33 protein-coding genes are annotated in these 42324 nt (G+C 36.6%); 1 reads left to right on the top strand and 32 read right to left on the bottom strand.

Going from position 1 to position 42324, the window contains the following annotated elements:
- Positions 1 to 915 precede the first annotated feature (915 nt).
- Entirely contained in the window at positions 916 to 1746 is an 831-nt protein-coding gene (locus ICJ84_RS14700; RefSeq protein WP_188217171.1) for a mechanosensitive ion channel family protein, read from the top strand.
- Here ICJ84_RS14700 and tsaB read toward each other — a convergent pair.
- The 32 genes from tsaB to ICJ84_RS14540 all read right to left on the bottom strand — a co-directional run bounded on the left by tsaB (position 1743) and on the right by ICJ84_RS14540 (position 42116).
- Positions 1743 to 2420: a tRNA (adenosine(37)-N6)-threonylcarbamoyltransferase complex dimerization subunit type 1 TsaB gene (tsaB, locus tag ICJ84_RS14695; protein WP_188217170.1), complete on the bottom strand. Its 678-nt coding sequence runs from the start codon at positions 2418 to 2420 to the stop codon at positions 1743 to 1745. The genes ICJ84_RS14700 and tsaB overlap by 4 nt on opposite strands.
- A 2-nt stretch (positions 2421 to 2422) precedes the next feature.
- Positions 2423 to 3751 carry a TolC family protein gene (locus tag ICJ84_RS14690; protein WP_206688707.1) on the bottom strand — a complete coding sequence of 443 codons (1329 nt, stop codon included), beginning with the start codon at positions 3749 to 3751 and terminating at the stop codon, positions 2423 to 2425.
- Positions 3752 to 3766: 15 nt separating this feature from the next.
- A complete protein-coding gene (locus ICJ84_RS14685) occupies positions 3767 to 4891 on the bottom strand; it encodes an efflux RND transporter periplasmic adaptor subunit (protein ID WP_188217168.1) in 1125 nt (374 codons plus the stop codon).
- Positions 4892 to 4908: 17 nt separating this feature from the next.
- On the bottom strand, positions 4909 to 6153 hold the full coding sequence (locus tag ICJ84_RS14680; RefSeq protein WP_188217167.1) for an ABC transporter permease: 1245 nt from the start codon (positions 6151 to 6153) through the stop codon (positions 4909 to 4911).
- Between the two features lies 1 nt (position 6154).
- Complete coding sequence (locus tag ICJ84_RS14675; protein WP_188217166.1) at positions 6155 to 7384, bottom strand: ABC transporter permease; 1230 nt, start codon at positions 7382 to 7384, stop codon at positions 6155 to 6157.
- On the bottom strand, positions 7377 to 8078 hold the full coding sequence (locus ICJ84_RS14670) for an ABC transporter ATP-binding protein (RefSeq protein ID WP_188217165.1): 702 nt from the start codon (positions 8076 to 8078) through the stop codon (positions 7377 to 7379). The genes ICJ84_RS14675 and ICJ84_RS14670 overlap by 8 nt, the downstream gene beginning before the upstream one ends.
- Positions 8079 to 8163: 85 nt before the next feature.
- Positions 8164 to 8394: a hypothetical protein gene (locus tag ICJ84_RS14665; RefSeq protein ID WP_188217164.1), complete on the bottom strand. Its 231-nt coding sequence runs from the start codon at positions 8392 to 8394 to the stop codon at positions 8164 to 8166.
- Positions 8387 to 8920, bottom strand: coding sequence for a DUF420 domain-containing protein (locus ICJ84_RS14660; protein WP_188217163.1), 534 nt, complete (start codon positions 8918 to 8920; stop codon positions 8387 to 8389). Before ICJ84_RS14660 ends, ICJ84_RS14665 begins: the two co-directional genes overlap by 8 nt.
- The gene (locus ICJ84_RS14655; RefSeq protein ID WP_188217162.1) at positions 8913 to 9656 is read right to left on the bottom strand and encodes an SCO family protein; all 744 of its coding nucleotides are present in this window, start codon (positions 9654 to 9656) and stop codon (positions 8913 to 8915) included. The genes ICJ84_RS14660 and ICJ84_RS14655 overlap by 8 nt, the downstream gene beginning before the upstream one ends.
- The gene (locus ICJ84_RS14650; RefSeq protein WP_188217161.1) at positions 9643 to 10365 is read right to left on the bottom strand and encodes a hypothetical protein; all 723 of its coding nucleotides are present in this window, start codon (positions 10363 to 10365) and stop codon (positions 9643 to 9645) included. Before ICJ84_RS14650 ends, ICJ84_RS14655 begins: the two co-directional genes overlap by 14 nt.
- A gap of 88 nt (positions 10366 to 10453) precedes the next feature.
- Positions 10454 to 10834 carry a cytochrome C oxidase subunit IV family protein gene (locus ICJ84_RS14645; protein ID WP_188217160.1) on the bottom strand — a complete coding sequence of 127 codons (381 nt, stop codon included), beginning with the start codon at positions 10832 to 10834 and terminating at the stop codon, positions 10454 to 10456.
- A 19-nt stretch (positions 10835 to 10853) separates the two neighbouring features.
- Positions 10854 to 11834, bottom strand: coding sequence for a cytochrome c oxidase subunit 3 (locus ICJ84_RS14640; protein WP_188217159.1), 981 nt, complete (start codon positions 11832 to 11834; stop codon positions 10854 to 10856).
- 138 nt (positions 11835 to 11972) lie between these two features.
- Positions 11973 to 12554: a cytochrome c oxidase subunit 3 gene (locus ICJ84_RS14635; protein ID WP_188217158.1), complete on the bottom strand. Its 582-nt coding sequence runs from the start codon at positions 12552 to 12554 to the stop codon at positions 11973 to 11975.
- A gap of 3 nt (positions 12555 to 12557) precedes the next feature.
- Positions 12558 to 13451: a heme o synthase gene (gene cyoE, locus ICJ84_RS14630; RefSeq protein ID WP_188217157.1), complete on the bottom strand. Its 894-nt coding sequence runs from the start codon at positions 13449 to 13451 to the stop codon at positions 12558 to 12560.
- Between the two features lie 163 nt (positions 13452 to 13614).
- Entirely contained in the window at positions 13615 to 15714 is a 2100-nt protein-coding gene (locus ICJ84_RS14625; RefSeq protein WP_188217156.1) for a gliding motility protein RemB, read from the bottom strand.
- Between the two features lie 121 nt (positions 15715 to 15835).
- Positions 15836 to 16648 carry an energy transducer TonB gene (locus ICJ84_RS14620; protein WP_188217155.1) on the bottom strand — a complete coding sequence of 271 codons (813 nt, stop codon included), beginning with the start codon at positions 16646 to 16648 and terminating at the stop codon, positions 15836 to 15838.
- A 126-nt stretch (positions 16649 to 16774) separates the two neighbouring features.
- Positions 16775 to 17500: an energy transducer TonB gene (locus tag ICJ84_RS14615; RefSeq protein WP_188217154.1), complete on the bottom strand. Its 726-nt coding sequence runs from the start codon at positions 17498 to 17500 to the stop codon at positions 16775 to 16777.
- A gap of 62 nt (positions 17501 to 17562) precedes the next feature.
- On the bottom strand, positions 17563 to 17874 hold the full coding sequence (locus ICJ84_RS14610) for a VanZ family protein (RefSeq protein WP_188217153.1): 312 nt from the start codon (positions 17872 to 17874) through the stop codon (positions 17563 to 17565).
- A gap of 58 nt (positions 17875 to 17932) precedes the next feature.
- Complete coding sequence (gene gcvH / locus ICJ84_RS14605; protein ID WP_188217152.1) at positions 17933 to 18313, bottom strand: glycine cleavage system protein GcvH; 381 nt, start codon at positions 18311 to 18313, stop codon at positions 17933 to 17935.
- A 70-nt stretch (positions 18314 to 18383) separates the two neighbouring features.
- Positions 18384 to 25631, bottom strand: coding sequence for a T9SS outer membrane translocon Sov/SprA (sov, locus tag ICJ84_RS14600; protein ID WP_188217180.1), 7248 nt, complete (start codon positions 25629 to 25631; stop codon positions 18384 to 18386).
- 25 nt (positions 25632 to 25656) lie between these two features.
- Positions 25657 to 26238 carry a Holliday junction branch migration protein RuvA gene (ruvA, locus tag ICJ84_RS14595; RefSeq protein WP_188217151.1) on the bottom strand — a complete coding sequence of 194 codons (582 nt, stop codon included), beginning with the start codon at positions 26236 to 26238 and terminating at the stop codon, positions 25657 to 25659.
- Between the two features lie 53 nt (positions 26239 to 26291).
- Complete coding sequence (locus ICJ84_RS14590; RefSeq protein WP_188217150.1) at positions 26292 to 28589, bottom strand: NADP-dependent malic enzyme; 2298 nt, start codon at positions 28587 to 28589, stop codon at positions 26292 to 26294.
- A gap of 120 nt (positions 28590 to 28709) precedes the next feature.
- Positions 28710 to 29633, bottom strand: coding sequence for a tRNA epoxyqueuosine(34) reductase QueG (gene queG / locus ICJ84_RS14585; RefSeq protein ID WP_188217149.1), 924 nt, complete (start codon positions 29631 to 29633; stop codon positions 28710 to 28712).
- A 38-nt stretch (positions 29634 to 29671) separates the two neighbouring features.
- On the bottom strand, positions 29672 to 30697 hold the full coding sequence (gene ruvB, locus ICJ84_RS14580; protein ID WP_188217148.1) for a Holliday junction branch migration DNA helicase RuvB: 1026 nt from the start codon (positions 30695 to 30697) through the stop codon (positions 29672 to 29674).
- 112 nt (positions 30698 to 30809) lie between these two features.
- Positions 30810 to 32600 carry a cytochrome c oxidase subunit I gene (locus tag ICJ84_RS14575; protein ID WP_188217147.1) on the bottom strand — a complete coding sequence of 597 codons (1791 nt, stop codon included), beginning with the start codon at positions 32598 to 32600 and terminating at the stop codon, positions 30810 to 30812.
- Between the two features lie 37 nt (positions 32601 to 32637).
- On the bottom strand, positions 32638 to 33702 hold the full coding sequence (locus ICJ84_RS14570; protein ID WP_188217146.1) for a cytochrome c oxidase subunit II: 1065 nt from the start codon (positions 33700 to 33702) through the stop codon (positions 32638 to 32640).
- Positions 33703 to 33732: 30 nt separating this feature from the next.
- Positions 33733 to 35094, bottom strand: coding sequence for a quinol:cytochrome C oxidoreductase (locus tag ICJ84_RS14565; protein ID WP_188217145.1), 1362 nt, complete (start codon positions 35092 to 35094; stop codon positions 33733 to 33735).
- Positions 35095 to 35114: 20 nt separating this feature from the next.
- Positions 35115 to 35663, bottom strand: coding sequence for a c-type cytochrome (locus tag ICJ84_RS14560; RefSeq protein WP_188217144.1), 549 nt, complete (start codon positions 35661 to 35663; stop codon positions 35115 to 35117).
- Positions 35664 to 35670: 7 nt separating this feature from the next.
- Entirely contained in the window at positions 35671 to 36201 is a 531-nt protein-coding gene (locus tag ICJ84_RS14555) for a DUF3341 domain-containing protein (protein ID WP_188217143.1), read from the bottom strand.
- Between the two features lie 9 nt (positions 36202 to 36210).
- Entirely contained in the window at positions 36211 to 37659 is a 1449-nt protein-coding gene (gene nrfD / locus ICJ84_RS14550) for an NrfD/PsrC family molybdoenzyme membrane anchor subunit (protein WP_188217142.1), read from the bottom strand.
- A 28-nt stretch (positions 37660 to 37687) separates the two neighbouring features.
- On the bottom strand, positions 37688 to 40786 hold the full coding sequence (locus ICJ84_RS14545; RefSeq protein ID WP_188217141.1) for a TAT-variant-translocated molybdopterin oxidoreductase: 3099 nt from the start codon (positions 40784 to 40786) through the stop codon (positions 37688 to 37690).
- Between the two features lie 34 nt (positions 40787 to 40820).
- Complete coding sequence (locus tag ICJ84_RS14540; protein WP_188217179.1) at positions 40821 to 42116, bottom strand: c-type cytochrome; 1296 nt, start codon at positions 42114 to 42116, stop codon at positions 40821 to 40823.
- Positions 42117 to 42324: the final 208 nt, after the last annotated feature.

The following is a 42324-nucleotide window of genomic DNA, read 5'->3' as shown; positions in this document are numbered from 1 at the left end:
AATATTATTTAACAACTAATTGGAATCTCTAGTACTCAAAATGGTTTATTCTCTTAGTCAATACTAACCGTTTCCAGCTAGCATCTTACGCTGTCAATTCAATATGTTTATGAACTTATTTCTCTTCTATTCTTAACTCGTTTCCTCGTTAAGCGGGTGCAAATATAAAACCCTTTTTTTTACCTCACAACTGTTTTGATACTTTTTTTTTGAAAAATTTTCGAAGCTTTAAATCTTCACTTTCTTCAACTATATCAACACTTTTATAAGAACCTCGCTACTCATAACACTCGCTATTTTTGCGGCTGCAAACATACAACCTTTTTTGATTCTAACAACATGTTTCTAAAGTTTTTTTGAAGTTTTTTTATTTGACTTGAAAATCAATTTCTTAAACCTCTGTATCATCACCTTTATAAGAACTTCCCTCAGCAGTCTCGCCGCTAACGGGCTGCAAATATACTCCCCTTTTCTCTTAACTAACAAACTTTTTATCACCTTTTTTTATTCTTTTTTAATCTATCCTAAATATCAATTAGTTACATGAAGAATATTTTAGATCGACAGATGGAAATTTAATGATGAACAACTTTAAATATATTATGTGTGTGTGTGTAAAACAAATACTGCTATATATTAAAGTAAAGAAACTAACTATCATTGCGCGTTAGGGATAATAGTGTATAGCCCACAGCGAGGTACAAGCGAGGACTTGAAACGGATAGCCCGACCCTAAGGGAAACGCCCTACTTTATAAATTAATGTGACCTCAACAAAACATACGATGTATTACTCCTATACATATGAGATTAATGAAACTCCGCTTTTATAGGATTTAACTATTTTTTTTACTGGATTTACCGGGTTAAGTCTAGATTAGTTAATATTTTTGAATGAAATTTAAACAAACACATTATGGATTTAGCAGAAATTGATTTTCAAAGCTTCGACTCTTCAAAGTTGATGGATTTTATTACCGAATACGGTCTCAAGGTTATTGGAGCGATTCTCATCTGGATTATTGGATCATGGATTATCAAAAGCATCCTGAAGGCAACTCGTAAAATCATGTCTAAAAGTAATTACGAGGAAAGTCTTCAAAAGTTTTTACTAAACTTATTCAGCTGGGGCTTAAAAATCCTTTTAATCATTACCCTTTTAGGAACCCTTGGTGTACCAACCACCTCATTTGCCGCCATTATTGCTGCTGCTGGTTTAGCTGTGGGTATGGCGTTACAAGGATCTTTAGGTAATTTTGCCGGCGGTGTTTTAATTATGATTTTTAAACCTTTTAAGATTGGCGACTTAATTGAAGCGCAAGGCGAAATAGGTGTTGTAAAACACATTGAAATTTTTACAACAAAATTAACCGGACTTTCTAATAAAGAAATTATTATTCCTAATGGTGCTTTATCTAACGGAAACATTATTAATTACACCACTGAAGGTACACGTCGTGTAGATTTAGTAATTGGTGTAAGTTACGATGCTGACATTAAACAAACCAAAGAGGTTTTAATGAATGTTTTAACATCTCATCCAAAAGTCATTGACACACCCGCACCAACCGTTAACGTTTTAGAATTAGCCGATAGCTCGGTAAACTTTGCTGTTAGACCTTGGTGTAATGCCGAAGATTACTGGACGGTATACTTTGAATGTGTAGAAAATATTAAATTAGCTCTTGATGCTGCTGGTATTGAAATTCCTTACCCACATCAAGTGGAAATTCACAAAAATGCTTAAGCCTTTGGCTTAGGCTTCATCACAACAAAGTCTTTTAAATAGTAAGGCTCAAAATAAGCGACATCTTCGGTGTCGCTTTTTTTATACTTAGCATCGCTAATCACACCCATTTCGTTTGCCGATGGTAATTTCTCTTCTAAAAATATCGCATTGGGATGCTGAATGAGCGTTTTTGTTTTCTCCACACCATTCCCTATAAAGTATACTTTCCCTTGATTTAAATATTCCGCGAAAGCGTTCTCATCTAAAATCTGAGCTTCGGTTTCACGCACTTCATTGTAATTCGCATCATAAATTGCCGAATATACTTCCATACGTCTGGCATCTAACATAGACACAATAACACCATCGGTAATTTTTGCCTGGCAAGCCAAGGCCTGTAAAGTAGGCACAGACACCAAAGGTTTATCTAAAGCAAAACACAAACCTTTAGCAGCAGACACGCCGATACGTAATCCGGTATAAGAACCAGGGCCTTTACTAATCGCAACGGCATCTAAATCTTTAGCTTTCACATCTGTTTCTTTTAAAACCGAATCGATAAATACATGTAAACTTTCGGCATGCGAATAGTTTTTACTGTTATCTTCTTTTAAAAAGATTGTTTCTCCGTCTCTTGACAAAGCCACCGAGCAGTTGGTGGTAGCCGTCTCTATGTTAAGTATTAATGCCAAAGCTAATTTGTTAATGATTTTCCCATGTAAAAGTCTAAAACTTTTGTCTTAAAAACAAAATCATACTTTGCATTTATTAATAAATTTTGCGCATTTAGGTATCGTACTCTGGTTTGCTCTAAATCGAAAGCTGTCATATTCCCTAATTTATAGCGTTCTTCAGCATTATCGAGGGCGAGTTTTTGAGATTCAATTGATTTTTTTGCAGATTCGTACGCTTTTAATGCTGCTTGCGCATCGGTAAATGCTCGTTGAATATTCCCTTCCAAATCTAATTTGGCCTGTTCTAAATCTAATTTGGAATTTAATTCTTGTATTTGCGATTTAGCTACTGCTGTTTTATTTTGGAACTGAGAGAAAATAGGTATGCTTACTCCTAACCTAAACGAATGTGATTTTTGATTATTAAGCTGATTAAAAAATGAATCTTCATTTTCGGTTAAATTGGAATAAAAAACATTAGACCCAAAACCATACCCAAAACTAACGCTTGGCCAATATCCTGCTTTATTAATTTCGGTTCCCAGCTCTGATACTTCAATATTTTTTTCAGCCAGTTTTATTTCATTTCTATTACCATAAGCATAGTCTAAAATAGCATCGACATCATTATAAAACAAAGCAAAATAAGCAGCATCGATATCAATCATTTCTACTTGAAACCCTTTATATGGAATTTGTAGTAATTGTGATAATGTTAATAATGATAAATTATAATTGTTCTCAGCGGTTATTAAACTTTGCTCGTCTGAAGCCAAAGTAGCCTCGGCATCAAATATATTTGCTCTAGGTTGAACACCTGCACTAACAAAACTCTTAACCTGTTCTAATTGCTTTTTAGAAAAAAGCGTTTGAGCTTTTGCTGCTTCTAAATTTTCTTTATTAAATAAAACATTTAAGTAAGCATTTGCTACATTAAGTGAAATATCGTCTTTTAATTGTTGTAACTGCAATTCACTAGCTTCTTGCGACAATAACGATTGTTTGTAAATGTTTGTATTACGAAAACCATTAAATATATTTTGCGAAACCTGTACCCCCATACTCGTTTGATGTGATGTACGATTAACAAACTGCCCCTGAAACAACTCTTGATTACCAAAACCCATAGATTGATTCGCACTTGCTCCTAAAGATGGTAGCATATTACCTTTTGCTGCTATCACATTTTGTTCGCTTGTTAGCACAGAGTTATTCGACTTTTGAACACTAATATTATGTTCTAAAGCATAATCGATACATTCCTGTAAGTTCCATGTTTTTTCCTGAGCAAAAACAGATGACACTCCCAGAATAAGAGTTAAAATTATATAGTTTTTCAAATTAAACATAATCGATTTCATTTTTTAGCGTCTTGGCCCTCTGTCTTCCTTATCATCTTCTGAAGCCTTATTCCACACTTTTACTTTGTCTCCTTCTTTTAATCCTTCAGTAATCTCAACATTAATACCATCTGAAATTCCTAATTCTACATCGACCTTCTTATACTTACCTTCTCCTTCTAACACTTCTACAAAAGGTTTTTCGGTAATTCTGTTATATTGCAACAAGGCTTCGCGAATAGCAAACACGCTGTCTTTACTTTCTATATCAATTTCGGCATTGGCACTATACCCTGCTCTTACATTCGTTCCTTCATCAATATTAACATTAGCCTTAATGGTAAATTGAACGGCACCATTCTCTTCAATACCTTTAGGGGCAATAAAAATTAATGTTGCAGGGAAATCTTTGTCTTTAATAGCTCCCAACACGACTTTAATCTCTTTTCCTTCTGAAATTTTCCCAACTTCGGCTTCATCAACCTTTCCTTCAAAAATCATATGGCTCATATCGGCAATGGTTGCAATGGTCGTTCCGTCATTGAAATTATTACTTTCAATCACCTGATCGCCTTCACGTACAGGAATCTCTAAAATGGTTCCAGCGATTTGCGCAATAATATTGGTGTTTGCTGAAGCGCCACCTGAGATTGATCCACGTTTTATAATCTGATAATCGTTTTGAGCCTGCCTTAACGTTTCTTTAGCCTGATTAAACGATAGCTCGCTGTTTTCAAAATCTTGTTGAGAAATCACACCTTTTTCAAAAAGCGATTTATTTCTGTTATACAGCGTCTCTGCATTATTGAATGATAACTGCGCTGTTTTAATTCGGCTATTCGCACTGACCAGACTTTGTTCGTTTGGTACCACACGAATTTTAGCAATCAGGTCTCCTTTTTTTACTTTATCACCTTCTTCAACAAGAATCTCATCGATAATTCCTGAAATCTGTGGTTTTAATTCAATTTCTTCTTCCGGATTTAGTTTACCTGTTGCTACGGCCTGTGTATTTATAGCAGTGTAAAAAGGTTCTTCAACCTTAAAATCTTCTATGGCTTTAGAATTGGCATCTTTAAAATATTTCAAGACCACCAACAGCAGGATTAAAACAACGATTCCAATTATGATTTTTACTGTTTTACTCATGTTCTTTTTTTGATTGTTTATTCTTCTCTTAATGCTTCTATGGGTTTTACACTGGTCGCCTTAAAGGCCGGAATAAGTCCGATTAAAGTTCCCAGAATAACTAATATGACTAATGCTATAAATACAACGGCGATAGATACTGATGCATTTACCAGAGCAGCATCGTCGCCCTGACCAAAGAAGTGGTCTAGCGCAATTAAAATCCATCCACCTGAAATGATGCCCAAAATACCGGCAACTAAGGTTATAAAAACGGCTTCAACAACGATTTGTCGTTTAATTTCAAAAGGTGTAGCACCTAAAGCTCGTCGTACACCTATTTCCTTTGTGCGCTCTCTAACGGCTATTAATAAAATATTTCCAATAGCAAAAACGCCCGCGATTAAAGTAGCAACACCAACAAACCAGGTTAAAAACTGCATTCCTATTAAAAACCCAGTTAATTTGGCAAACTCCTTCCCTAAATTAAAACTTCCGAAAGCACGATTATCATCTGGATGAATGGTATTTAAATTTTTAAGAAGAAGTTTAGAATCTACTTCTATTTGTTTGATATCGAAGCCCGGCTTCCCCGTAATCATTAACCACCCAATACGGTCTCCCTGATTGTAAATTTGCTGATACGTCGTAAACGGAATGTGCATATCCTGTGACGGCCCCATCCTAACGTTCGAAATTTCAAATACACCAATAACTTTAAAATTGATATCGTTGATTTCAATGTATTGCCCGATGGCATTTTCATCTTTCTCGAAGAGCTGTTTATAAACATCTTCCGATATGGCTACTACTTTTTTATTATCCTTAATATCATTTTCATTTAGAAAACGACCGTTTAAAAGATTTTTCTTTTGAAGTTTATCCAGCAACGGATAGTCGCCCACCATTTGAAAACTTCCGGTTTGAAAATTTCTGGTAGCGGATACCTGACGTTGATTTCTGGGCAACACAAACTCAATCCCTTCTACATTCTCTTCTATTTTCTTAGCATCGGTTAGCGATAACTGCACACCTCTGCCTTCCTGAAACCCCTGAAACGGTTTACTTGTTCTTTGTCCCCAAATGAAAACACTGTTGGTAGCGAAATCTCCGAATAATCTATTAAATGAATTTTCTAAACCTCTTGCCGAACCTAACAAGCCTATAAGCAATAATATACCCCACCAGACACCAACCATAGTCAACACCGAACGAAGCTTATTCTTTTTTAAGCTATCTAAAACCTCTTGCCAAGTATCTCTTTCAAATAAAAATCTAAACATATTAATCGTTTCTTAGGGCAACAATCGGTTTTATTTGTGATGCTTTTTTTGCAGGCACATAACCAGCAATGGCTCCGGCTATAATTAAAGTAACAGTTGCTCCAAACACCAAACTGTTACTCACCCCCGGATCTTTTATAAAGTAAACCTCCAAACTCGGTCCCGCCAATTCCAATACACCGACGCCAATTAACAAGCCAACATAACCCGCAATAGCAGTAATTAAAATGGACTCTATTAAAATAATGGATACTATATTTCGAGGAGAGGCTCCTAAGGCTTTACGTATTCCTATTTCTTTAGTGCGCTCTTTAACAATAAAAATCATAATATTACTGATGCCTACAACACCTGCCACTAAGGTTCCGAAGCCAATAACCAGAATAATAACCGTTAAACTAAAGGTCATCATATCTACATTTTTAGATCCCTCGGCCATGTTAAATATTCGGATGGCTCTCTGATCAGAGGGCGCAACTGAAAACCGTTTCTTTAATTCACGGGTTAAATCGTTACCAAATGACAAAGCTTGATCGTAATTCAATTTCGAATTATAGGATAAATTAATCTGATCGATATAATCGTTATTACCATAAACCTGCTGTGCTGTAGAGATTGGCATGTAAATCATACGCTCCTCATTATCGTCTCCATCGTCACTAAAGACACCAACTACTTTATATGGAATACCACTTAGGTTAATATATTTACCTAAAGCAGTTGTTTTTGAAAATAAATCTTCTTCTACTAAACGACCAATCACCACTACTTTTGATCGGTTTTGTAAATCGTTTTGATTGATGTAACGCCCTTCTTCAACAATCGTTTTTTCTAAAAACTGATGATCAGGATGTACCGCACGAACAGAATAACTGTTTTTTTCGTTACGGTAAGAAGCATTTACATTTCGGTATATACGCCCAGTAATGAATTCTACTTTTTCGGCAAATTCATCTTTTATATAATTGAAGTCTTCGTTTTTAAACTGAATTTTTCTTCCGGCCTGAAGCCCCTTACTTGCCTGTGTGGTGGTTCCTGAATTTATAAAAATCACATTGGTAGCGTCGTCTCCAAAAGCTTCTTTGAATGTATTTTTTAAACCATTGGCAATTCCGAAAAGAATAGCAAATAATAAAATAGCAAACGCTACGGTAAAACCAGAAAGTAAACTTCGGGTTCTGTTTTTATTAATACTTTGAAATATTTCTCGCCAAAGATCTAAATCAAACATACTGTTCCGCTCTTACTTGATTGACTTTAGTATCTTCCATAATAACTCCATCACGCAAACGAATGATACGTTTACACATATTGGCAATATCTTCTTCATGCGTTACCATTAAAATGGTTTTACCTTCATCATTTAAATGTTGAATAAAAGCCATAATCTCATGAGAGGTTTTCGTGTCTAAAGCTCCTGTTGGCTCATCGGCAAGCAGTAATTTTGGATTCGCAGCCAAAGCACGGGCAATTGCCACACGCTGTTTTTGTCCACCAGAAAGTTCCTTCGGTAAGTGATGTGACCATTCGGCTAAACCTACTTTTTCAAGATGAAACATCGCCAGTTCTAAACGCTCCTTGCGTTTCATGCCTTGATAATACAAAGGTAGCGCCACATTTTCTAAGGCCGTTTTATAATTGATCAGATTAAACGACTGAAAAATAAAACCTAAGAATTTGTTCCTATAAACAGCGGCTTTCTTTTCGGTAAGATCTTTAATAGTTAATCCATCCAGAATATATTCTCCAGAATCGGCTTCATCGAGCATTCCTATGATGTTAAGCAAGGTTGACTTTCCGGAACCCGAAGACCCCATAATAGCGACCATTTCGCCTTCTTCGACCGATAAATCGATACCTTTTAAAACATGTAAACTGGAATCTCCTATAGGATAGGATTTGTGCAACTGATGAATTTGTAACATTTTTGATAGGTTTGTTATTTGAAGCCTTCAGAAATTAGACTACCTTAACAAAGATATGTTACAAAATGAGAGAAAAAAGTTTTTATTATTTTTTTAACGTATTGAATTTCTTATAAATAAGGTAGCCAATTCCTCCAACAAGTATGTAAGGTAGCGCCATTAAATACACAATACCATCGTTTATGCCTTGCGCTGCAGACTGTCCTTCTTCACTTTCTAAAACAGCGCGACACATCGCACACTGGGCATTAGTTTCAACAAATGAAAACAACACCAGAAAAGTAAATGTTATTTTAAGCTTTATATAACTATGCATAATATGGAGCTATCATGATGTAAACAACCACACCGGTAATAGCAACATACAACCACAAAGGAAATGTGATTTTTGCTATCTTTTTATGTCGTTCAATACTATTGGTAATCCCCCGAACATAAGTAATCAACACAAAAGGTATTACGATTATTGACATTAAAATATGCGTAATCAACACAAAGTAATACATATATTTTAAAACACCTTCACCACCGTATTTAGTGGAATCACTTGTCATGTGATAAGCCACATACATCACTAAAAATAACAAGGATAATACGATGGCAAATTTCATTAACCTTTCGTGCAGCTTAATTTTCCCGTTTTGCACAGAAATAAACGCCAATACTAAAACTAAGGCTGTAATCGCATTAATCGTTGCATAAATTGGCGGTAAAAACACAGGAAGCGTCGCATCGATTTTGACCCCAAATAAAACAGCTACCACAACCGGAATAACAACCGATAAGGCAACAATTAACTTATTATACTTTTTATCGTCAATGATTTGTTCTGAATTATTCATCAAGTAACTTTTTAATATCTTCTTTTAATGCTGAAATTTCCTGTGGTGCTCCATCTTCGTCTATCTTCTCTTCTTCTGAAGCAATACCTCTGTAATATATAATTGGATTTCCATACTCGTCTTTTCGTGAACGAATAAATCCGTTTTTGTCTATTAATGCAAAATTACCCGAATGCTCGAAACCTCCAGCTGCACTTTCTTCTTCTGCTGAATATAAATTAAATCCTTCATTCGACAGTTCATAAATTTCATCGCGGTCACCAGTCATTAAATGCCAGTTCGGATTGCTTATGCCGTATTGTGCTGCATATTCTTTTAAGACTTCAACAGTATCATAAGCCGGGTTGATAGTAAAAGACGCCACTCCAAAATTTTCAAAATCTTTAAAAGTATTCTGAACCTGAACCAGGTTTTTACTCATCCTTGGGCAAATGGTCGGACACGTTGTAAAAAAGAACTCTACCACATACACCTTACCTACGTAATCTTCATTGGTTATGGTTTTGCCATTTTGATCGGTAAATGAAAATGAAGGCACTTTTTTAGGCGCACCATCCACTTCAATGAAAGCCAAATCTGATGATTTCCCTTTTTTTTCGCTTGCAAAATCACTACGGCTTTCATCACGAACCACATCGCCATTTTGAATGCGATCGATAATTTTTGGCACAAACAAAATACCAAACAGTAAAATGATAAATGCAATACCTATGTATGAATAATTATTCTTCTTCATGATTAGATTTTAAATCGTTGTCTCTTCGGCTTGACGAATCGAACTCGCCTTTACGTTTTTGTCGGTACTCAGTAAATAAGATACGTAAATCGTCGCTCATTTTATTTTTAATCTCAGCAACCTCGATACAGTTATACGCATTCAATCCATAAACCGGATTATTCTTTTCCTTCTCTCTATCTTCTCTATCGTCAAAACGACCACGTTGATATAAATCTTTATCGATGATAAAAATTTTATTGGTTGCCAATGTCGAACCTAAAGCTTCTTCGGTTTTTAAACTGGCATACACTTGCTGAATTTGTTCTGAATCACCATAAACAAAATGCCAAAACTTCAAATCTTCATAGGTAAAGACTTCTTCCTTTAATTTTTCAACAGATTGCTGAGTGCCCTTCGGGACCAATAAAACAATTTGAAACTTTTTAAAACCTTTAAATTTATCGTAAACCAGCTCTTTCAAGTTTGAAACTTCAACAGCATTATCCATTGGCTTTATTCCTAAAAAGCCTAATACGGTGATATGCTCTGCTAAGCGAATAGTTTCTCCGTCTTCCGAAGTAAATCCGTCGATATCCATCACCGATTTGTTAACAATATCCAGCGGCGTGTAGTTGTGCGTTGCAGGATACAAAAACAATAGAAAGGTTACTGGCAGAAAGAATAAAACTGCTAAAACGACGTATCTACTTATTTTCTTGTAATTCATTAAATACCTGTTGTGTATTGCGGTGCAAAAATAAAAAAAGGCGGTTTAATAACCGCCTTTATATTTCTATTTAACTAAATTATAATAGTTAAAAATCTGATTTTATATATCCTTTATCGTAAACGTTAAATACATATCCACCTTCTTGTAATAAGATGAATACTAAATAAAGTATTAAGAAAATGGTTGTCCAAACCACAGCACGTCTTAGGCCTTTAGTTTCATCACGCATGTGCATGAAATCCCAAGTAATATAATATGCTTTTACGATAGTTAAAATGATAAATATCCAGTTAAGTAATTTCATACCTAACACTTTTGCCATTAAGGCTTCTGGTTTGTAAATACCCAAAACAACTTCAACTGCAGTTACAAGAGATAAGAATACTAATACACCCCAGATTTTTTGTGTATTCGATTTAAACTTAACTAAACCTCTAAATATCTCTAATTTATGATCTTGTGCCATTTTAATGCTATTTTTAATATTAAACTAGGTAGAAGAATGTAAATACAAATACCCAAACTAAATCGACAAAGTGCCAGTATAATCCAACTTTCTCAACCATCTCGTAGCTTTTACGCTTTTCATAAGTTCCTAAAACGACATTAAAGAAAATAATGATATTTAAAACAACTCCTGAGAATACGTGGAATCCGTGGAATCCAGTAATAAAGAAGAAGAAATCCGCGAACAACGGCGAACCATATTCATTGTGTTGTAAATTAGCTCCTTCTACAACTAATTTTCCGTTAGCTTTTAATTGTTTTAACGATTCAGCTCTTGATAATACTGTTTTCTGACCATCTTCAGTTAATTCCTGAGTTCTGATTAACAGGTTATCGTTTGCTTCAAAACCATGTATAACGTCTTCTACAGTATAACTTGGTAAAGACCCTTCACCTACGAACCATAATCCGTTTTTACGCTCTTGCTGAACACGCTCATGCTCACCTGCAACAACGAAATCTCTTAGAGCCACACGGTGACCTTCAGCATCTACGAATTGTAAAATGTTACCACCTTTAGTTTCTACTGCTCCAAAATCTCCTTTAATAAATGTAGCCCACTCCCATGCTTGAGAACCTACGAAGATTAAACCACCAATAATGGTTAAGAACATGTATAAGGTAACTTTCGCTTTATTTAAATGGTGACCTGCATCTACAGCCAATACCATAGTTACAGACGACATAATAAGAACGAAGGTCATGAATGCCACATATATCATTGGCAACTCTTGTCCGTGTAAAAACGGCACGTGAGTAAACACCTCATCGGCTATTGGCCACGCATCGATAAATTTAAATCTTGAAAATCCATAGGCCGCTAAAAAACCTGAAAATGTTAAGGCATCAGAAACGATGAAAAACCACATCATCATCTTACCGTAACTTGCCTTAAGTGGCTCATTACCACCACCCCAAGTTTTCCCTTCTGTCTCAGTAGTTACAACTGTAGTACTCATATATGTTGGTTATTATTTTAAAATTTGGACAAAAATAAGTATTTTATTCATGTAATGAAACATCAAACTTAAATTTTAAAGGCTTAAATGCTGATGTTTCACGATGTTTAAAACGTATTTAATGAAATGAAGATTAATTTATCTTACGAAATACAAAAACAGAAACAGATATACCCACAGTATATCAACAAAATGCCAAAACGTTGCAGCTAACTCAAAGCCAAGCATATTGCTTGAAGAATACTTCTGTTTAAAATGATTATAAATTACAACCAGTAAACAAATTAACCCCGCCACAACGTGTAATATGTGCATTACCGCTATGACATAAACATAAGACATGGTTACATTACTGGTAGGACCTGTAAAATTATAACCTAATTCAATAATTTGCTGAAACCCTACAAACTGATTGTAGATAAACACGATTCCTAACACCAAAGCAACTACTAACCAAAGCATCGCACCGGTTCTGTTATCTTTCTTTAAAGCTTGTTTTGCTAAAAATATCGAAAGACTACTCGCTACAATAACCATGGTGCTAATTATAAAAGCATTTGGTAATTGAAAATCTTTTAACCAGTCTGGTCGTGAACTACTCACAATAAAAGCACTTGTCCACCCCGCAAACGACATCACTAACGAAATGATACCGAACCAAAGCATCATCTTTTTAGCTCTTCCTGTTTTTTCTTCTCTTGTACCCTGTGTTAAATCCATGGCTTATCTAATAAATTTATCTATTACGTACACAATTTGCATTAGCGATATATAAGATACGCTAACAATCATTAATTGACGCGCGGCCTTTTCAGACATTATTTTAAATAAACGGAAGGCGTAATACAGCATCCACAATCCTAACAAAAATACAACAACAGCCGAGACAATACTTAACTTTAATTCTCCTGTGAAACCAAAAACCGGAATAATAGACACTAAAATCGTCCAGATGGTATACATAATGGTTTGTACCGCTGTTCCTTTATCCTGTTTTCCTGTTGGCAACATGTAAAAACCTCCTTTTTTATAATCTTCATATAAAAACCATCCTATTGCCCAGAAATGCGGGAACTGCCAGAAAAACTGAAGTGCAAATAGGGTTCCCGGTTCAATTCCAAAATCATCAGTTGCAGCCACCCAGCCTAACATAAACGGAATCGCTCCAGGAATCGCTCCAACAAATACAGCCAATGGTGTTTTTGTTTTTAATGGTGTGTATACACAGGTGTATAAAAAGATAGATATCGCACCAAACATGGCTGTTTGCTTATTAATCGCGTACAGAATAATGATACCTAATAAAGTAAATATACAAGCGATGATAAACGCTGTGGTTACCGACATACGTCCTGATGGGATTGGTCTAGTTTTGGTGCGGTTCATTAAGGCATCTAAATCCTTTTCTATAATTTGGTTAAATGCGTTCGATGCCCCTACCATAAAATACCCACCTAAAGCAAGTAAGACCAACGTCTTATAGTTTACCGTATCAACTCCCAGTAAATACCCAGCCAGTGAGGAAAATACCACACTTAAAGCTAAACGCATTTTAGTAATTTCTTTGAAATCTGAAATAACCGAAGGGGCTGCTAATGAAGTTTTTGAGTTACTCAATGTTCTTTGTTCTTAATCGCTTTTCTTTTGCGAGTGCAAAGATACTTTTTAATACCAATTTGACCAATGCTTTTTACAGGTATTTAAAAAAGTTCATTGAGCATGAATTAGTTGAACAATAGATACGGCTTTAAGATACTGAAACAAGTTCAGTATGACATAATTAAAAATCGAAATACCAATTGAATAAATCCGTGCGAATACCGAAGTTAATCCAAACGGTATTTGACTTGAACGTCGTTGCAGTTTCTGCTTCAGGATTGAAGTCCCTAAAAGTAATATCGGTAAAAATTTTCAAGTTTGACGCCGGATTAATTAAATACCCCGCCTGAAGGTTTCCGTTAAACACCTTGGTTTTGTTCCCTTGCCCGACTTCAACTCCGGTATCGAACGGACGGTCGTCGTAATCGCGATACACATCACCTCCATAACTGTAAGTGTCGTTATCATTATTAAAGTCTAAACCGCGGACACCAAAAATCAGTTTTGCATTGGCAAACCATCGGTTATAATGATAACGTCCTATTAAAATGAATTCACTTAAATTAGCACCCCACAAATGTGCCATCGATTGGTTGTTATGCCCGTAATTGGTAGCAATGGTATTATGCGAATAAGTATAAGGGCGAATGCGATTATATTCCGCCTGAAGTAATAAATTATTGACGTTAAACGCATTGTAATATTTTGCTCCAAGTTGATATCCAAACTTATTAACCCAGCTGCGCTCACCACCTTTTATAGCACTAAGTTTGAATTCATCTAACACAAACTGACTATAAATATTAATATTATCGTTCACTTTATATTTCCCAGAAGCTCCTAAAATCGCATTTCCGGCATCCTGTCCCGTTTCAAACTCGATAGCCCTGTAAAAAATAATCGGGTTTAGGTAATTAATATCAAATCCGCGGTTATTACTATTGGTCCACATCACCGATTCAAAGAAACCCAGATTTAATCGTTTCGACACATTCCAGCTCAGGTAATGATTCGCCATATATTTGGTTAGAAAGGCACCATCTTCGGTTACTTCAGGACGCACATCACGCAACCACATCCAGGTGTTCGTGTATTTTATTTTCCAGAACTGAGTATTTAACTTTAAAAACGGGTGAGGACTCACTACATCACTTACCAACAACGAACGGTAACCATCTCCAATAAAATTTTTACCGTGTCCGAACTGAATATTTAAAAAATCTGCTGGCGCATACGACAAATAAGCTTCGGCAACAGGATAATCGTAAGAATCGGTTTTGAATCGCTTGGCAATACCACGTCCCGGAATAATGGCCGGATCTGGACCAAAGGCTTTTAAACTTTCTGCATATTCATTAACGTATTGTGCAAAGCGTCCCTGGCTCTCATAAACCGTCGTGAAAAAGTTAAATTTCTTACCTAAACCACCTTGTACGCGTAAGCCTCGCGTGTTGTTATATGTTGAACTGAAATCGGCTTCAGTATCTTTACCCACTTCAAGATCGAAAATCGGGTCGATGGTGAACCAATAGTCTTCACCTTGCAATTTTACCAAATGCTCATTCCATAATTTTCTACCAAACCAGGTCTCGCGATTTTGTTGCAACATGGTATTTTCAGCTTCAAAATCGTAATATTTTGCTACATCCTGATATATAAACGGTTTGGATGCCGTATGACTATTCGTTCCCACAACATTAATTTGCCTATCGAATTTAGCATAATCGGCATGCGTGAATGGAATATTTAACTGACTAGTATAAGCTTTATTTTCAAACGGTAATAATTTAGTAGTTACACTATCAAATTCGGTTTTAGCCTGTGTTTCCAGAGTCGTCACCGCATTCGTTTTTGAAGCCGAACTATGAGATACTGTTTGATCAATTAAAGGAATTTTCACTTTAATCGAATATTGTTTAAACGTCTTTCTGCCGTTATACGTTGCCGGTATCACTTTTGGAAATTGGGAAAACACTCGTTTAGTTTCTGTCTTCAGTTCCTCATACATCGCGTCGACGTAAATCACTTTAAAACTTCCGGTAGTATCGACTTCAAACAATACGATAATATCTCCTTTATACATATCATCTGTAACCTTTTGAGGCACTTTGAAAGTATTATAGATTTGATTGAACACGCTAACATCAAAGCATTTTTGCAATGCATCAACTGCTACGGAATCACAATTTGAAAACACTGGTGGCTTTTCGTAATACAACTCATTTTGCGCATACACACTATATTGAAGACAGACAAAAAGTAGAATAATGAATTGCTTCATGAATACCGATTTAAAGTTGAATTTGGCAGAAAGATACTATATTTTTAATAATGCATTCATTAAAAAAAGCCGATATCGCATAACGACACCGGCTTTTGGTTTTCATTTATTTTTTTAGCGTTTAATCCTGAACCTGAAAAATAATAGGCAGATCATAAATGACATCTACATTTCGATCGCGTTGTTTACCTGGTGTCATTTCAGGAATAAAATCAATAACGCGTTCTGCCTCTTTTTCTAAATCAGAATGAGGCCCTCGTACTTTTACATCATTTACTTTTCCGTTTTTATCAATAGTGAATCGCGTTCTAATAACTTGTTTACCAGACAATCCTAATTCGCTTCCCAGATTCGTATCGAATTTCTTTTGAATGAGCTTGGTTATCTTATCAGACATGCATTTTCGACGTCCTTCGTTATCTTTTTCATTTTCGCAACCCGGATAAATAGGTACTTGTTCTACCCTTATAAAATCAACAGGTGCATCATCAGTTGGCGCATCGACAACATTTACAGCACCGACGTCTAAATCTTCACTAGAAGACTTCTCCTCATCAGGAGTTGTAATCTTATCAGATTCCTTATCATCAGAATCATTATCTACTACTTTAGGATCCTTAAAATTTTCAGGTACTTCGGGTTCCTTTGGCTCTTTTGGAGCTTCAGGCATATCAGGTTTCTTATCCAAAACTTTAAAGTTTTCAATAGCTATTTCATCAGAAATATCAATAGCTGGAATATCTCCATAATCCTTTGGAAGTTCTGATTCAAATTTCATTTCTAAAAGTCCGTATACCGAAAGCAAACAAACTATTAAACCAATTTGAAAAAACAGGGTCGTGTTTTTTTGTAAATTAGCCTCATGCTTTTGTGATTTTTTCACGCTTTGCTCATTTTCCCGAATGAGATCGTGAGTTTTCTTTGAATGACTCATAATTATTAAAAGTTAAAATGTTAATATTATGATAAAGTCACAATAAGCATACCAAAAAAAGAAAACCCGTTACAAAACTGTAACGGGTTTTTAATATTATAAACGTTTAGTATTAAACGTAGTAACTTAGTCCTGTACTTGGAAAACGATTGGTAAAGAATATGGTACGGTTACAGGTTTCCCACGTTGCTTTCCTGGCTCCATTTTAGGAAGTAACCCAATTACACGCGTTGCTTCTTTTTCTAAACCTGGATGTGGTGCTCTGGCACGAATACCTACAATATTACCTGTTTTGTCAATTTTAAAGATTACGTTAATACGCTGTCTTCCTGATAAACCTAAATCACTAGCTAAATCGGTGTTAAACTTCTTATTAACAAATTGAGAGATCTTTTGAGACATGCAGTTTTTCTTATCGTTGTTTGTTTTCTCTTTTTCACAACCAGGGAAAACAGGCACATTCTCGATTACAGCAAAAGGAACCTCTATATCTTCTTCTACAGCATCCGCAACTTCAACCTCTGCTACTTCAACAATTTCAGTTTCTTGCGTTACCTCTGTAGATTCGATTACAGTTTCTTCAACCTCAACCTCATCTTCTACAACTTCAATAATTTCAGGAGCTGCTGGTGGTGGTGGTGGTGGTGGTGGTGTTGCCATTTGGTTAGTTAGAGGAATTTCTTCTTCAAACTCTTGATCCATATTCACCATACCAATTTCTATTTCTTTGTCATCGTAAGTTTTATAGTTGATTGCAAAGTTTGTTAAGAATAACATTAACGCTAAACCAACTAAAAAGTAAAGTGAACTGTTACGTCCAACATTTGCTTTAGGATTCTTTTTAGGTTCCATAATTTAAATTCGTTTTTTCAGGATTGCTAAAATAACTATTTATTTGTCAAAAAAGCAAGTCTTTATATTTTTTTAATCTGTGTTCTGTTGTATAACAACGCTATTCCTACAGCTAACAAAACCCCTACTGAATTTGCTATAACATCTTCATAATCAGGTTTTCTAGTCACTGTTACCATCCCTTGTAATACCTCAATAATTATACCAAAAATTATTGAAAATAATGCGGAATAAATTAAAGCTTTTACGCTGGACCACTTAAACTTGAGCAAAAAAGTACCGTACCATAATAATGCTAATACCAAATATGTAATACCGTGGAATATTTTATCGGCATTTGAAATTCCCACATCAGGAAGTTCTTTTAGCCGCATTAAGCATACAAATGTTAACGCTAAAGTATAAAGAACACTTATTAAAAACAGCTGTTTCTTAAGCACCAATAAGGGCTTTATAATCGTCAGCAGACATTAAACCTTCTACTTGAGAAAGATCTGAACATTTTACCTTAATCATCCAACCAGCACCGTAAGGATCGCTGTTTACCGTTTCAGGAGCATCTTCCAAAGCCTCGTTGAACTCGATAATTTCACCTGATAATGGTAAAAATAAATCTGATACCGTTTTAACAGCTTCTACCGTTCCAAAAATTTCTTCAGCTTCTAAAGTTTCATCAACAGTTTCTACTTCAACATAAACAATATCTCCTAACTCGCTTTGTGCGAAATCTGTAATACCAATTGTTGCTACATCACCGTCTATACTTACCCACTCGTGGTCTTTAGTATATTTTAATTCTGCTGGAATATTCATTTTTATTATTTAAAAGTTTTAGTTTCGGCAAATGTATTTATTCAAAAGCTAAATTCAAACACTTATTATGTTAATTCCCAAAATTATATCGAAGTGTAAATCCAGATCGAATGGTTGTTTGCGGGAATGCTGTACTAATGGCATAATCTGAGAATGCATAATCGAAATAGAAAATACCGGTTAAGTTTTTACTGAACGCATAATCGGCCGAGTATTTAAGTCCCCAGATGGTTTGCCCAGAAGTCACCTGATTGTTTTCTAAATCGAGATATCTGATGATGGTTTTATTATCTCTTACCGAAATATCTGCCTTCATATTCAAATCGCTAACAATACGCTTGCTTGGCCCTGCCAGGTTAGAATGGATTCTTAAATCTTTAATTCTATATCCTAAACCTATAACATATTCCTTGCCTTGCACTTCAGTCATTAAATTATTATCGAAACTTAAAGACAGTAATCTATCGCGTTTAATCTCGGCTAAGATTTTTACCGAATTTTTCATTTCAAAATCGATACGCACTAAAGGGCTAAACATCTCCGTTAAATTGATGTTGCTATACAAGGTTTGATTTTTGTAGTTACCAGATTGATTTTTAACATCGGCTGGCTGGCTATCGTATTCTACAGAAAAATCAGGTTTTACGTAATCTAAATTCGTTTGAAACTGATTAATCGTATACGTTGAGCGATATCCATGAGTTAAAGAGAAACGCTTAAAGTTCTTTTTAAACCAGGCAAATTTCATGAACCCTGTATATTTTAAATCCCAGTTTGGAATTGGCATATCTCTAAACGCGGTAGTCTTCACCTTACTTGCATCCTGACCTGAATAGGCTGACAAGAATGCTGGTAACAAGACCGCCTGACTATTTTTACCAAAACCTTTAGGGAATCCATCCTCATCCACATCGGTAATGTCTACACCTTTTTCCTGAGCCAAACGTCTGGCTATGGTTAAACGGTTTGCTCTGAAATCGTTAAACGCTGCACTCGAATTTTCATCACTTGAGCTAAACGCGGTTTTAATTAGAACAGTAGATATATTAAAGTTTCCAAAATTATTTGGCGTTAACGACTCGTACTCGTATTCTCCACCAACAGAATTTACACGGTAGTTTTCTGTATAATTATCGTAGTAAGCACGATTACCAACTAAGTCTATTTTTAAATCTCTGAACGGCTCTAAACTCGCCGAGACATCCAATTGTTTTGTATTTGTTGTTGAATACTGCTGATTGAATTCTGGAAAAACTGTTAACCATCCATTTCTAGCTGCCAAATATCGCACATCGCTCTGGCTACCAAATGTAAATCCTAAAGTTGGTTTTAAAGTCCCTATAAATCCTGGGGTTTGTAAATACCCTGGTAAAAAAGTTCCATTATTTTCAGAATAATTTATTTGAACACGTTTAACTGACGTTAACACATCAATACCAGCATTTAGAAACTTCGTTCCGGTTTGCGTATTCTTTTTAGGTTGATTCTGCTCTGTTCCCGGAGGATTATTTCTATTGATATTAGACGTACTTGTACGCGCAATTGGCTTTTTAACCAAGCCGATCTCTCTGTACAATCTGTTTAAATCGAAACTTGAATTGATGTTGTGCGTATTGGCATTTTGTACCGTATTTCCTAAATTATAAGTCACACCATCAACATCTAATTCACCGTATAAATCAGAACCTTTTTGCCATTGAAAATTTCCGCTATATTGATACGTTGTACTAATAAAACTCAAGGCCGGAATCTTGTTAACTGGCACTTCGTAAGTGACACCAAGATTTTGCATTTGGCGGTTTGGATCTCCAAAATCGAAGAAGCCATCCCAAACATCTAAACTCGGATCCTGTAACTGCTCACCTGCAATCGTGTTTTTAAAATAGTTACGAACAATATTGTTATTAGCTGCCGTAAAATTAAAACTTAAAGCGTCAGTTAAGTTGTAATTAATGGTATACTGAAAATCGAAGGTGTAGTTTCTTCTGAACAATTCTTCAATACCAATATTTCCCGCTCCTAATTCAACTTCTCTATATTTCTGACGGTTAAATTGTCGGTTAATATCTGTATTCACCGTAAAGCTTGATGGCAATAAATTCAGATTGAAATCCTTTAACAGTTTCCAGTATTTCCCTGTGAATAAAGAATCGTTCTTTTTAAAGGGTTCAATACGGAACGGCTCGAAATTATAAGCGTAATTCGCTCCGGCACGTACTGTTTTATTTACTGAATTCTCTATTTCGAAATCTCTGTGTTCAACTTTATTATAAGAATAGTTCAAAGTCAAGTTTTCTACATCGTAAAAATGCGGTTTCTCTTCTTCATTGGTTTTAATCTTACGAACTCCAATAAAGTTGATACTTTGACGCTTGGTATAATCTTCTGATTGTTCTTTAATACGGTCTCTATCAGCATTCGTTTCGGCTGCATCTAATCTGGACTCTAAGGTCAAATCTTCGTAATACTGATCATATTTTGGCGTGATTAACTCTTCACTCTGCGCATAATTAAACGGCACCTGAACTCCCCATTTTTTAGGTAATAACTGTCCCACGTTAATATTAGTCACTACGTCGTACTGCTTCACATCCTCTAAGCTACGCTGACTTGGCCCCTGCTCGATACCTCCAAAGCCAGAAGTACTTTGTCTTCCTGTCGCACTAATATTCATGAAATCGGCAAGATTGGTATCCATACTAACGATAGCAGCCCAACCACCTTCGTTATTCATGTCTGACAAACGTAACTCGTTAAACCATACTTCTGCACAAACATCGTTACTGGTGGTTGCATTTTTAACCCCAACCATAAGAGTTCTGATATCCCCGAAATTCGGATTACCTTTAATACCCACGCGATGTTGCCCGGAAACATATCCTGAATACGGATCGGTAACCGCTACAATTTCTCCATCTACAACATCGTAAAAGGTTGGATCTTCATTAGTCAACGACATATCGGCTAAGCCCTGTGCCTTAACTTTGGTTAACACTTCAATGGGCAAATTAATTTCATTGGCTTCCGGCCATAAGCCAGCTCGCGTTGTGGATGTTGATACCTGTAACGGAATTTCAATTTGATAAAAATTTTCGTTAAGGTCATTACCCATTCGAATGAAACCTACAATATCGTTATCTACTAAATTACCAACACCGTCTTCACCATCTTCAGCATGAATAAACATTCTTAAACGTTTAAACTGACGCATATCGATATTAATATTTTTATAAACGGCCTTGGCGTCTTCAGTTTCCAGATTACAAACTTTAACCACCAACGATTGTTCGTTTTGATTTATTACCGTATTGTTATTAAATAACTGCTCGGGTTCGATACCCGGCGGACGTTGGTAACTACCTTCGTTTTCAATCGTACCAATAACACCAACAGAAAAATCGGTTTGTGCATCTTCTGGAGTCGGATCGTTTTTATCTAAAGCCTGTGTGTAACGACGCCATTCACTACGTACTAATTCAAGAGTTCCAAAACGGAATACCGTTGGCTGAACAAAATCTTTTAAATACACACGTGTAAAACGAATCGAACGAAAATCAGTGATACCTCCATAACGTTTGTATTCTGGCACATTCGTATCGTCAAACTTTTCTAATGGCACATTAATAGGAATTCTAAACTGATACCATCTTACATTTTTACTATCACCGTTAGGTAAAGATCTTGGACGTTCTTTAAAATCTCTTAAAAATTCTTTTAGCGGATTTGAACTTGGCAAATTATCGAAATCACTTTTAGATTCCGGTAAATTTTGTCTGGTAATTTCAAGAGCATATTCGAAATAGCTATCAATGGTGTTCATCGTGTTATCACGATTTATATCCTCCACATCGGGTTGAGTATTGGCACCACGATCGGTATTAGTAAATGTATCTGGGGTATTCCCCTCAACACCATTATATTTTTTATAGCGCTCAAAAATGCCGCCTTCAGCATTTAAGAAATAGGTATAATTATCGTTTGAAGGGTCGTCTCCAAAATTAGAACCAAAAATAGACAGCTCTTCTGAATCATCGTAACCATCGTAACCCACATCTTGATTAGTACGTTCCTGACCTGTAGTATCAAAGGTGTAAATTAACGACTGGTTTAATGGTGCTACTGTTCCCCATTCGGTTGGATTCAATAAACTTACATCGCCATCTCTTGGCAAGCCGTTTTCGTATAACTTTTTACCATCTTTAATAATATCTTCTGAAATATTGCCTAAGTTGAACACTAATGTTCCACCCGGATTTGCTGTATTCTCCTGAAACGGATCTTGTAACCAGAACTCAATATACTCCACATTTTGTTGCTCGAAATCAGTAGAGGTTAACTGACGAGTAATTCCCGCCCAGGAATCCTGCGGATTATTAATCTCATTATTGGTCGTTGTTGGATCGAAATTGTATGGTCCACGTTCTGTTGGATAATATGCCAGATCTAAAGTGTTTAATACCGAATTCTGCCCCTGTACCAAATCTCTTTCTGGATACAACTCATTAATAAATACACGACTTGTATATAAACTTGATAAATCGTTATCTGAAATACCATCTGGTCGTTGTGCACTGTAAAAAATTGGATCGATGTTATACCAATTCAGCATGGCTCTCTGATAACCATTCTGAATTCCATTTTGATCTTCATTTGGGTTTGTAGCCACATTCAACTCTAATGGTCTACTCGATAAAAACCAGGATTGCTGCGATTTTAAATCGATGGAATTTTGAGTACCTTCAAAATCGTCAATATACGAAGTTGCTTCGCCATTTAAATTTGTGCCTTTTGGTGCTCCCGGAGCCAGATATGCGAACTCACCTCGTAATGACAAATTCGATTCAACATCGGTATCAATGTTTGGTAACTTATTCACCAAGCGTGTAAAGAACGGTACTTTGGTCGCATAATTTCCGTTGAAACCAAAAATAGTATTGTTAATAGGCTCTGAACCGTAATTGGCTTTTTGGGTAATCGGACGTTCATTTAAATTCAGAAGCGTTCCGCCTAATACAAAATTCTCATTGAATTTGTGTTCAATATTAATACCCGTAAAACGTTTGGTTTGCTGACCAAACACAGCGTTATTTTCAGTAGACACTTCAATTGGTGTATTCGATGCTTTTAAAGCTTCATCTAAAATTTGAACGCGACCTAACTGATAGTTTACCGTATAGTCAATACCTTCAACTAACACACGACCTCCGGCTGTTACCTTTACCGAACCACGAGGGACATTAAACGACCCGATAGGAATACCATCGCTTCCACTTGATTTATAGCGTCCTTTTAGTTTGAATTTATTCTTTTCAACCTGCTCTAAAGCAGCTGTTTTAGTACTGTTATAAAGCACATTATATACGTACTTTTTCTGATCGTCGTTATAACTTGCATCATTTTCGTAATCACCATCACCTAAAACATTAAATAAGTACTCACCAAACGGTTCGGTACTGGTAAATATAATTTTACCGTTTTGTGGAATAACGGTAATCCCCGAAACAAAATCGAAGAACCCGTCTCCATTGGTTTGCGGGTCATTGTTATAATTAAGCTTATCTAAATTAAATACTCGTAATAACGGAATATTCTGAAGTTGTGCTTCTTCTGGTGTATTTCCCGTAACCGGATTTCCATAAATGTCTTTAGCAAAACTTCCGCTTACCGGTTTAATATAGTTTAACGGAGACGCTTCGTTATAAAATATATTTAGTTTGAAATCTTCCTGACTTAGATTGTAAGCTCCGGTATCGTAAATGTTTTTCATCATTAAATCCCAGATTGGCTGTGTTACGTTCGTAATACTACTTTTCAATAATTTCAATACCAAATTAGTATTGACCACATTCGTTACCTGACCAGAACTGTTTGTGGTTACATCGGTCGCATCAACCCCATCATTTGCAAATTCCCCAACCTGATACACCTGACCACCTACCGTATACTGGAATGCAACGGCTAAAACCTCGTCATTATTTAAACGCTGATTTAAGGAAACATACCCTAACTGACTGTTATAAGTATATTCCTGACCATTGATTAACTTCCTTGCATTTTCCAACTTTGCGTAGTCGAATCCTTCATTAACTCCTGTAATATTAAATCCGGATTGCACGGTTGAAACATCTCGGATGGCAGCATTTAACTGTGAGTTTGCCCCGCCAACATCAGTTGGGTTGAAGGCATTATTTTTGTTATCGGGTGAAGCGCCTGGTGCTGCAAATACATTTACATTTGATGCTACTTTATCGGTTTCCCCTAAATCCTGAAGGGCTACAATATTTCTAACGTTATCGGTTTTATTACTTCGGTTGGTTACCCAAACTTCAAGTCGTGTAATTTGTAATCCTCGATTGTTAATAAACGGATAATTCTCTAAAGCTCTGTCGTAATTATCTCTAAAATACTGCGCCAAGAAAAAGTGTCTGTTTTCGTCATAATCTCGAATGAATAGTTCGAATTCTTCTAAAGTCCCTCCGCCTTGAGCAATAACTCGGTTGGCTTCCGATTTTTGTTCTGAAAAGACTGCCGTAACGGTGGTTCTTCCAAATTGTAATTGTGTTTTAACCCCAAATAAACTTTGCGCTCCGGTAATTAATGAGCTGTTTAATGGCATATTTACATTACCAACTTCAATTTTCTGAATAATGTCATCCTCGGTAGGCGTATACTCCAATTTTATTAAATTCTGAAAATCGAAAGTTGATTGCGTATCGTAATTTGCATTAACCTGCAAACGAGTTCCCACCTTACCCAATAAACTCAAACTGATGCGCTGATCGAAATCAAAGGTGAAATTACTGCGGTTTCGAGGTGAAAAGGTTGGGTTATCCTGCTTGGAAAATAAAACTCCTAGGTCCATTTCCACAGAACCTTGTGGTACAACTTCAATAGTATTACTTCCGAAAATGGTTTCAAAAAAACTGGATTTTACATAAAACTCTGGTAAGAGATTCTTCTGAGCTTCTTCTGCACCTTCTTTTTTACCATCGAAAGCATCAATTTTTTGTTTATAATATTCCCTCAGGCTTTCTTTAGCCACCAAGTCGTAGTATTCTTTTGGTGTTAAGATAACCGGATACTTGATATTGTAATTACCAATCTTTTCGGTATAAATGTATCGATTCGTTATCGGGTCGTAAGTATATTTAGATTCAATACTTTCTGGATTGGCCGTTTTAATGGTTCCTAAATTGAAACCGGTTTTAAGTGAATCGGCATCCTGTGCCCAAAGCACTACTGAAAATAATAAGGAAAAAGCTAAAAAAAAGCTTTTGAAGCGTTCATGTGTACGCCTGTAGTTTGATTTTTTAGAAATAAGGTTAGTTATATTCAAAATCGAATTATAAATTTTTTAAAGCCTGCTTGATTATATTTTCGACGGTTGCTTCTGGTTCTGCCTTTAAAATCTTCTCAACAACACGCTCTGCCTGCTTTCTCACATAACCAAGAACCTCTAAAGCAGATAACGCTTCATCTTTGTTGGTATTGTCTTTAGAGACAGAAACTTCATCAATATCGTAAATTTTCAGAACTTTATCTTTTAAATCTATAATAACGCGCTGCGCCGTTTTAGCTCCAATCCCTTTTATGGACTGAATTAAGGCCACATCTTCGCCTGCAATACCTTCAATAACCTGCTTGGGAGTTAATGAAGATAGCATGGTGCGCGCAATGCTAGCTCCTATACCGCTAACCGATATAAGTAACCTGAATACTTCGCGTTCTAACAAAGAAGAAAACCCATACAAGGTATGGGCGTCTTCTTTTATTTGTAAGTGTGTATATAACTTTAAAAATTCTTTATCCGGAATTTCGGAATAGGTATGCAGAGAAATGTTTAATAAATAACCAACTCCGTTACAATCAATAACAACATCGGTTAAGTTTTTCTCTACAAGTTTCCCTTGAATATGTGTAATCATTTATAGCAATAGGTTTCATTCCAAATGTAGTAAAATTATTTAGAATGGTATCACTATAAACTTTGCTTTTCCTTCTCCAGCTTTTCTTTTTGTTGCGCGTCAACGACTGCTATCGCTGTCATGTTTACAATTTCATCTACACTTGCTCCAAACTGAAGGATGTGTACCGGTTTACGCATCCCCATCATGATTGGTCCGATAGAATCTGCTTCATTTAACTCTTTTAACAGTTTGTATGTAATATTAGCAGAATCTAAGGTTGGGAAAATCAAGGTATTTACCTTCTTATCTACCAATTTAGAGAATGGAAATTTATCTTTAAGCATTTCAGCATTTAAAGCGAAATCGGTTTGTAATTCCCCATCTATAATCATATCCGGATAATAACGGTGCAAATAAGCTACGGCATCACGTACTTTTGACGCTCTCGGATCTGCTGATGATCCAAAATTCGAATACGATGTCATGGCCATCACCGGTGTTAATCCAAACATTTTTACCACCTGTGAGGTCATTTGTGCAATTTTTGTTAATGTTTTTGTGTCCGGGTCGATATTGATGGAGGTGTCACTCAAGAATAATGGCCCGCGTTTAGTCATCATCATATTGGTTGTTGCCACGCGCTTCACGCCATCAGCCATACCTATAAGCTCTAACATAGGTTTTACAACCGTTGGATAACTTCTTGAATATCCTGAAATTAAAGCATCAGCATCACCGTAGTTAACCATCATCGCTGCAAAATAGTTACGCTCACGCATTAAACGTTGCGCAGCATAGTAGGTTACTCCACGACGTTTACGTTGCTCCCAGTATACTTTAGCGTATCGATCTTTTCTTTCGTTTTCTTCTTCCGTTTTAGGATCGATGATTAAAATATCTTCTGCATCAAATTCAATTTCTGCCATCAATTCTTGAATCGCTTCTTTTCTTCCTAATAAAATAGGAATCGCGATACCCTCTTCGTAAGCTATTTGTGCTGCTTTTAAAACTGGCAACTGATCAGCTTCTGCAAATACCACACGTTTCGGATCTAGTTTCGCTCGGTTTAATAACAAACGAACCATTTTATTATCAGACCCTAAACGCTCACGTAATTTGTCTTGGTATCCTTCCCAATCGGTGATTGGTTCTTTGGCCACTCCACTTTCCATAGCTGCCTTTGCAACAGCTGGTGGTACTTCAACAATCAAACGCGGATCGAATGGCTTCGGAATGATATACTCTTTACCAAAAGTTAATCGGGTTTCACCGTAAGCTATATTTACCTGTTCTGGCACTGGTTCTTTGGCTAAACGAGCTAAAGCCTCAACAGCTGCCATCTTCATGGCTTCGTTAATTTTTGTAGCACGAACATCTAATGCCCCTCTAAAGATGAATGGGAAGCCAAGAACGTTATTTACCTGATTAGGATGATCACTACGTCCTGTAGCCATAATGACATCTTTACGTGTTTTTACTGCTAAATCATATTTAATCTCCGGATCCGGATTTGCCATAGCAAATACAATCGGGTCTTTTGCCATAGATAATAACATTTCTGGAGATAATACATTCGCCATGGATAAACCAATAAACACATCAGAATCTACCATCGCTTCTTCTAATGTATCAATTTTTCTATGTGTTGCGAACTCGGCTTTTTCTGAAGACAAGTTTTCTCTGTCATCACGAATAACACCTTTACTATCCAGCATCACCATATTCTCACGTTTAGCACCAAAAGCCTGGTATAAGCGAGAACATGAAATCGCTGCTGCCCCGGCACCACTTATTACAATTTTTGCCTCTTCAATTTTCTTTCCTGTTAATTCTAAAGCATTGATTAAAGCTGCTGCCGAAATGATTGCCGTACCATGTTGATCGTCGTGCATTACCGGAATATCCAACTCTTCTTTCAATCGGCGTTCGATTTCGAAAGCCTCAGGAGCTTTAATATCTTCAAGGTTAATTCCACCAAAAGTAGGTGCTATATTTTTTACAGTTTCAATGAATTTATCAACATCTTCGGTATCAACCTCAATATCGAAAACGTCGATATCTGCAAATATTTTAAATAACAAGCCTTTACCTTCCATTACCGGTTTAGATGCCTCAGGACCAATATTTCCTAATCCTAAAACCGCTGTACCGTTTGAAATTACAGCAACCAAATTTCCTTTTGCTGTATATTTATAAGCATTGTTTTTATCTTTTTCAATCTCTAAACATGGTTCTGCAACTCCTGGAGAATATGCCAGAGATAAATCTCTTTGGGTTGCATATTTTTTGGTTGGAACTACTTTTATTTTACCTGGAGTAGGTTTTGCGTGATATATAAGTGCCTCTCTACGTTTACTTTCTTCGCTCATAAATTAATAAGTTAACTTCAAAGCAAAGATAGTAATAGTATATTAGGTAAGGCCTTAATCTTTTAAGTTTTTAATGGTACTTTTTTAGCTGAAAGACATAGAATATTGATGCTTATTGCTCTACTTTAAAAAATCTATATTTCGTTTTAAACCAGAAAATTTAGTGCGTTTAACTGCCGATTTTTTAAATATTTTACTGAAAACATCCTGAGTAATCTCTTCCCAGTCTTGTTTAGTCATCGATAATAATTCCGGATGCGGATTAAATAAAGGTTCTGAATGCGCTTTTGAAAATCGATTCCATGGACACACATCCTGACAAACATCGCAACCAAACATCCAATTATCAAACTGCCCTTTAAATTCGCTTGGAATATTGTCTTTTAATTCAATGGTAAAATACGAAATACACTTACTGCCGTCTACTACATATGGTTCGGTAATCGCTTGTGTGGGGCAAGCATCAATACATTTCGTGCAGGTTCCACAATGGTCGGTTGTGGGTAAGTCATATTCCAACTCCAAATCGACAATTAATTCGGCAATAAAATAAAACGATCCCACTTGCTGTGTTAATAAATTACTGTTCTTACCAATCCAACCCAAGCCACTTTTTGTTGCCCAAGCTTTATCTAAAACCGGCGCGGAATCAACGAAAGCACGACCATGAACTTCTCCTATTTCTTCATGAATGAAATTCAACAAATCTTTGAGTTTATCCTTTATCACAAAATGATAATCCGTTCCATAAGCATATTTACTAATCTTAGGAGCTTGAGCATCCTTCTGACTCTCATTAGGATAATAATTTAACAGTAAAGAAATGACACTTTTTGAACCTTCCACTAGTTTCGTTGGATCTAAACGCTTATCGAAATGATTTTCCATATAATGCATTTCGCCATGCATCTGTTTCTTCAACCAACGTTCTAAACGAGGCGCTTCAGCTTCTAAAAATCCCGCTTGACTAATGCCACAAGTCAAAAAACCGAGGCGTTTGGCTTCGGTTTTAATCAATTGTGTATGTTTGATTTTAGAACTCATTTGTAAAAAATCCTGAAACCAGTTCAGGATGACATATACTATTCGAATAATCCTCCTTGAACTGATCCTCGAACACGACCTAAATGTTTGTAGGCTTGCTCGGTTACTTCTCGTCCACGAGGCGTACGCATAATAAACCCTTGCTGTATTAAAAACGGTTCGTAAACCTCTTCAATGGTTTCTGCACTTTCACTTACAGCAGTTGCCAAAGTCGTTATTCCAACAGGCCCTCCTTTAAACTTATCGATAATGGTCGTTAGAATTTTATTGTCCATTTCGTCTAAGCCATGCGCATCGACATTCAATGCTTGAAGTGCAAATTTGGCTATTTTAATATCGATACGGCCATTTCCTTTTATCTGAGCAAAATCTCGTACACGGCGTAATAGAGCATTAGCAATACGCGGTGTACCACGACTACGACCGGCAATTTCAATAGCCGCCTCCATAGATATTGGCACATTCAAAATGGATGCACTACGCTCGATAATCGTAGATAATAATTCGGTGTTATAATACTGTAATCGACTTTGAATACCGAAACGGGCGCGCATTGGTGATGTTAATAACCCTGAACGCGTGGTTGCCCCTACTAAAGTAAACGGGTTCAAATTAATTTGCACAGTTCTCGCATTTGGGCCTGATTCAATCATGATGTCAATCTTATAATCCTCCATCGCGGAGTATAAATACTCCTCTACAATCGGACTTAAACGATGAATCTCATCTATAAACAAAACATCACGCTCATCAAGATTAGTTAACAATCCGGCCAAATCGCCTGGTTTGTCTAATACAGGACCCGAGGTGACTTTAATACCAACATTAAGCTCATTAGCCAGAATATGTGCCAAAGTGGTCTTACCCAATCCCGGAGGCCCATGAAACAATGTGTGATCTAGAGCCTCATCACGCATGTTAGCCGCCTGAACAAAAACCTGTAGATTTTCCAATACCTGATCCTGACCTGCAAAGTCATTAAAACTAAGGGGTCTTAACTTTTTTTCAACATCCATTTCTTCAGGCGAGAAATGCTCGTTTGTGGGATCTAAGTTTTCGTTCATGGTGTTCAATCTGTACTGCAAAGATACCGAAAGCTATTCGGCATAAGCAAATATAAAGAAAAAGCCTTTCTAAAATTTAGAAAGGCCTTTTTGGTATTTTAATATTGTTTGTCTAGTGTTGAAGTTCTTCTTCACCATCCTTTAGCGGAACGTTTTGCGGAACGAAATCAACATCGTGACCTGGTTTACTGTAATCGTAAGCCCAACGGTATACGTGAGGGATCTCTCCTGGCCAGTTTCCGTGGATGTGTTCTACCGGAGTTGTCCACTCTAAAGTAGTCGATTTCCAAGGGTTTTGAGTTGCTTTCTTTCCATAGAAAATGCTATAGAAGAAGTTCCATAAGTAAGCTATCTGTACAACACCACCTACTAAAGCGAATACGGTGATGATAACATTTACGTTTGCTAAATCGTCGAATAATGGGAAGTTACTATTCGTGTAGTAACGACGCGGTAAACCAGCCATTCCGATGAAGTGCATCGGGAAGAATACACCGTAAGCACATACTGCAGTAATCCAGAAGTGAATGTATCCTAAGTTTTTATTTAACATACGTCCGAACATTTTAGGATACCAGTGGTAAATACCAGCAAACATACCGTAAAGAGCAGAAATACCCATTACTAAGTGGAAGTGAGCAACTACGAAATATGTATCGTGAACGTTAATATCTAATGCAGAATCTCCTAAAATAATACCTGTTAAACCTCCGGTAATGAACGTAGAAACGAAACCGATAGAGAATAACATAGCTGGGTTCATTTGTAAGTTACCTTTCCAAATCGTTGTAATCCAGTTAAAAGCTTTTACTGCTGATGGAATGGCGATTAATAAGGTTGTGAATGTAAACACAGAACCTAAGAATGGATTCATACCTGATACGAACATGTGGTGACCCCATACAATCGTAGATAAGAATGCAATTGCTAATATAGACGCAATCATCGCACGGTAACCGAAAATTGGTTTACGCGAGTTTGATGCCATAATCTCTGACACAAGACCCATCGCCGGTAAAATAACGATATATACCTCTGGGTGACCTAAGAACCAGAATAAGTGCTCGAACAATACTGGTGAACCACCGTGGTAGTGTAATACTTCACCTTGAATGAAAATATCTGATAAGAAGAATGATGTACCAAAACTTCTATCCATGATTAATAACAGTGCAGCAGATAATAATACCGGGAATGACACGATACCAATTACAGCTGTAATAAAGAATGCCCAAATAGTTAATGGCAATCTTGTCATGGTCATACCTTTTGTACGTAAGTTAAGTACCGTAACCACATAGTTTAGTGATCCTAATAATGAAGAAGCAATAAAGATAGCCATGGCTACTAACCATAAGGTCATACCCATACCAGAACCACCTTGAGCCATTGGTAAAGCACTTAATGGAGGGTAAATAGTCCAACCTGCAGCAGCTGGTCCGGCTTCAACAAATAAAGAAATAACCATGATGATACTAGATAAGAAAAATAACCAGTATGACACCATGTTTAAGAATCCTGATGCCATATCACGAGCACCAATTTGCAACGGGATTAATAAGTTACTGAACGTACCACTTAATCCTGCTGTTAATACAAAGAATACCATGATGGTACCGTGAATAGTAACTAATGCTAAATAAATATCGGCATCCATTACACCTTCAGGAGCCCATTTACCTAATAAAGCTTCAAACAATACGTTTGGCTCTTCAGGCCATGCAATCTGCATACGGAACATCATAGACATTAAAATCCCAATAACTCCCATGATGGTACCAGTAATAAGGTACTGCTTAGCAATCATCTTATGGTCCATACTAAAGATGTACTTCGTCATGAAGGTCTCTTTATGATGATGTCCGTGGTCGTCGTGAGCGTGAGTATCTGCGTGTGCTGACATAATCTTATATCGTATTTATCTTTTTATTAATTGGTTGTTAGTTAAGAGAGTTTTTAAATTCCTTTTGCTCTTTAATCCATGCGTCAAACTCTTCTTGAGTTTCTACAACAATTTTCATTTGCATATTGTAGTGAGATTTACCACAAATTTTATTACAGATTAATAAGTAATCAAATTCGTAGCGATCTAAAGCATCCTCTCCTTTAGCAACTAATGCTTCACTTTTTTCTACTCTGATTTTGTTGATGTTTGCAACCTTTTCAACCATATCAGGGTTTTGTCTCATTTCCTCACTTGTTACAGTTGGAGTAAATCCAAACTGCGTAATCATACCAGGAACACAGTTCATTTGTGCTCTAAAGTGTGGCATGTAAGCCGAGTGTAATACGTCTTGTGAACGCATTTTAAATAATACCGGTTTTCCAACTGGTAAGTGTAATTCTTTTACAATAATATCATCTTGAGCATTAGGATCAGCTTCATCTAAACCTAAAATATTAGCTCTATCGATATCAATTAAACGTACATTCGACTTTCCTAAAGTGTTATCCTGACCAGCGTAACGTGCTGTCCAGTTAAACTGCTGTGCATATAATTCAACTACCATTGGGTCGTCACTCTCGTCAACACCCATGATGTTTACCCAAGTGTTCAATCCGTAGATGATTAAACCTGCTAATACAATTACAGGAATGATTGTCCAAATAGCCTCTAGCTTGTTGTTATCTGCAAAGAATAATGCTTTTTTACCCTTTTCACCTTTGTATTTAAATGCGAAGTAGTGTAATAAGAACTGAGTCACTGTTTGAACAAAAAAGATGATAACTAATGAAATGGCCATTAAGTTATCGATTGTAGGACCATGTGCTGATGCAGAGTTAGACAGTAAAGGTAAATCTCCCCACTTAACTATACATACAATGGTAATGATATAAATGAAGGCTAAGAAGCCCATCATTAAATATGCATTTATTTTGTTGTCTTTATCGGTGGCTACCTGGTCGCATTCCGATTTAGCTTGTGCTAAATCGAAAATCTTTACCATTTGCCAGATGGCAACTAAAATAAATACTAAAACTGTAATTGTTAATAAAGCAGTCATTGTTATCGTTCGTCTTTATTTATATCTTAATTAATAATGGAAATCTTCGCTTTCTTTGATTAAAGGATATCCTTTTGCTAATAACGGCGCTTTTGTTAACGCAGTAAATACAACAAATATGAATAATCCAGCAAATAATAATATTGAACCGATTTCCGGTATTCCAATAAACCATCTGTCTCCAACAGTAGCAGGCATAATCATATTAAAGATGTCAATGTAGTGACCAAATAAAATTACAATACCTGTCATTACCACAAACCATGGTACACGTTTAAAGTCTGCATTCATTAATAATAATAATGGGAATACAAAGTTAAGCGCTACCATACCAAAGAATGGTAATTTATAATCGTTGATTCGAGTGATGAAATAAGTTACCTCTTCCGGAATGTTCGAGTACCAAATTAACATGAATTGTGAAAACCATAGGTACGTCCAGAAAATACTAATTGCGAACATAAACTTGGCCACATCATGTAAATGGTTTTCGTTTACAAATTCTAAATAGCCTTTAGATTTTAAGTAGATGCTCATTAAAGCGATAACGGTAATTCCACTTACAAACATACTTGCAAATACATACCATCCGAATAATGTAGAGAACCAGTGAGGATCTACACTCATTACCCAATCCCATGACATCATAGATTCTGAATAAATAAAGAATACTAAGAATGCCGCAGCAATACGGAATGATTTCTTAAAGTTTGTATTGTATTTCGCGTTATCCTGAGCGATAGAGAATTTACGCGCGAAGTGACGGTATAAAGCCCATCCCGCAATAAATACTAAACCTCTAACAGCAAACATTGGTAAATTTAACCAACCTGATTTTCCTTGAATTAATGCATCTTCAGCAACAACCTCCGGATTCATCCATATGAATAAGTTATAGTGCCCAATCGTTCCTGATGCAATAGCAATAGCTAACACAATTAAAGCCCCTGGTAATACGTAAGCGGTAATCGCTTCCATAACTCTAAATAATACTGGAGACCATCCTGCTTGCGATGCAATTTGAACCGCGTAGAATGCCAAAACCCCTAAACCAATCATCATAAAGAAGAATGCTGCTACGTATAGCGCAGACCAAGGACGGTTTGCTATTTGATGTTGCACGTGTTCTGCATGAGCGTCACCATGGTGCGCATCTTCAGCGTGAGTAACTTCACCATGTGCAACTTCTCCGTGTGTGTCATGAGCATCAGCAACTGCGTGTGCAGTTTCCTCTCCATGACCACCACCGTGATGTGATGCCTCTTCAGCAAGCATAGTTTTTACTTCGTCTAAAGATTTATGAGATGTCATAAAACCATATCCAACACCTAACAATCCTAAAACCATTAGAATGATAGAAAATGTCTTTAATTTATTTGAAAATGTGTACATATCTATATAATCTTATCTTCTTACTTTACTAAATCAGCTCTTAATTTTAACACGTATGAAACTACTTGCCAACGCTCTTCTTCATTAATCTGATTAGCGTAAGAACCCATTGCATTTTTTCCGTAATAAATGGTGTGGTAGGTACTTCCTTCAGTAATTTCTCTGTCGGCGTAGTTTGGTATACCTAATATCTTTTCACGTTTTACCAGGTTACCTTGACCGTCACCTTTGTTACCATGACAAATACCACAGTAAATATCGTAAAGCGCTTTTCCTCTTTCTAAATCTACTTGAGTAGAATCTAACGGACTTGTTAAAGTCGCTTTAGCTAATTCGTAACCTTCAGTTGTATTTTCAATATCAAAAGGAATAAATCCTCTGGCTACCGATCCTTCTGCTGGTAATTGTGCTTCTACTCCGTTTCTAAATGCAGTTGATTCGCTATACGTTTCATAGCCTACAGACTCGTACATGTTTGGCATGAATTGATAGTTTGGAGCTGTATCCTTTTTACATGATACGGCTACTAAAACAACTGCTATTGCTAATATTTTAATTAAGCTCTTCATCTCTATATTAATGCGCTTTATCAATTAAATTAATTTCAACTGCTCCAGTTTCACTTAGTAAGCTTTGTAAGGCTTCTTCATTACCATGAACAGATATTTCCATTAAGAAATGGTCGTCTGTAGTTCTTGGATCTGGGTTTTCAGCATTTTTAAATGGCCACATTCTACTGCGTAAGTAAAAGGTAATTACCATTAAGTGAGCCGCGAAAAATACGGTAAGCTCGAACATAATTGGCACGAAAGCCGGCATGTTTTCTAAATAACTAAAACTTGGTTTACCACCAATGTTTTGTGGCCAGTCTTCAATCATAATAAAGTTCATCATTACTGTTGCCACTGTTAAACCTACCAAACCGTATAAGAATGCTGCAATAGCAATACGTGTAGGTGCTAATCCCATAGCTTTGTCTAGCCCGTGCACTGGAAACGGGGTGTATACTTCATCAATGTGGTATTTTGCTGCCTTAACCTTTTTAACGGCTGACATTAACACATCGTCATCGTTATAAATAGCGTGAATTACTTTAGATGCTTCCATTGTTTACGCTTAGTTTTTAGTGTTGTTAACGTTTCCAGAAGTTCTTTCATCTGCTCCTGTTCCTACTAAACTTCCTCCTGCTTCTCTGATTTTCTTGTAACGCTCACCAGATGATTTTAAGATCGTCTTAACCTCTGCCTGTGCAATTACCGGGAATGTTCTAGAGTATAATAAGAATAATACAAAGAAGAATCCGATAGTACCAACAAAGATTCCAATATCAACAAAAGTTGGTGAGAACATTGTCCAAGACGATGGTAAGTAATCACGGTGTAACGATGTTACGATAATTACGAAACGCTCGAACCACATTCCTATGTTTACCACAATAGAGATAAAGAATGAGAACATGATACTTGTTCTTAGCTTCTTGAACCACATGAACTGTGGAGAGAATACATTACAAGTCATCATCATCCAGTATGCCCACCAGTAAGGTCCTGTTGCTCTGTTTAAGAATGCATACTGCTCATATTCTACACCTGAATACCAAGCAATAAATAACTCAGTAATATAAGCCACACCTACGATAGAACCCGTAATCATAATTACAATGTTCATTAACTCGATGTGCTGTACTGTAATATAATCTTCTAAGTTACATACTTTACGCATAATGATAAGTAAAGTATTTACCATGGCGAATCCTGAGAATACCGCTCCAGCAACGAAGTATGGAGGGAAGATTGTTGTATGCCATCCTGGAATTACCGACGTAGCGAAGTCAAACGATACAATGGTGTGTACAGAAAGTACTAATGGAGTTGCTAAACCTGCAAGTACCAAAGATACTTCTTCAAAACGTTGCCAGTCTTTGGCACGACCTGTCCAACCAAAACTTAATAATGAATATATTTTCTTTTGGAATGGTTTAATAGCTCGATCTCTTAACATCGCGAAATCTGGTAATAAACCTGTCCACCAGAATACTAATGATACAGATAAATACGTAGAGATTGCAAATACGTCCCACAATAACGGCGAGTTAAAGTTTACCCATAACGAACCAAATTGATTCGGTATTGGTAATACCCAGTATCCTAACCATGGACGACCCATGTGAATAATCGGGAATAAACCTGCTTGCACTACCGAGAAGATAGTCATCGCTTCCGCAGAACGGTTAATCGCCATTCTCCATTTTTGACGGAATAATAAAAGTACTGCAGAAATAAGTGTTCCTGCATGACCAATACCAACCCACCAAACGAAGTTAGTAATATCCCAGGCCCAACCTACGGTTTTATTTAAACCCCAAGTTCCAATACCTGTAGATATGGTATAAATGATACATCCAAGTCCCCAAAGAAACGCTGCCAGTGAAATACCAAAAACTATCCACCATTGTTTGTTTGCCTTTCCTTCAACAGGTTTTGCTACATCGACTGTTACGTCGTGGTAAGACTTCTCTCCTGTAACTAAGGGTCTTCTAATAGGTGCTTCGTAATGAGACGCCATAATTATATAATTGATTCTTTAATTAGATTTATGCTTCAGTTGTATTTCTCACTTTAGTTTGATACATCACGTTTGGTTTTGTACCTACGTGCTCTAATAAGTGATACATACGGTTATCTTCTTTAAGTTTAGCAACTTTGCTCTCCTTATCGTTAATGTCTCCAAAAGTCATAGCTCCACTAGAACAAGCCGCAGAACATGCTGTTTGGAATTCACCATCCTTAATTACACGTCCGTCACGTTTAGCATCAAGAATTGTTTTTTGTGTCATTTGAATACACATAGAACATTTTTCCATAACACCACGAGAACGTACAACGACATCTGGATTTAATACCATACGACCTAAATCGTCATTCATGTGGTAATCGAACTCATCATTACCATTGTATAGGAACCAGTTGAAACGACGTACTTTGTAAGGACAGTTGTTAGCACAGTATCTCGTACCTACACAACGGTTATACGCCATGTGGTTCTGACCTTGACGACCATGTGAAGTTGCAGCCACAGGACATACAGTTTCACAAGGAGCGTGATTACAATGCTGACACATTACAGGTTGGAAAGCAACTTGTGGGTTTTCTGAAGCATGCTCCATTTCACCAAATTCACTTAATGAACTTCCTAAACCAGAAATGTTATCTTTCTTCTCATCATCACCTGCGAAAGATTCTTCAGATGAATAATATCTATCGATACGTAACCAGTGCATATCACGGCTACGACGTACTTCAGTTTTACCAACTACAGGTACATTGTTCTCTGCGTGACAAGCAATAACACAAGCCCCACATCCTGTACATGCATTTAAGTCGATTGATAAGTTAAAGTGATGACCAATTGAACGATCGAACTCATCCCATAAATCAACTTCAGGAGATGTTACCGGAGTCTCTTCGTGATTTAATGATACCACAGGAATAGCATTCCAGTATTTTTTATCTTTAGTATTGAAGATTTCTAAGGTCGTATCTTTAACGATATCACCACGTCCCATTAAGGTATTGTGTAACTGTACACATGCAAATTCGTGCTCACCAGCAGCAGCTTCAACAGTTACATTTTGTACGTTACTGAAGTTGTGGTATAATGTATAAGCATTGACACCTGTTTGCATTTCCTCTTTAATACCTTTTGTTTTACCATAACCAAATGATAAACCAACAGAACCTTTAGCCTGACCTGGTTGAATTAATACAGGAACAACTAATGATGTACCGTTAACGGTTACTTTAGCATAGCTTCCGTTTAAAGCTCCGTTAGCAACATGCTTGTTCATTAAACCTAAAGCCTCAGCATCCGCTTTTGAAACTGTTAAGTAGTTATCCCAAGACGTTCTTGTAATTGGATCTGGAAACTCTTGTAACCATGGGTTGTTAGCTTGTTGCCCATCACCCATACCTACTTTGGTATATAATGCTAATTCTAAACCTGAACCTTTAGCTGAAGCAGCTAAAGCACTTGCTGCAGCGTTAGATGGTTTTTCAACTTCGGTATTTTCAGTAGAAGCTTCAACAGTTGTTTCGATAATAACAGTTGTTGTTACAAACTGTCCATCGTGTAACGCTTGGTTAAATGACGCTCCGTTTAAAATATTAGCATTCCAAACCTCTTTAATGTAATCATTATACGCTACACTATTAGAAGTCCAGATTAATAAAGCTTCCTGAAATTGTCTTGTATCGAATAAAGGACGAATTGTTGGTTGCATTAATGCATAGTGTCCGTCTTTAATTTCTACATCTCCCCAAGACTCTAAATAATGAGGAGTTGCTGCGATGTACTGAGTTTCAGAAGCCGTTTCATCTTCTTTCATTGAGAAAGTAACAGATAATTCCGTCTTCTTTAATCCTTCTGCAAAATCAGCAGCATTTGGTAACGTATAAAGCGGGTTAACACCAGCCATAATGATTGCTGCTACTTTACATGCTTTCATATCGGCAACTAAATTTGCAACTTCTTTAGCATTACCTTGTCTTGTTTTAATAGCAACTTTAGCATCAAAAGCCTTACTTGCTAAAAACTCATTTATTTCTAGAACTACAGTTTGTGCATTTACATCTTGAATACCTGTAACTACAACCCCGTTTGATCCTGCTTTCTTTAATTGAGCAGCCGCCTTTTGAACAGCCTCATCAATATGAGCTGGTAATTCACCTCCAACGGCTCCACCAACTACATAACTATATAATTTCGCTAAGGCAACTTTTTGCTGACTTGGTGTTAAAGGCACACGTTTATCAGCATTAGCACCCGTTAACGACATGTTAGATTCAAACTGTATGTGACGAGACATTTTACCGTGGTTAGGCACTTTGTTCTTAGCATAGCCAGAATCAAATCCACCACCTTGCCAGTCACCTAAGAAATCAGCTCCAACAGAAACAATAGTCATCGCTTTAGAGAAATCGTAACCTGCTAAGGCACGTTTGCCATATTTAGCCTGGAACGCATCTAAAGCAGCAGATTCTGATACCGCATCATACACTACATGTTGCACGTTACCATAAGTCTCTTTAAAGCTTGCAATTAATTTATCTGTAGAAGGGCTCGCAAAAGTTTGTGTTAATAAAACAATCTTCTTGTTAGCCGCTTTTAACTCATTTAACTTTTTAGTCGTATCTGCATCGAAATCACCCCAAGAGATAGCATTACCATCTTTTTTAGGACCTTGTACTCTTAAACTATCATACAATCCTAAAACCGAAGCATTCACTCTGGCATTAGCGCCACCGTTAGTAGCTGCCAAAGTATTATTTTCAATCTTAATTGGACGACCTTCACGTGTTTTCACTAAAACACTAGCAAAATCGAAACCATCGGCGATAGTTGTCGCGTAGTAGTTAGCAACACCAGGAATAATTTCCTCTGGTTGTACTACATAAGGAATCGACTTAACTACAGGACCTTCACAGGCAGCTAATGAAGCCGCAGCTGTACTGAATCCTACATATTTTAAGAAATCGCGACGCGTTGTAGAACTAGACTCTAATGTATTTTTATCACCTAAAAATTCATCTGTAGGAATCTCACTTACAAACTCGTTTTGTTTTAGCGTCTCAACAATAGAGCTATTTCCGTTTAGCTCTTCAACACTTTTCCAGTATTTCTTGTTTGATGACATATTATATAATTGAATTACTTCTTATTAAATTTTATTAATAGTGGCATTTTCCACATTCTAAACCACCCATTTGTGCTGCTGTAAGTTTTTCTACGCCGTACTTTTTAGATAATTCTTCGTGAATTTTCTCGTAGTAAGCGTTGTCTTCTACCTTAACATTTGTGGTTCTGTGACAATCAATACACCATCCCATTGTTAAAGGCGCATGTTGGTACATAACCTCCATAGTTTCAACTGGACCGTGACATGTTTGACACTCTACTCCAGCTACAGAAACGTGCTGAGAGTGATTAAAGTAAACAAAGTCTGGTAAATTGTGAATACGAACCCATTTCACCGGCTGCGAATCACCTGTATATTTTTGGTTGGCATCATCCCAACCTGCTGCTGCATATAATTTTTTGATTTGATCATCATAGAACTCCTTAGTGTACTCTGCACTAGTTTCACCGTTATACTCATAAATAGATTTATGACAGTTCATACAAACATTAACAGAAGGAATTCCTGAAGTTTTACTTACACGAGCTGAAGAGTGACAGTATTTACAATCGATACCGTTATCACCAGCGTGAATTTTGTGTGAGAAGTGAATTGGTTGAACCGGCTGATAGCCTTGATCAATACCAACCTGCATTAAATATCCGTAAATAAAGTAAGCACCGGCAAGCAATAAAAAGATTGCAGACACTAACATTAAGAATTGATTCTTAACAAAAGCTTTCCACAATGGCATTCTTTTAGTTTCTTCTGGCAACTCAACACCTTGAGCTTCAGCAAAACGACGTAACGTTTTGTTAACTAAAACTAAACCTACTGCTAAAAGCGCAAATAACACAGCAAGCGCTGCTAACACTAACTCGTTAGACACACCTCCTGTTGTCGCTCCTGCCTCTGCACCAGTTCCTGCTGCAGCTACAGCCGTAGGCGCCTCCTTTTTAACCTCTGCGGTATACGCTAAGATATCATCAATATCTTTTTCAGACAATTGAGGAAAAGCGGTCATGGCTGCTCCAGCATACTCATTGTATACTTTGTTCGCATAAGCATCACCAGACTTGATTAAACCAGAACTGTTATGAACCCAATCATAAATCCAAGCTCTGTCAAGCCCTTGCTCATCTGCTAAACGCGCCTCAACATTTCGAAGCGCTGGCCCTGTCATCTTCTTGTCTAATTGGTGACATGCAGCACAATTCGCATTAAATAATGATTTTCCTTTTGCTGGATCTCCTTCCTGAGCAGAAAGGGACGCGGTAAAGACTAATAAAATAATTAAACCTAAACCAAGTATGTTCTTGCTTAATTTACGGTGAATCACCTTTTTCATATTGTTGGTTATATTAACTTCTAAACTTTGGTATGGTTTTTTCATACAATAATTTAAAAAAAACGCAGTTATAAAATCTCTCGCAAAAGTAACATTTAAACTCGTATCTAGAAATGTTAGATAAGCGTTAATTGTTAATTTAGAGGGATTCTAAATAATGAAATTAGCCCTAATTTTACATTATTACGTATACATTTGCATAAACCCA

This window comes from Aestuariibaculum suncheonense (assembly GCF_014596935.1).
GTDB lineage: Bacteria > Bacteroidota > Bacteroidia > Flavobacteriales > Flavobacteriaceae > Aestuariibaculum > Aestuariibaculum suncheonense.
The sequence above is the reverse complement of the archived record's forward strand: the minus strand, read 5'-3'. Positions and strand labels throughout refer to the sequence as shown.

What these genes read in the sequence shown, in the direction of transcription:
- queG (WP_188217149.1), bottom strand. Translation starts at nt 29,633, where the DNA reads ATGAGTTCTAAAATCAAACATACACAATTGATTAAAACCGAAGCCAAA.
- ICJ84_RS14570 (WP_188217146.1), bottom strand. Translation starts at nt 33,702, where the DNA reads ATGACTGCTTTATTAACAATTACAGTTTTAGTATTTATTTTAGTTGCC.
- gcvH (WP_188217152.1), bottom strand. Translation starts at nt 18,313, where the DNA reads ATGAATATTCCAGCAGAATTAAAATATACTAAAGACCACGAGTGGGTA.
- ICJ84_RS14560 (WP_188217144.1), bottom strand. Translation starts at nt 35,663, where the DNA reads ATGAAGAGCTTAATTAAAATATTAGCAATAGCAGTTGTTTTAGTAGCC.
- ICJ84_RS14675 (WP_188217166.1), bottom strand. Translation starts at nt 7,384, where the DNA reads ATGTTTGATTTAGATCTTTGGCGAGAAATATTTCAAAGTATTAATAAA.
- ICJ84_RS14610 (WP_188217153.1), bottom strand. Translation starts at nt 17,874, where the DNA reads ATGCGGCTAAAAGAACTTCCTGATGTGGGAATTTCAAATGCCGATAAA.
- ICJ84_RS14700 (WP_188217171.1), top strand. Translation starts at nt 916, where the DNA reads ATGGATTTAGCAGAAATTGATTTTCAAAGCTTCGACTCTTCAAAGTTG.
- ICJ84_RS14685 (WP_188217168.1), bottom strand. Translation starts at nt 4,891, where the DNA reads ATGAGTAAAACAGTAAAAATCATAATTGGAATCGTTGTTTTAATCCTG.
- ICJ84_RS14660 (WP_188217163.1), bottom strand. Translation starts at nt 8,920, where the DNA reads ATGAATAATTCAGAACAAATCATTGACGATAAAAAGTATAATAAGTTA.
- ICJ84_RS14615 (WP_188217154.1), bottom strand. Translation starts at nt 17,500, where the DNA reads ATGGAACCTAAAAAGAATCCTAAAGCAAATGTTGGACGTAACAGTTCA.
- ruvA (WP_188217151.1), bottom strand. Translation starts at nt 26,238, where the DNA reads ATGATTACACATATTCAAGGGAAACTTGTAGAGAAAAACTTAACCGAT.
- ICJ84_RS14555 (WP_188217143.1), bottom strand. Translation starts at nt 36,201, where the DNA reads ATGGAAGCATCTAAAGTAATTCACGCTATTTATAACGATGACGATGTG.
- ICJ84_RS14575 (WP_188217147.1), bottom strand. Translation starts at nt 32,600, where the DNA reads ATGTCAGCACACGCAGATACTCACGCTCACGACGACCACGGACATCAT.
- ruvB (WP_188217148.1), bottom strand. Translation starts at nt 30,697, where the DNA reads ATGAACGAAAACTTAGATCCCACAAACGAGCATTTCTCGCCTGAAGAA.
- ICJ84_RS14590 (WP_188217150.1), bottom strand. Translation starts at nt 28,589, where the DNA reads ATGAGCGAAGAAAGTAAACGTAGAGAGGCACTTATATATCACGCAAAA.
- ICJ84_RS14645 (WP_188217160.1), bottom strand. Translation starts at nt 10,834, where the DNA reads ATGGCACAAGATCATAAATTAGAGATATTTAGAGGTTTAGTTAAGTTT.
- ICJ84_RS14690 (WP_206688707.1), bottom strand. Translation starts at nt 3,751, where the DNA reads ATGTTTAATTTGAAAAACTATATAATTTTAACTCTTATTCTGGGAGTG.
- ICJ84_RS14565 (WP_188217145.1), bottom strand. Translation starts at nt 35,094, where the DNA reads ATGTACACATTTTCAAATAAATTAAAGACATTTTCTATCATTCTAATG.
- ICJ84_RS14650 (WP_188217161.1), bottom strand. Translation starts at nt 10,365, where the DNA reads ATGAATTACAAGAAAATAAGTAGATACGTCGTTTTAGCAGTTTTATTC.
- ICJ84_RS14640 (WP_188217159.1), bottom strand. Translation starts at nt 11,834, where the DNA reads ATGAGTACTACAGTTGTAACTACTGAGACAGAAGGGAAAACTTGGGGT.
- ICJ84_RS14625 (WP_188217156.1), bottom strand. Translation starts at nt 15,714, where the DNA reads ATGAAGCAATTCATTATTCTACTTTTTGTCTGTCTTCAATATAGTGTG.
- ICJ84_RS14665 (WP_188217164.1), bottom strand. Translation starts at nt 8,394, where the DNA reads ATGCATAGTTATATAAAGCTTAAAATAACATTTACTTTTCTGGTGTTG.
- ICJ84_RS14540 (WP_188217179.1), bottom strand. Translation starts at nt 42,116, where the DNA reads ATGAAAAAGGTGATTCACCGTAAATTAAGCAAGAACATACTTGGTTTA.
- ICJ84_RS14635 (WP_188217158.1), bottom strand. Translation starts at nt 12,554, where the DNA reads ATGGATTTAACACAGGGTACAAGAGAAGAAAAAACAGGAAGAGCTAAA.
- ICJ84_RS14655 (WP_188217162.1), bottom strand. Translation starts at nt 9,656, where the DNA reads ATGAAGAAGAATAATTATTCATACATAGGTATTGCATTTATCATTTTA.
- nrfD (WP_188217142.1), bottom strand. Translation starts at nt 37,659, where the DNA reads ATGGCGTCTCATTACGAAGCACCTATTAGAAGACCCTTAGTTACAGGA.
- ICJ84_RS14680 (WP_188217167.1), bottom strand. Translation starts at nt 6,153, where the DNA reads ATGTTTAGATTTTTATTTGAAAGAGATACTTGGCAAGAGGTTTTAGAT.
- ICJ84_RS14545 (WP_188217141.1), bottom strand. Translation starts at nt 40,786, where the DNA reads ATGTCATCAAACAAGAAATACTGGAAAAGTGTTGAAGAGCTAAACGGA.
- ICJ84_RS14670 (WP_188217165.1), bottom strand. Translation starts at nt 8,078, where the DNA reads ATGTTACAAATTCATCAGTTGCACAAATCCTATCCTATAGGAGATTCC.
- ICJ84_RS14620 (WP_188217155.1), bottom strand. Translation starts at nt 16,648, where the DNA reads ATGAGTCATTCAAAGAAAACTCACGATCTCATTCGGGAAAATGAGCAA.